56 protein-coding genes, 2 pseudogenes and 1 other annotated feature (2 of these 59 only partly in view) are annotated in these 56667 nt (G+C 56.2%); of the genes and pseudogenes, 30 read left to right on the top strand and 28 right to left on the bottom strand.

Translation table 11 applies throughout. The annotated features are described in order from the left end of the window. Both SCU88_RS13580 and SCU88_RS13575 read right to left on the bottom strand, forming a co-directional pair. Positions 1-398: the 5' portion of a YciC family protein gene (locus SCU88_RS13580; RefSeq protein WP_138097755.1), read on the bottom strand. Its footprint begins 346 nt before the window's first position; the window shows 398 of its 744 coding nt (coding positions 1-398); its start codon is at positions 396-398; its stop codon lies off the left edge, out of view. A gap of 14 nt (positions 399-412) precedes the next feature. After that, entirely contained in the window at positions 413-820 is a 408-nt protein-coding gene (locus tag SCU88_RS13575) for a YkgJ family cysteine cluster protein (RefSeq protein WP_175340619.1), read from the bottom strand. Between the two features lie 296 nt (positions 821-1116). On the opposite strand from SCU88_RS13575, the gene ompW reads away from it, so the two are divergent. Further along, positions 1117-1749, top strand: a complete 633-nt coding sequence (gene ompW / locus SCU88_RS13570; protein WP_138097753.1) for an outer membrane protein OmpW — start codon at positions 1117-1119, stop codon at positions 1747-1749. A gap of 509 nt (positions 1750-2258) precedes the next feature. After that, complete coding sequence (locus SCU88_RS13565; RefSeq protein WP_431810167.1) at positions 2259-2303, top strand: hypothetical protein; 45 nt, start codon at positions 2259-2261, stop codon at positions 2301-2303. A gap of 176 nt (positions 2304-2479) precedes the next feature. Here SCU88_RS13565 and SCU88_RS13560 read toward each other — a convergent pair whose 3' ends face one another. The 3 genes from SCU88_RS13560 to SCU88_RS13550 form a co-directional block, all read right to left on the bottom strand. Then, positions 2480-3436 carry an acyltransferase family protein gene (locus tag SCU88_RS13560; RefSeq protein WP_175340618.1) on the bottom strand — a complete coding sequence of 319 codons (957 nt, stop codon included), beginning with the start codon at positions 3434-3436 and terminating at the stop codon, positions 2480-2482. A gap of 28 nt (positions 3437-3464) precedes the next feature. Beyond that, positions 3465-3728: an XRE family transcriptional regulator gene (locus SCU88_RS13555; protein WP_175340617.1), complete on the bottom strand. Its 264-nt coding sequence runs from the start codon at positions 3726-3728 to the stop codon at positions 3465-3467. 947 nt (positions 3729-4675) lie between these two features. After that, complete coding sequence (locus SCU88_RS13550) at positions 4676-5044, bottom strand: hypothetical protein (RefSeq protein ID WP_175340616.1); 369 nt, start codon at positions 5042-5044, stop codon at positions 4676-4678. Between the two features lie 108 nt (positions 5045-5152). Between SCU88_RS13550 and SCU88_RS13545 the strand changes: the two genes are divergently transcribed. Beyond that, positions 5153-5380: a hypothetical protein gene (locus tag SCU88_RS13545; protein ID WP_138097751.1), complete on the top strand. Its 228-nt coding sequence runs from the start codon at positions 5153-5155 to the stop codon at positions 5378-5380. 32 nt (positions 5381-5412) lie between these two features. On the opposite strand, the gene SCU88_RS13540 is transcribed toward SCU88_RS13545, so the two are convergent. After that, on the bottom strand, positions 5413-5835 hold the full coding sequence (locus SCU88_RS13540) for a DUF2000 family protein (protein ID WP_175340615.1): 423 nt from the start codon (positions 5833-5835) through the stop codon (positions 5413-5415). Positions 5836-5982: 147 nt separating this feature from the next. Here SCU88_RS13540 and SCU88_RS13535 point away from each other — a divergent pair, with 147 nt between their 5' ends. Then, positions 5983-6456: an Lrp/AsnC family transcriptional regulator gene (locus SCU88_RS13535; RefSeq protein WP_138097749.1), complete on the top strand. Its 474-nt coding sequence runs from the start codon at positions 5983-5985 to the stop codon at positions 6454-6456. 38 nt (positions 6457-6494) lie between these two features. Here SCU88_RS13535 and trpA read toward each other — a convergent pair whose 3' ends face one another. The 5 genes and pseudogenes from trpA to SCU88_RS13510 form a co-directional block, all read right to left on the bottom strand. Next, positions 6495-7304, bottom strand: coding sequence for a tryptophan synthase subunit alpha (gene trpA, locus SCU88_RS13530; protein WP_175340614.1), 810 nt, complete (start codon positions 7302-7304; stop codon positions 6495-6497). Continuing rightward, positions 7304-8497 carry a tryptophan synthase subunit beta gene (trpB, locus tag SCU88_RS13525; protein WP_175340613.1) on the bottom strand — a complete coding sequence of 398 codons (1194 nt, stop codon included), beginning with the start codon at positions 8495-8497 and terminating at the stop codon, positions 7304-7306. The genes trpA and trpB overlap by 1 nt, the downstream gene beginning before the upstream one ends. A gap of 11 nt (positions 8498-8508) precedes the next feature. Continuing rightward, positions 8509-9870 (bottom strand): bifunctional indole-3-glycerol-phosphate synthase TrpC/phosphoribosylanthranilate isomerase TrpF, encoded by a 1362-nt coding sequence (gene trpCF, locus SCU88_RS13520; protein WP_175340612.1) that lies wholly within the window; start codon positions 9868-9870, stop codon positions 8509-8511. A gap of 8 nt (positions 9871-9878) precedes the next feature. Beyond that, positions 9879-11494, bottom strand: a pseudogene (trpD, locus tag SCU88_RS13515) (bifunctional anthranilate synthase glutamate amidotransferase component TrpG/anthranilate phosphoribosyltransferase TrpD). Beyond that, positions 11494-13056 (bottom strand): anthranilate synthase component 1, encoded by a 1563-nt coding sequence (locus SCU88_RS13510; RefSeq protein WP_138097744.1) that lies wholly within the window; start codon positions 13054-13056, stop codon positions 11494-11496. The pseudogene trpD and the gene SCU88_RS13510 overlap by 1 nt, the downstream one beginning before the upstream one ends. A gap of 23 nt (positions 13057-13079) precedes the next feature. Next, positions 13080-13173 (bottom strand) — a sequence feature (Trp leader region). Between the two features lie 120 nt (positions 13174-13293). On the opposite strand from SCU88_RS13510, the gene rnm reads away from it, so the two are divergent. The 7 genes and pseudogenes from rnm (at position 13294) to rluB (ending at position 20631) form a co-directional block, all read left to right on the top strand. Further along, positions 13294-14199 (top strand): RNase RNM, encoded by a 906-nt coding sequence (rnm, locus tag SCU88_RS13505; RefSeq protein ID WP_175340668.1) that lies wholly within the window; start codon positions 13294-13296, stop codon positions 14197-14199. After that, the gene (locus SCU88_RS13500) at positions 14196-14816 is read left to right on the top strand and encodes an L-threonylcarbamoyladenylate synthase (protein ID WP_138097743.1); all 621 of its coding nucleotides are present in this window, start codon (positions 14196-14198) and stop codon (positions 14814-14816) included. The genes rnm and SCU88_RS13500 overlap by 4 nt, the downstream gene beginning before the upstream one ends. A 180-nt stretch (positions 14817-14996) precedes the next feature. After that, positions 14997-16337 (top strand): carbohydrate porin, encoded by a 1341-nt coding sequence (locus tag SCU88_RS13495; protein WP_138097742.1) that lies wholly within the window; start codon positions 14997-14999, stop codon positions 16335-16337. A 116-nt stretch (positions 16338-16453) separates the two neighbouring features. Continuing rightward, positions 16454-17539 (top strand): two-component system sensor histidine kinase PmrB, encoded by a 1086-nt coding sequence (gene pmrB, locus SCU88_RS13490; RefSeq protein WP_175340611.1) that lies wholly within the window; start codon positions 16454-16456, stop codon positions 17537-17539. 312 nt (positions 17540-17851) lie between these two features. Further along, the gene (locus tag SCU88_RS13485; RefSeq protein WP_431810011.1) at positions 17852-19294 is read left to right on the top strand and encodes a hypothetical protein; all 1443 of its coding nucleotides are present in this window, start codon (positions 17852-17854) and stop codon (positions 19292-19294) included. A 121-nt stretch (positions 19295-19415) separates the two neighbouring features. Next, positions 19416-19556 (top strand): annotated as a pseudogene (locus SCU88_RS13480) (helix-turn-helix domain-containing protein); the annotation flags it as partial. A 199-nt stretch (positions 19557-19755) separates the two neighbouring features. Continuing rightward, positions 19756-20631 carry a 23S rRNA pseudouridine(2605) synthase RluB gene (rluB, locus tag SCU88_RS13475; RefSeq protein WP_138097740.1) on the top strand — a complete coding sequence of 292 codons (876 nt, stop codon included), beginning with the start codon at positions 19756-19758 and terminating at the stop codon, positions 20629-20631. 87 nt (positions 20632-20718) lie between these two features. On the opposite strand, the gene cobO is transcribed toward rluB, so the two are convergent. Together cobO and SCU88_RS13465 are read right to left on the bottom strand one after the other, a co-directional pair. Next, on the bottom strand, positions 20719-21309 hold the full coding sequence (gene cobO, locus SCU88_RS13470) for a cob(I)yrinic acid a,c-diamide adenosyltransferase (protein WP_175340610.1): 591 nt from the start codon (positions 21307-21309) through the stop codon (positions 20719-20721). Further along, the gene (locus SCU88_RS13465) at positions 21306-22067 is read right to left on the bottom strand and encodes a YciK family oxidoreductase (RefSeq protein ID WP_175340667.1); all 762 of its coding nucleotides are present in this window, start codon (positions 22065-22067) and stop codon (positions 21306-21308) included. The genes cobO and SCU88_RS13465 overlap by 4 nt, the downstream gene beginning before the upstream one ends. A 239-nt stretch (positions 22068-22306) precedes the next feature. Between SCU88_RS13465 and sohB the strand changes: the two genes are divergently transcribed. Next, positions 22307-23359: a protease SohB gene (gene sohB, locus SCU88_RS13460; protein WP_175340609.1), complete on the top strand. Its 1053-nt coding sequence runs from the start codon at positions 22307-22309 to the stop codon at positions 23357-23359. 200 nt (positions 23360-23559) lie between these two features. Here sohB and SCU88_RS13455 read toward each other — a convergent pair whose 3' ends face one another. After that, positions 23560-23811 carry a YciN family protein gene (locus tag SCU88_RS13455; protein WP_138097737.1) on the bottom strand — a complete coding sequence of 84 codons (252 nt, stop codon included), beginning with the start codon at positions 23809-23811 and terminating at the stop codon, positions 23560-23562. 392 nt (positions 23812-24203) lie between these two features. Between SCU88_RS13455 and topA the strand changes: the two genes are divergently transcribed. The 6 genes from topA (at position 24204) to acnA (ending at position 31855) form a co-directional block, all read left to right on the top strand. Continuing rightward, entirely contained in the window at positions 24204-26804 is a 2601-nt protein-coding gene (gene topA, locus SCU88_RS13450; protein ID WP_175340608.1) for a type I DNA topoisomerase, read from the top strand. A gap of 190 nt (positions 26805-26994) precedes the next feature. Then, positions 26995-27969 carry an HTH-type transcriptional regulator CysB gene (gene cysB, locus SCU88_RS13445; protein WP_138097735.1) on the top strand — a complete coding sequence of 325 codons (975 nt, stop codon included), beginning with the start codon at positions 26995-26997 and terminating at the stop codon, positions 27967-27969. A gap of 348 nt (positions 27970-28317) precedes the next feature. Then, positions 28318-28446 (top strand): YmiA family putative membrane protein, encoded by a 129-nt coding sequence (locus SCU88_RS13440; RefSeq protein ID WP_241666522.1) that lies wholly within the window; start codon positions 28318-28320, stop codon positions 28444-28446. A 2-nt stretch (positions 28447-28448) separates the two neighbouring features. Beyond that, on the top strand, positions 28449-28616 hold the full coding sequence (locus tag SCU88_RS13435) for a hypothetical protein (protein ID WP_168198741.1): 168 nt from the start codon (positions 28449-28451) through the stop codon (positions 28614-28616). Between the two features lie 160 nt (positions 28617-28776). Next, the gene (gene ymiC, locus SCU88_RS13430) at positions 28777-28872 is read left to right on the top strand and encodes a small membrane protein YmiC (protein ID WP_277752980.1); all 96 of its coding nucleotides are present in this window, start codon (positions 28777-28779) and stop codon (positions 28870-28872) included. A gap of 307 nt (positions 28873-29179) precedes the next feature. Further along, a complete protein-coding gene (gene acnA / locus SCU88_RS13425) occupies positions 29180-31855 on the top strand; it encodes an aconitate hydratase AcnA (protein WP_175340607.1) in 2676 nt (891 codons plus the stop codon). Positions 31856-31922: 67 nt separating this feature from the next. Here acnA and ribA read toward each other — a convergent pair whose 3' ends face one another. Then, positions 31923-32513, bottom strand: coding sequence for a GTP cyclohydrolase II (ribA, locus tag SCU88_RS13420; RefSeq protein ID WP_138097732.1), 591 nt, complete (start codon positions 32511-32513; stop codon positions 31923-31925). A gap of 209 nt (positions 32514-32722) precedes the next feature. On the opposite strand from ribA, the gene pgpB reads away from it, so the two are divergent. The 5 genes from pgpB (at position 32723) to yciH (ending at position 36354) form a co-directional block, all read left to right on the top strand. After that, positions 32723-33475 (top strand): phosphatidylglycerophosphatase B, encoded by a 753-nt coding sequence (gene pgpB, locus SCU88_RS13415; RefSeq protein WP_175340606.1) that lies wholly within the window; start codon positions 32723-32725, stop codon positions 33473-33475. A gap of 151 nt (positions 33476-33626) precedes the next feature. Then, positions 33627-33941 carry a LapA family protein gene (locus SCU88_RS13410; protein ID WP_138097730.1) on the top strand — a complete coding sequence of 105 codons (315 nt, stop codon included), beginning with the start codon at positions 33627-33629 and terminating at the stop codon, positions 33939-33941. Positions 33942-33947: 6 nt separating this feature from the next. Next, positions 33948-35117: a lipopolysaccharide assembly protein LapB gene (gene lapB, locus SCU88_RS13405; protein ID WP_175340605.1), complete on the top strand. Its 1170-nt coding sequence runs from the start codon at positions 33948-33950 to the stop codon at positions 35115-35117. A 191-nt stretch (positions 35118-35308) separates the two neighbouring features. Next, entirely contained in the window at positions 35309-36028 is a 720-nt protein-coding gene (gene pyrF, locus SCU88_RS13400; protein ID WP_175340604.1) for an orotidine-5'-phosphate decarboxylase, read from the top strand. After that, positions 36028-36354: a stress response translation initiation inhibitor YciH gene (gene yciH, locus SCU88_RS13395; RefSeq protein WP_175340603.1), complete on the top strand. Its 327-nt coding sequence runs from the start codon at positions 36028-36030 to the stop codon at positions 36352-36354. The genes pyrF and yciH overlap by 1 nt, the downstream gene beginning before the upstream one ends. Positions 36355-36472: 118 nt before the next feature. On the opposite strand, the gene osmB is transcribed toward yciH, so the two are convergent. The 12 genes from osmB to SCU88_RS13335 form a co-directional block, all read right to left on the bottom strand. Next, on the bottom strand, positions 36473-36688 hold the full coding sequence (osmB, locus tag SCU88_RS13390; protein ID WP_168198828.1) for an osmotically-inducible lipoprotein OsmB: 216 nt from the start codon (positions 36686-36688) through the stop codon (positions 36473-36475). 258 nt (positions 36689-36946) lie between these two features. Then, on the bottom strand, positions 36947-37708 hold the full coding sequence (locus SCU88_RS13385; RefSeq protein WP_175340602.1) for a DNA-binding transcriptional regulator YciT: 762 nt from the start codon (positions 37706-37708) through the stop codon (positions 36947-36949). Positions 37709-37812: 104 nt separating this feature from the next. Then, on the bottom strand, positions 37813-37995 hold the full coding sequence (locus SCU88_RS13380; protein WP_138097725.1) for a hypothetical protein: 183 nt from the start codon (positions 37993-37995) through the stop codon (positions 37813-37815). A 140-nt stretch (positions 37996-38135) separates the two neighbouring features. Continuing rightward, entirely contained in the window at positions 38136-40070 is a 1935-nt protein-coding gene (locus SCU88_RS13375; RefSeq protein ID WP_175340601.1) for an exoribonuclease II, read from the bottom strand. Between the two features lie 78 nt (positions 40071-40148). Then, positions 40149-41276 (bottom strand): carboxymuconolactone decarboxylase family protein, encoded by a 1128-nt coding sequence (locus tag SCU88_RS13370; protein ID WP_175340600.1) that lies wholly within the window; start codon positions 41274-41276, stop codon positions 40149-40151. A gap of 201 nt (positions 41277-41477) precedes the next feature. Beyond that, positions 41478-42266, bottom strand: a complete 789-nt coding sequence (gene fabI, locus SCU88_RS13365; RefSeq protein ID WP_138097722.1) for an enoyl-ACP reductase FabI — start codon at positions 42264-42266, stop codon at positions 41478-41480. Between the two features lie 367 nt (positions 42267-42633). Continuing rightward, positions 42634-43440 (bottom strand): putrescine export ABC transporter ATP-binding protein SapF, encoded by an 807-nt coding sequence (gene sapF, locus SCU88_RS13360; protein ID WP_138097721.1) that lies wholly within the window; start codon positions 43438-43440, stop codon positions 42634-42636. A gap of 1 nt (position 43441) precedes the next feature. After that, the gene (gene sapD / locus SCU88_RS13355) at positions 43442-44434 is read right to left on the bottom strand and encodes a putrescine export ABC transporter ATP-binding protein SapD (RefSeq protein WP_138097720.1); all 993 of its coding nucleotides are present in this window, start codon (positions 44432-44434) and stop codon (positions 43442-43444) included. Continuing rightward, positions 44434-45324: a putrescine export ABC transporter permease SapC gene (gene sapC, locus SCU88_RS13350; RefSeq protein WP_138097719.1), complete on the bottom strand. Its 891-nt coding sequence runs from the start codon at positions 45322-45324 to the stop codon at positions 44434-44436. Before sapC ends, sapD begins: the two co-directional genes overlap by 1 nt. Beyond that, a complete protein-coding gene (gene sapB / locus SCU88_RS13345) occupies positions 45311-46276 on the bottom strand; it encodes a putrescine export ABC transporter permease SapB (protein ID WP_138097718.1) in 966 nt (321 codons plus the stop codon). Before sapB ends, sapC begins: the two co-directional genes overlap by 14 nt. Next, positions 46273-47913 carry an ABC transporter substrate-binding protein SapA gene (gene sapA, locus SCU88_RS13340; protein ID WP_138099257.1) on the bottom strand — a complete coding sequence of 547 codons (1641 nt, stop codon included), beginning with the start codon at positions 47911-47913 and terminating at the stop codon, positions 46273-46275. Before sapA ends, sapB begins: the two co-directional genes overlap by 4 nt. A gap of 114 nt (positions 47914-48027) precedes the next feature. Continuing rightward, positions 48028-50355 carry a helix-turn-helix domain-containing protein gene (locus SCU88_RS13335; RefSeq protein ID WP_175340599.1) on the bottom strand — a complete coding sequence of 776 codons (2328 nt, stop codon included), beginning with the start codon at positions 50353-50355 and terminating at the stop codon, positions 48028-48030. A 172-nt stretch (positions 50356-50527) separates the two neighbouring features. On the opposite strand from SCU88_RS13335, the gene SCU88_RS13330 reads away from it, so the two are divergent. Both SCU88_RS13330 and SCU88_RS13325 read left to right on the top strand, forming a co-directional pair. Next, positions 50528-51697, top strand: coding sequence for an amidohydrolase (locus SCU88_RS13330; protein WP_175340598.1), 1170 nt, complete (start codon positions 50528-50530; stop codon positions 51695-51697). Positions 51698-51758: 61 nt separating this feature from the next. Further along, positions 51759-53153, top strand: coding sequence for an MFS transporter (locus SCU88_RS13325; protein WP_175340597.1), 1395 nt, complete (start codon positions 51759-51761; stop codon positions 53151-53153). On the opposite strand, the gene pspF is transcribed toward SCU88_RS13325, so the two are convergent. Beyond that, the gene (gene pspF / locus SCU88_RS13320; protein ID WP_175340596.1) at positions 53141-54136 is read right to left on the bottom strand and encodes a phage shock protein operon transcriptional activator; all 996 of its coding nucleotides are present in this window, start codon (positions 54134-54136) and stop codon (positions 53141-53143) included. The two genes, SCU88_RS13325 and pspF, sit on opposite strands and share 13 nt — an antisense overlap. Before the next feature lie 157 nt (positions 54137-54293). Here pspF and pspA point away from each other — a divergent pair, with 157 nt between their 5' ends. The 5 genes from pspA to SCU88_RS13295 form a co-directional block, all read left to right on the top strand. Beyond that, positions 54294-54962: a phage shock protein PspA gene (gene pspA / locus SCU88_RS13315; RefSeq protein WP_138097713.1), complete on the top strand. Its 669-nt coding sequence runs from the start codon at positions 54294-54296 to the stop codon at positions 54960-54962. Positions 54963-55014: 52 nt separating this feature from the next. Continuing rightward, complete coding sequence (pspB, locus tag SCU88_RS13310; protein ID WP_138097712.1) at positions 55015-55242, top strand: envelope stress response membrane protein PspB; 228 nt, start codon at positions 55015-55017, stop codon at positions 55240-55242. After that, positions 55242-55595 (top strand): envelope stress response membrane protein PspC, encoded by a 354-nt coding sequence (gene pspC, locus SCU88_RS13305; RefSeq protein WP_138097711.1) that lies wholly within the window; start codon positions 55242-55244, stop codon positions 55593-55595. The genes pspB and pspC overlap by 1 nt, the downstream gene beginning before the upstream one ends. A 30-nt stretch (positions 55596-55625) precedes the next feature. Continuing rightward, the gene (gene pspD, locus SCU88_RS13300) at positions 55626-55850 is read left to right on the top strand and encodes a phage shock protein PspD (protein ID WP_138097710.1); all 225 of its coding nucleotides are present in this window, start codon (positions 55626-55628) and stop codon (positions 55848-55850) included. 158 nt (positions 55851-56008) lie between these two features. Then, positions 56009-56667, top strand: partial view of a YcjX family protein gene (locus SCU88_RS13295; protein ID WP_138097709.1) — the start only. Its footprint extends 739 nt past the window's final position; only the first 659 of its 1398 coding nucleotides appear in the window; the start codon lies at positions 56009-56011; its stop codon lies off the right edge, out of view.

Here is a 56667-nt window from a genome sequence, read left to right as displayed (position 1 = left end):
AGCAGAATAAACAGTTTCGGCAGCATGGGGGCAGAGGCGCCAATGGCGCGCAGCGCGCTCAGGCGTTGACCGGCAGAGACCAACTGAATCAGCGCCATCATGCCGCCGACCAGCAGAGTGTTGCCGATCAGCATAGCAAAGGTGGAGGCGGCGGACAGGCGCAGCAGAACCTGCTGCTGTTCTGGCGTCATATTCTGCACCAGATCGTAAAGCCCGGTACTTCCTTCCATATTCTCCACGCTATTGAGGATCGCAACCTGGTCCTCTGCGGGTGAGAAGACGTGGCCAAACACAATAGAGATAAAGGTACAAAGCAACGCAATCAGCAAAATGGTAATGAACTGATTACGGAAGAAATTTCCCGTGTCACGGTAAACCGCATTTGCCGTGATAGACATGCACACTCCTTGGGTTATGGCCGGTATTTATCAACGGCCAATTGTACCCTGGTTGACGGCTCTCTGGCACCTTCGGTTACAGGGGGATGACATTTTAGCGGCGGTAGCCCGTAGCGGGCCCGGGCGCGATCGCAGGCTTCATTCACCTGATCCCCTTCGCCGGAGCAGGAAAATTCGCGACAGGGCGAAGGGCGTTGGGAATAGATAGTGCAGCGTGTGGCGTCCCCTGGGGTGCCCGCCAGTGCTACGCAGCGCGGTGATTTCTGATTAGTGCCGCGCATGGCCCGTAGCAGGGGAGTGACCTGTTCGGTTAGCGCAGACGGAACCACGCCGCCGCCATCATCGGCTTCGGCCCAGTAGAAGGAAACACGAAAGTAAGCGCAGCAGGCGCCACATGTTATACAAGGGTTAATTCCGCTCATTTTGCACCGGCAAGTGAACGTATGATTAATTAAGGTTATCAAGAGGATTAACATAATCGCAGCTGTGTCAGGCTGCAACAGGATAAGATCACTTTTTTGCGCGAACGCAATATCAGGAAAATCGTAAAATTTGGTATCAGATCAAATATAAGCATTCGTAATAGTACAGAAAAATTAATCTGGATCATTGAATGTTAAAATAGCTAATTAAATGTGACGCAGGACGGATCCCTACATACTTCTTACCAGGTATATTCAGCAGTGCTAAGACCAAAAAGATAATAGGGAAAGGGATTATGAAAAAGTTTGCAGTGGCACTTCTGGCGTTTAGCTGTCTGTCCGGCGTCGCCTCGGCTCATGAAGCAGGGGAGTTTTTCCTGCGAGCCGGTAGCGCAACGGTCCGTCCCAGCGAAAGTTCGGATAATGTATTGGGAATGGGGGGGTTTAACGTCAACAATAATACCCAGTTGGGGTTAACCTTTACGTATATGGCGACCGATAATATCGGTATCGAACTGCTGGCCGCCACGCCGTTCCGTCATAAGGTGGGTCTGGGGCCGACTGGCGATATCGCAACGGTACATCATCTGCCGCCGACCCTGATGGCTCAGTGGTACTTTGGTGACTCTTCCAGCAAATTCCGTCCTTATGTCGGGGTGGGTATTAACTACACCACCTTCTTTGACGAAGGCTTTAATAAAACTGGAAAAGAGGCAGGGCTTAGCGATCTCAGCCTGAAAGATTCCTGGGGCGTGGCGGGTCAGGTGGGGCTGGACTATATGATCAACCGCGACTGGCTGCTTAATATGTCGGTCTGGTATATGGATATCGATACCGAGGTTCGATTTAAGGCAGGTGGCCAGAAGCAGAACATAGATACCAGTCTGGATCCGTGGGTGTTCATGTTCTCAGCGGGCTATCGCTTTTAAGCGTTCCGCAAAACCCCTTCTGCAAAACTGGTCATTAAATGGCCAGTTTTTTCCATTCTTTCTCCTGTGTATCGTTGTGGTGATCGGTTATCGTTTTTGAGCTATATTCGAGTAAAGTCCCAGGTATCAATGCTCTGTTCTCTGTACAGGCGTTCGACCTGCGATCGCAGTTCGTGAAAGTTCGGCGGTGCACCGTTTTTCTTCCAGTTGTAGTCAATTCGATCCTTTACTGTACTGAATGCTGGTGTAAGCGTCGCACGATTTACCATATCTCAGCGCTTGGTTTTTCCCTTTGCGTGGTGGTGCAATAGGTACGGACTCAGGACTTTGCAATGCACATAGATATGACGTCACTGAGTGAATGCCTGATAGCACATAATGCAGCAATAGGGGGACGTTGTTACCGGTTATGGAAACTATGACTCCAGGATGTTGTCGATCTTGAGATTACTACTGGCAATGAAATCACGGTACTGGCAGCATGAAAAGAATATCAAGTGTTATTAAATATGGTGGATACATCTATCGCATCTGATATTGAATTTTCTGAATAGTCAGAATATTTTTTTACAGCCCCTTAAAGGGGCTGTGTTTTCCGATTAGCTAATGTTTTCATGGATGGTCTTTCAATGTATTTATATGAAATAACGGAAATAACCCCTGTGGTAACTAGTGACGCGGAAATCCATGTGTAATTTCCATAATTAATCAGATAGTGCTTTGCTGAAGTTTACATTATACCGTGAAGTAAATATATAGAAAAGCTACTTATCCCAATGACTTTTATAGGATAACTGGTTAAAATTCCAAATAAGTTTGCCTGGTTCTTCACTAAATAAAAGAATGGCAGTAAGTACAGAGCAGTTGTGGGACTATAGGCCTGTCTGGTAAGGAATAATGCCGCCATCAACACTATGAAGGCAATGACATTAGCGTATTTTATTTTTTTATCTTCTGTGGTAGCGACCAGAAAACCAACGAGAAAATAGGTAATAAATGCAGCGTGTGATTTATCTATGAAGTAAAACTTGCTTAAAGCAATAACTGATATTATCAGGAGCGTTATAAATGATTTTTTGAATGGGATTATTTTCATTAGTAAAAACAATAATGGTATTGCTATGTACAATCTGACTTCCCAAACCAGGGTCCAAAATACGCCAGAATTAGTAATATTAATTGGAAGCCCATTCACCACACTGCCTTTGTATTCATTGATAAATGGCAGCGCCTGATAAAACCAGTAAGGAGATGTGGTTATTTTCCCATGATTAATTATAGCACTTATTACGAAGATTATTATCAGTGATATAAAAACTGGCGGATAGATTCTTAGGGCGCGAGATATAAAGAATTTTTTTACATCAAATGTGTTGTTTAGAGCCTTTTTAAAAAAGAGAAAGCCAGAAAGCATGAAGAAAATACCTACTGATACTTCTCCCATCATAAGTACAGCACGTTTTATTTCATGGCCACCCAGATAGCTTATAGACCAAAAGGTGTCATCAGCACCTCCCGCTCTCCAAAATATATGAAATATTGCTACTAAACCAGCGCAAATTCCTCTCAGTCCATCTAAAGCCTGATACTTATGATTAACAATTTCAACATTAAGTGCTTTGCTCATCACTGCCACAGATATCAGTAAGATACCAAAAAATACCACTGACTCGAAAAGTAAAAGCATTATCATTTCCCGTATCGTATAGAGAAAATTATTTTATTGTTGCCCCAATATCTTGCATTTTATCTAAAACAAGTTTCAACTCTTTTGGCCCCAATGTTAATTGAGCAGCCATATAGAACAGTATGTGTGGTGACATCGCTCGCGGTGATTCTCCACCAGTGTATTTCCGCCACTGACTGTTACTGGCGACACCAGTCAGATCGGCCATCTGAGAGCCGGTATAGCCAAGCTCATCTTTTAGTCGGTTCAGATCATCAGGTGAGGGGGAGGCATAGTTATTGATCAGTCGCATATATCACCTGAAATCCTTCCACGGAAGGGCTTAACGTTAAATAAATTTAAACAGTACCGTGATGTGATGGTGTCTACAATACTAATCAGCCCAGAGGCTACCGCTATGAAGTATCCTGCCGGTTAACTATATAAGCGTTAATTTTTTGCTAATTCGACGTGGGGCTCTCCGCTAGCTCATGCAAATGATTCTAGCCCTTTTGGTGCTACCCGTCAATGACAGGAAGAAGATAAAAAGTAGCACACAATAAACTACTCGGGTGATAATGCTATCTGTGAGTATAAAGATACGAATAATGACCCTGATTACTCTGCTGTGTCTATGAAGAAAGGGCAAAGAAGTCGATGCTGATGATTATCTAAAGAGGTTGAAACGATGGAGAGATGAGGTTACAGATATATGGTTAGAAAACCAAGCCTGTTTTTTAATACTAACCAGGATCAAATCACTGATGTCTATCTTTGTACCATTCACAGCAAAAGGTTCAACAGGAGAAAAGATGCGCTTTGCTACTTTGGCATGTAAGATTGGTACTATTGGGTATCGCGAGCAATGACCAATGATTCATAAAATCAGAATTAAAAAAAGGGCCCCAGTCATTCCCTGGAGCCCAAAATTAAACAATGAAGACAATCTTAGTGTTATCAACCACACGACCCCTGTGCGGTGTGGTCGATAGTGCCATTTTTTGCCTGATGCTGCCTGGCAAACCGCACCGGGATGCATCATACCGACACCAGAATTTGAGTCCATAGCCTGTCCCTTAATGTCAGATTAAGCAGGGTATAGAGGCTAAAAAAATCCCCTCAGACACTGAGGGGGAGAAAAGGAAGTACAGTTTGCATCAGGATAATCACTGGTGGGTACATAACCAGTTATGGAATTATATTGCGGGTCGCACGCTTATCCCACTTACGTTTGAGGTTAGCACAGCTTAAAAATACGTTTCAGGAGAGCGGTTTTTTATAACGACTAAGTGGCGTTACGGGGTACGAGAAGGTTTCCAGTACTGAACAGCGGTCGGGAATGGTTCCTCCGGCATAGAAAAACAGATAGCTGTCGCTGCCCGGAAAATAGACCAGGTCGTCACCATTACGGAAACTGGTAATGCGAAACGGCGTTCCCGAATCGGTATGGGTCTTTTTACTGCCTGCGGCAACCTGAAAGTGTTTGCCCCATTTCATGGTGGTCAGGCCGTAGTTAAACGACGAGACAATCACATTCTTGCGCAAAGAGCAGGCCAGTTTGACGGCGGTGGCGGCAAAGGCGGGAGAGAGGAACAGCGTCAGCAGGCTGAGCAGTACGATTATCTTCATGGCTGATTCCTGGATATTCTGTGTTAACGTAATAGTGAAACGCGTTAATTTATCACAAAAATTTAACTATCGGACTGGGTCAGTCAGGCATAGTTCATCAGGAGAGCGATGATGCTGGAAGATTATCCGCTTATTGGCGTTAGCGAGGAAGATAAAACCCGGAGACGGGTTCTGGCAGTGGCGGCGGCGCTGGAGATTATTAAGGCGTCGGTGGCGGCGCCTAACGCTTATGCCGGACGCGACAAACTGAGTAAGGATATCGAGTATACCAGGGATAAAATCGGCGAGCTGGCGGATGCCATTCAGGCGGCGCTGGAAGGGCCGGAACAGCCGTAACGAAGAGGGCGCCCATCGGGCGCCCTCTTCGATTATTTATAGAGCGCTAAATTCCCGGTCAGTTTGGTGATTTTTTTGCGCGGGCCGATAAGCCCAATGGCCACCAGTTCAATATGGGGACTGGTGACCGTCGCAATACGCTCGCCATATTCCTCATAACTGCGGCATGATTGCGCCAGTGCGCTAAAGGGCATGGCATAAATCTCTGCATCCTGCTGCGCGGCGTTCTGCAGCGTATGCAGGTATTCCCCGGAAGCCAACAGCACCGGCAGCGGGCTGTAGATCACGCCCGGATAATTAACGCTATCGACGCTTTGCATATCCGGGCCGACCAGGTTTTCTACCGTACGACCAAAACTGATGCTAATGACGCTGGCGGCATTAATGGCGAGCCCCGCGGGCAGATTGCTATCAATCACGATGGTGCAGCGATGTTGGCTGGCATCAAATTTCATTTTTATCCTCTCTGCGATAACCCGTTGATCCTGAGAACCAGTATGCATCAGCGCGTCGGGTATTTGCTGTCTGATTGACTTGATAAAAAGGCCGATTACGGAAAAAATAACCCAATAAAATTAAAATAAAGAAAGGAATTTCCTTCTATGGCGCTCAGTTCGACAGAAATAAAGATTCTCAGGCTGCTACAGGATGATGCGAGGGTGACTAATCAGGAGCTGGCGGATAAAGCGGGTATGTCTGCGTCTCCCTGCTGGCGTAAAGTGCGTAAGCTTGAAGAAGATGAGGTGATTCAGGGCTACCGGGCAGTACTGAATCGCCGGAAGCTGGGACTGGGGGTGATGGTCTTTGTGCGCGTGGCGATTGACAGCCATAGCGAAGTGGAAGCAAGAAAATTCGAGGAGCAGGTGATGGCGCTGGAGGATGTGGTGGCCTGCTACAGTATCGGCGCCGATGCCGATTTTTTGCTTCAGGTGGTGGCGCCAGACCTTGATAGCTATGCCGATTTCGCGATGTCGGTGGTTCGTCGGCTGCCGGGCATTAAAGAGATGCAGAGTATGTTCGTCCTTAAGGAGATCAAACCCTTTGTCGCCTGGCCGATAAAGCGGTTACCGGAATAACCGGGCAAAAAGGGCGCCGCGATGGGCGCCCTTCGGGATTAGCGGCCCTGGGTGGCCGCTTTCATTTCGCGGGCAAAGTGGGTCAGCTCACTCAGCATCTGCTGCGGCTGCTCCAGGTTGCGCTCGATAATTTTCACCACCGCGGAGCCGGAAATGGCCCCGGCTGCGCCGGCATCGAGCGCATCCTTCACCTGGGAAGGTTCGGAAATCCCGAAACCCTGTAACGGCGGTGCGGCGTGATACTCCTTCAGCTTGTTCACCAGGTGCGTCAACGGCACGCTGGCGCGATTCTCGGCACCAGTCACCCCGGCGCGCGACAGCAGATAGGTATAGCCGCGCCCGAACGACGCCAGCTGGCGCAGCAGTTCATCATTGGCATTGGGCGGGCAGATAAAGATCGGCGCCACTTCGTAACGCATTGCCGCTTCACGGAACGGCGCGGACTCTTCAATGGGCACATCGGCTACCAGAACGGAATCGACTCCCACTTCGGCACAGCGCGCATAGAAGGCGTCGATGCCCGGGTTCCACACCAGATTGGCATACATCAGCAGGCCAATAGGGATGTCAGGGTATTTGTGGCGAATCGCCGCCAGCATTTCGAAGCATTGATCCGGCGTCGTACCCGCTGCGAAAGCGCGCAGAGTCGCATTCTGAATGGTCGGGCCGTCCGCCAAAGGATCCGAGAACGGAATCCCCAGCTCCAGGGCATCGGCGCCGCCTTCAATTAGCGCGTCGATGATTTTCAGCGACTGTTCCGGGGAAGGATCGCCCAGGGTTACGAAGGGAACAAAGGCGCCTTCCTTTCGGGCATCCAGCTGTTTAAAAAGCTGCTCGTAGCGTTCCATCAGATCTCCCCCCGTGCTTTCAGAATGTCGTGAACCGTGAAAATATCTTTATCGCCGCGGCCGGAAAGGTTAACCACCAGCAACTGCTCTTTTTCTGGATCTTCGCGCATGATTTTCAGCGCGTGAGCCAGAGCGTGGGAAGACTCCAGCGCTGGCAGTATCCCCTCCTGACGACACAGGATCTGGAAAGCATCCAGCGCTTCGTCGTCGGTAATGGAGACATAATCCGCCCGGCCGGTGCTGTTAAGGTACGCATGCTGCGGACCCACCGAGGGGAAATCGAGTCCGGCAGAAATGGAGTAAGACTCCTCAATCTGACCGTCTGCAGTCTGCATCATCGGCGCCTTCATGCCGAAATAGATGCCGACCCGTCCGTGCTTCAGAGGGGCGCCGTGCTCGCCGGTTTCAATACCGTGACCACCAGGCTCAACGCCAATAAGCTGTACGCTCTCATCATCAATAAAGTCGGCGAACATACCGATGGCATTGGAGCCACCGCCAACGCAGGCGATAACCGCGTCCGGCAGGCGTCCTTCCTGTTCCTGAAGCTGCGCTTTGGTCTCTTCGCCGATCATCCGCTGAAATTCACGCACGATGGTCGGGAAAGGGTGCGGACCCGCCGCGGTGCCCAGCATATAGTGGGCGTTTTCATAGTTGCCGGACCAGTCGCGCAGCGCCTCGTTACAGGCGTCTTTCAGGGTGGCGGAACCGCTGTGCACCGGAATGACCTCGGCCCCCATCAGCCGCATACGGAAAACGTTGGGCGACTGACGCTCTACGTCCTTAGCGCCCATATAAACACGGCACTTCAGGCCCAGCAGGGCACTGGCCAGCGCTGAAGCCACGCCATGCTGACCCGCACCGGTTTCGGCGATGATCTCAGTCTTGCCCATCCGCTTCGCCAGTAGCGCCTGACCCAGAACCTGGTTAGTTTTGTGGGCGCCGCCGTGCAGCAGATCTTCACGCTTCAGGTAGAGGGTGGTACGGGTACCGGAGGTCAGGTTGCGGCATTTGGTTAACGCCGTCGGGCGACCGGCATAGTTTTTCAGCAGGTCGGTGAACTGGGCCTGAAACTCGGGATCCTGACGAGCGCTGACGAAGGCTTCTTCCAGCTGACGCAGGGCGGGCATCAGGATTTGCGGCACATACATACCGCCGAACTCACCAAAATAAGGGTTTAATAGCGTTGTCATGATTTTCTTCCTTAATAAGCCCGCAAAGTCTGAAAGACCGCCGTCAGCTTGTTGGCATCTTTGATTCCCGGGGCGCTTTCCACGCCGGAGTTAAAATCCAGACCGTCGCAGCCTGCCTGAGCGGCATCCACGCAGTTGTCGGCGCTCAGGCCACCGGCCAGCATCACGCCGCTCAGCGGCTGGCCTGCCAGTAGCGACCAGTCGAAGCGCTGGCCGCTTCCGCCGTTGCCGTTATCGAGCAGCCATTTATCCACCTGCTTCAGATCCCGGGGCGGCAGGGTTCTGCCTACGCTCACGGCCTTCCAGATAGCGACCTCTTTCGGGAGCGCCTGGCGCAGGGCGTCGATATACGCCTGATCCTCATGACCGTGTAGCTGAACCGCATACAGACCAAGGCGTTGCGCGGTGGCGGCTACCTCGCCCGTGGGTACGTCGCGAAATACCCCGACGTAGCGTAGCGGAGCGCCCGCCATTACGGCTCTGGCCTGCTGCTCGCTCACCACACGCGGCGAGGAAGGGACGAAGATCAATCCACCGTAAACGGCACCGGCCTCACAGGCGGCCAGCGCATCCTGCGGGCGGGTCAGGCCGCAGACCTTATTTTCACCCAGCAGTACCCGACGTACTGCGGACTCAAGGTTTTCCTCGCCCATCAGCGCGGAGCCGATAAGAAAGCCGTTGGCATAACGGCTCAGTTCGCGAATCTGGGCATAGCGGTTAATACCAGATTCGCTAATCACCGTTACGTCGTGTCCCAGACGCGGCGCCAGTTGACGGGTACGGTCCAGATCGATCGAGAGATCGCGCAGGTCGCGGTTATTAATGCCAACCACTTTCGCCTTCAGGTGAATGGCGCGCTCCAGCTCCTCTTCGTTACTGACCTCGGTCAGAACGCCCATATTCAGGCTGTGGGCTACGGCGGCCAACTGCTGGTACTGCCCATCGTCCAGTACCGACAGCATCAGCAGGCAGGCGTCGGCCTGGTAGTGGCGGGCCAGCCAGATCTGATAAGGGTCGATAATAAAATCTTTGCACAGTACCGGCTGAGTCACGGTCTGGCTCACCAGCGGCAGGAAGTCGAAGCTGCCCTGGAAATATTTTTCGTCCGTCAGGACCGAAATGGCGGAAGCATAGTGGCGATAGATACCGGCAATGCGCACCGGATCGAAATCCTCACGGATCAGACCCTTCGAAGGCGAAGCCTTTTTGCACTCCAGAATAAACGCGGTGCGCGATCCCCGTAGTGCATCATAGAAGTTGCGCACACTCGGGACGGTCTCATTCTGGAATGACGCCAGTGGTTGCTGCGCCTTACGGGCTTCGACCCAAATGGCCTTATCCGCGACGATACGCGCTAAAACAGTGTCCTTCATACTCTCGGTTACCCTCTTGCTGCCAGTGCGGCCACGCGTGACCATGCCGCGCCGCTGTGAATCACTTCCAGCGCATGGCTGGCATTTTCCCGGAGATTTTCCTGGCCGTGGAGACGCATCAGCATGGCGACATTGGCCGCCACTGCGCATGCGTGAGCCTCTTCTCCCTTACCTTGTAACAGGCGAGTCAGAATGTCACGGTTTTCTTCAGGCGTTCCACCGGCAAGCGCCTGTTTCGCGTAGCCTTTCAGGCCAAAATCTGCGGCGCTCAGTTGATAACTGTCGATCTTGCCGTCTTTCAGCTCCGCTACCTGGGTGTCGGCATGCAGGGAGACTTCGTCCATGCCGCCGCTGTGAACCACGGCTGCTCGCTGATAGCCCAGGACCTTAAGGGTTTCGGCGATTGGCAGTACCAGCTCCGGGCTGTAAACGCCAATCAACGCCAGCGGCGGATGGGCGGGGTTAATCAGAGGTCCCAGCACGTTAAACAGGGTGCGGGTTTTCAGCTGTTGACGCACCGGCATGGCGTGGCGAAAGCCGGTATGGTACTGGGGAGCGAACAGGAAGCAGACGCCCAGTTCGTCCAGCGCCTGGCGCGAGGCTTCGGCGCTCATATCCAGCCGGATGCCAAAGGCGGCCAGCAGATCGGAAGAGCCGGAACGGCTGGAGACGCTACGATTGCCGTGTTTGGCGACCTTCATTCCTGCAGCCGCGGCCACAAAAGCGCTGGCGGTGGAAATATTAATGCTGTTACTGCCGTCGCCGCCGGTACCGACGATATCGGCAAAGCGGTAGTCCGGGCGAGGGAACGGCTGGGCATCTTCCAGAAGGGCGGAAGCGGCCCCGGCGATCTCAACGGGATCTTCACCGCGTACTTTCATACTGATCAACGCCGCTGCCAATTGAGTTTGTTCCAGCTCGCCGCGCACGATGGCGGAAAACAGACGATGGCTTTCGTCCCGGCTCAGTATCCGGGACTGAAACAGTTTCTCCAGAATCGGTTGCATCACGCTTCCCCCTCGTTAGTGACCGCATTTTTTTGTGGGTCGCTGAGCGCCCATGCCAGGGTCTGCTCAAGAAGTCTGGCGCCCAGGGTGGTCAGAATGGATTCCGGATGGAACTGGAAACCACATACCCGGTCGGCGTCGTGGCGTACCGCCATTACCATGTCATTAAAGGTGGCGTTGACCGTTAGCGTGGCCGGAACCTGGCTGCCCACCAGCGAGTGGTAGCGCGCCACTGGCAGCGGGTTAGGCAGACCGGCAAACATGGCTTCACCATCGTGAGTAATGGCGGAAGCTTTGCCGTGCAGGATTTCACCGGCCTGGCCCACGTGACCGCCGTAAGCTTCCACGATGGCCTGGTGGCCCAGGCAGATGCCGATAATCGGCAGACGACCGCGCAGGGTATTAAGCAGCTCCGGCATACAGCCTGCCTGGGCAGGCGCTCCGGGGCCCGGAGAGAGCATCAGCACCGGATTTTCCATCTGGGCCAGACGCTCCAGAATGGTGTGCGCCGGAACCTGGTTGCGATAAATCACCACCTGATGGCCATTGGCACGCAGCTGATCCACCAGGTTCCAGGTGAAGGAGTCAATATTGTCGAGCAGCAGAATATCGGCCATCAGAAGATCTCCTGTGAATGGTGAGCCGTGGCAATGGCGCGCAGTACCGCGCGGGCTTTGTTACGGGTTTCGTCTGCTTCCGACTGGGGAACCGAGTCCAGAACCACACCGGCACCGGCCTGAACGGTAGCAATGCCGTCTTCAACCCAGGCGGAGCGGATAACGATGCAGGTGTCGAGGGAGCCATCGGCGGTGAAGTAACCGACGGCGCCGCCATAACTGCCGCGGCGTTCGCCCTCGGCTTCGGCGATAAGCTGCATGGCGCGAACCTTGGGGGCGCCGCTCAGGGTGCCCATATTCATGCAGGCCCGGTAGGCGTGCAGTACATCCAGATCCTGACGCAGTTCGCCCACCACTCTGGAAACCAGATGCATCACGAATGAGTAACGATCCACCTTGGTCAGATCCGCCACATAGCGGCTGCCCGGGGTGCAGATACGCGCCAGGTCGTTACGGGCCAGATCCACCAGCATCAGGTGCTCCGACAGCTCTTTATGGTCGGTGCGCATTTCCAGTTCGATACGGCTGTCCAGGTCGTGGTCCAGCGTTCCATCAGCGCGGCGTCCGCGATGGCGGGTTCCTGCGATGGGGTAGATCTCAATCTGGCGCGAGGTTGCGTCATATTTGAGCGAGCTTTCCGGCGAGGCGCCAAACAGCGTGAAGTCGGCATCCTGCATATAGAACATATAGGGGCTGGGGTTGCTCTGCTTCAGCACCTGATAGGCCGCCAGCGGCGACGGGCAGGGCAGAGAGAAGCGGCGCGACGGAACGACCTGGAAGATCTCTCCGATGCGAATGGCCTGCTGCATCTGGCTGACCACGGCGCCGTACTCTTCGTCGGTCTGGTTGCAGCTTAAGGTCATTTGCGGCACGGACTGGGCCGGAAGCAGTTGTGGAGCAACCTGCATCTGCTTGTCCAGCGCCGCCAGGCGCTGCGTCAGACGGTCGCGCTCGCGGCTGTCGTCGCTAAACAGGCTGGCCTGCAGGCGGCAGCTCTTTTTCTGGTGGTCGATCACCACCAGGGTTTCGGCCAGATAGAAGCAGTAGTCGGGGCAGCGGTTGCCCTGGCGCAGCGGCGGCAGATTTTCAAAGCCTGCGACCAGATCATAGGCAAACAGGCCGCCGAAGAACATGGCTTCACGCTCGTGCTCCGGGGCTTCTACCAGGGTGGTCATCAGTCGCAGAGCATCAAATACCGACAGCGAACGCAGACGGCTGTCCTCGTCCAGGGTGCTGTCCGGATCCGGGAAGGTGAGCTCGCGACACAGCGGCGAGATGCGATTGCCCACGCTTGCAGGCAGCGCGGCATCCAGCAGCGGCAGCAGCGCGGCGCCGTTAGCGGAGAGCGCCTGCACGGTTACCACATGACCGAGAGCGCTGATACGCAGGGCGCTGTCCACTAGCAGCATGCTTTTCAGAGAGTCCTTGCTCACAATATCCGCAGACTCCAGCAGCAGGGTGGCCGGACGGGCGCCACAAAGTTGCTGGAACAGCGCATCGGGATTTTCACGATAGGGCGCTTCGCGGGCAATCAGTTCCAGTGCAGGTTTGGCGTTTAACATCTCGATATTCCTGAAATTTGTTCAAAAAAAGGCCCGCTTAATGGCGGGCCTGGTATCTGCATTGCGTGGCGCAACGAACAGCACGGACCCCATTCAGGAGCTGCGCCACCAGTGGTTGTTCAGGAGCATTACGATTGTCATGGCAGATACCTTTTTATTCTCAAGTGAACCTGCGTACTAGTTAACTGGTTCGAGAGCCTAATGTCAATAGCGATTTTTCACGCGCTGACCGTTATGATGTCCCGTCACTTGATAACGACCAGAACGGGAGCCAGTTTGGGCGAATTACTTTACGATCTTCACAGTCACACCACCGCCTCCGATGGCCTGCTGTCACCCGAAAAGCTGGTGGAACGTGCCGTCGCTCAGGAGGTGGATGTGCTGGCGATTACCGATCATGACAGCGTGTCCGGTCTGGCGGCGGCCCGGGAGGCCATTGATCGCCAGGGCCTGGCGCTGCATCTGGTGAATGGGGTGGAGATCTCCACGGTCTGGGAAAATCATGAAATTCATATTGTGGGTTTGAATATGGACCCTGAACATCCGGCGTTGACGGCCTTTCTTGCGCAGCAGGGAGAGCGTCGCACCGAGCGGGCACGGTTGATTGCCGAGCGGCTGGAAAAGGCACGTATTCCGGGGGCCTGGGAAGGGGCGCAACGCCATGCCAGCGGTGCAGCCATTACCCGCGGCCACTTCGCCCGTTTCCTGGTGGAGTGTGGGCGGGCTAACTCCTTTGCCGACGTGTTTAAGCACTATCTGGCCAGGGGGAAAACCGGTTATGTTCCCCCTCAGTGGTGTACAATAGAACAAGCTATTGATGTTATTCACCATTCGGGTGGAGTGGCGGTGGTGGCCCATCCTGGCCGTTACCGGCTCTCCGCAAAGTGGTTAAAACGGCTGTTGGGGCAGTTCGCGCAGTGGGGCGGCGATGCCATGGAAGTGGCGCAGTGCCAGCAGGCGCCCAGCGAACGCAATCAGCTGGCGCAGTACGCCCGGCAGTTTGGACTCCAGGCGTCTCAGGGCTCCGACTTTCATCAGCCCTGCGCCTGGATTGAGTTGGGGCGCAGGCTGCGACTGCCAGAGAATGTCGTGCCGGTATGGCAAGGCTGGGAAAGCGCCGAACAAGAAGAGAGGGCAGTATGAGTCAGTTTTTTTATATTCATCCAGAGAATCCACAGCCGCGGTTGATTAACCAGGCGGTGGAGATTGTCCAGAAGGGCGGGGTTATCGTCTATCCCACCGACTCCGGCTATGCGCTGGGCTGCCGACTGGAAAATAAGGACGCCATGGAGCGCATCTGCCGAATCCGTCAACTGGAAAAAGGCCATAACTTTACGCTGATGTGCCGCGATCTGTCGGAGCTGTCGACCTATGCCTGGGTGGACAACGTGGCATTCCGTCTGATCAAAAACAATACGCCGGGGAATTACACCTTCATCCTTAAGGGGACCAAAGAGGTGCCGCGTCGTTTGCTGCAGGAAAAGCGTAAGACCATTGGTCTGCGGGTGCCTTCGAATCCGATTGCGCTGGCGCTGCTGGGGGGATTAAACGAACCGATGCTCTCGACTTCGCTGATGCTGCCGGGCAGCGAGTTTACCGAGTCGGATCCCGAAGAGATCAAAGACCGGCTGGAAAAGCAGGTGGATCTGATTATTCACGGCGGTCACCTGGGTCAGAAACCCACCACGGTAGTGGATCTGACCGAAGAGTCTCCGGTGGTGCTACGTGAAGGGATGGGAGACGCGAAACCCTTCCTGTAATCAGAGCACAAATATACAAGAAACGTACCGGGGGCTCGATTCAGCCCCCTTTTTTGCACACCCGATCTCATTTCTCCAAAAAAGTTCCCTCGTTACTTTTTTTGCAGCACAAATCTATAAAACTTACCCTGTAACCGGCCCTACACTCGGGCTCCATTTCCATTAAAAAAATAATGACTTATGAAACAATCGAAGGCAGTGACAAAAAAACACGGGGCTCTGGCGCTTAGCGCGCTGTGCCTGGCGCTCTTTGCTGGTGGCGCCTCTGCGGCGGGCGAGCCATTCAGCTATGACTCACCCTGGATGTTTGGCGACTGGGGCGGCGACCGCGCCGCGCTGGAACAGAAAGGGGTTAAATTTAACGTTGATTACACCATGGAGGCCGCGTCTAACTTCGCTGGCGGTTATAACTCCTCTACCACTGCGCGCTACAGCGATCAGTGGGCCTTCGGGGTCAACCTCGACCTTGAAAAACTGCTGGACTGGCAGGACACCGAATTCCAGATGACCATCACTAACCGTGACGGTAATAACCTTTCCGATCAGGTTGCCGATCCGCGTACCGGGATGCTCTCCTCGGTACAGGAAGTTTACGGCCGCGGACAGACCTGGCGTCTGACTCAGTTCTGGCTGCGTAAGGGCTTCTTTAACGACGTGCTGGATATCAAAGCCGGTCGCGTGACCGTCGGTGAAGATTTCGATAACTTCGACAGTAAATTCCAGAACCTGGCCTTCGGTAGCGGTCAGGCCGGAAACTGGCGCGGCGACCACTGGTATAACTGGCCGGTCTCCCAGTGGGGCGGACGGGTAAAACTCAACTTTACCCCAGAAGTCTTCCTGCAGGTGGGCTTCTATAACCAGAACCCCTACAACTACGATCGCGGTGACGGCTTCCGCCTGGAGTTCAACCCGACCGAAGGCAACCTGGTGCCGGTGGAACTGGGCTGGAAACCGACCTTCGGGCCGGATAACCTGCCGGGTAACTACCGTATCGGTTTCTACTACTCGTCCACCAACGACGATGTCTACAGTAGCTGGCGCAACGGTGCTTACCATGATGATGCTCACTCCTACGGCGGCTATATCCTTGCCCAGCAGCAGTTGTTCAGCCAGGGCGGCAGCGCCGACCGCGGTCTGACTCTGACCCTGCAGGCGGTGATGAACGACCATAAGACGGCCAAGACCGACAACTATCAGGCGATCTCTCTGGCCTGGAAAGGTCCGTTCGACGCCCGTCCTCAGGATGAGATCGGTATCGGTGCCGCGCGTATCCACGTGAACTCCGACTACACCAGCATGCTGCGCGCTCAGAATCGTGAAAATGGCGTAGCGGATTACAACAGCCCGACCTATCTGCCGATTCAGGAAGGCTCGGAATACAACTACGAAATCTACTATAACTTCCATGTCACCAACTGGCTGCAACTGCGTCCCAACCTGCAGTACGTTGCGGCCCCGGGCGCCGTCACCAAAGTTGACGACGCCTTTATTGGCGGTCTGAGCGCCAACCTGAGCTTCTAATCATCCACGGCCCCTCACGGGGCCGTTTCTTTTTTGGCTGTACGCTTGTGCTATCCTGTTCGCCTGATGACGCTCTGGCGTCGGCTCTCTCTTTTCTCTTTGCTTCGGGATACGCAATGCTTAACCCGCGACTTCTCCGGCCATTGACGCTACGCAGCTGGTTGATGCTGGTTATCGGCGCCATTCTGGTGGTTTGTCAGCTGTCTGGCACCTTCTGGCTGTGGCACGAAAGTCGGGATCAGATCCGCTATCTGGTGCAGGGTGCGCTGGACAACCATCACTATCACAACCACCTGCGACGCGAGATCCACCAGGCGCTGACCAGTCTCATCGTCCCGGGGTTGATTATGGTGACGCTGACGCTGCTGTTCTGCTATCAGGCCATCAAGCTGATAACCCGCCCTCTGGACCGCTTGCAGCATGAGCTAAAAAGCCGTGATGCTGAAAATCTGACGCCGCTGGCGCCCAGGGGGCAGGTGACCGAGGTCACTGCGGTGGTGGGGGCGCTGAATCAACTGGTGTCACGCCTTTCCGCGATGCTGGAAAACGAACGAATGTTCAGTCGCGATGTCGCCAGTGCGTTGCAGATGCCGCTGGAAGAGATACAGGGTCTGCTGGAAGCGCAGGCGCGACAGGGAACAACCGGCATTGAGCCTCTGCTGGCGCGTCTGGAGCAGATGCAAGAACGGGTGGCGCAACTGCTGCAGCTCAGCCGGGTTGGGCAGGCTTTTGCCGCCGGAAATTACCAGCGGGTGATGCTGGCAGGTGACGTGGTCACGCCCCTCTGGGAAGAGCTGGAGACCATGCTGTCCCGGCGTCAGCAGCGTCTGGTTCTAAACCTGGCAGACGATGTGGCGGTGCGCGGCGATGCCACGCTACTGCGAGTGGTACTGCGCAATCTGGTGGAAAACGCCCACCGTTACAGCCCGCAAGGCAGCACTATCACCCTGAGCATCACCGCCTCACCGCTGCCGCAACTGAGCGTCGAGGATGAAGGGCCTGGCATCAATGAGAGCCAGCGCGAGAACCTGAGCCAGGCTTTTGTGCGTATGGACAGCCGCTACGGTGGCGTCGGGCTGGGACTGAGCATCGTCAGTCGTATCGCGCAACTGCACCAGGGGCGTCTGTTACTGAATAATCGCACGCCGCAGCCGGGGTTACAGGCACGGGTCAGACTTCGGGCCTGGGGAAGCTCCGAATAGATTCTCATGTTGGTCGCATACATTAACGCGTTTTGCGAATCACTCAGGATATCGATTAAGGCACATAATCACGCTGGAATTGTATTTATGCAAATAATACAGTAGGTTATGGTCTGATTTAAAATAAGAAAAAACTCATTTCAGTGTATTTCCCTTTTTTTTCAATGTATTGAAAATACTACTCCGCAGAATGCCATTGTATTCAGTGAAATAAAAAAGAAACCTTCGAAATACTGGCTAATGTTTTATCGGAACGGTAATCACTGCTTATGTGATTCCTCTGTCTGAACATTGAACCATATGGGGTAAACGATGAGTACGACCCGAATTGTCAGTAAACCCGTTGATTATGTTTTTGTGGTGGATACCAGCCCGGGCATGGAAGAAGCGGCAAAGGCGTTGGTTACGCAGGTTCGGCAAACGATAGCGCAAGCGCGTGAAAAGGGCTGTGTGATCCGCGAAAAATATCTGGGTATTGAAGGGATCTTCCCTGATCTGGGCATTACGCAAACGGTTCGTGATTATCTGACGAAAGCCGGTGCTCCGGAAGATAAGCTGAAAGCCAGAACCAGGGCAGACAAGCTGCTTTATGCCGGTGAGCAGGAGGATATCGCTCCCTCAGTAGATGATATCAGCAACTGGTTTGACTGGAACCCCGGCGCCGACCGGCGGATTATGGTTCTGGGGAACGAAAGCCTGTTTGGCGGTGGGTTAAAGGTCGGTAGCGGGCAGCGAATCGCCAGGGAAGAGGCCGTGGCGGCGGCAAAGGCCAATAACGTTATGGTCTCCAGCTATCTGTCAGCACCGGGCGAAGGTCAGAAATATGCCGATGGCGATGCCGAAAAGATGAAATCGGAATATCGCAGGCTGGCAGAAGAGACCGGTGGGGAAAGTTATACCTGGGATGACGATATCGCGAAATTGGGCGAGGTACTGGAAAAGTCGATTAGCCTGGAGACGGTGGACGATGAAACTGTTGCCAGTAACACAGGAGTGATGGGATATATGAAATTTGGTACCGTTCAACTGGATAGTGACCAGGCCTCTGCACTGAATGGCATAGAAACCTTTACCCGGGTTAAATTCCAGCATCCTTTTCCCACCGGTTCCCGGGTTGTCGTCTTTGCCCAGACCAACACCTTTAACGGTCCGGACACCCCCGGTATCCGTATAGCCGATGTCACGCCAGAGGGATTTAGCGTGCGCATCAACGAGCTGGTGGCAAAAGGCAGCCCGGTTTCAGACGGGACCCACACTCAGGAAACAGTGGCCTGGTTTGCCTCTCTGGAAGGCGAATACGGCGGGGCGGCATCTGCGGGTGCGTCTCAGAAGGAGCCTCAAAAACATCTACTGAATTACAGCAACTATGCCGTGCAGGCGCCGATACCCAATGTCCATCAGGACCAGGGAATGAAGGTTACCTGGTCCGGTAATGGTTCGGGGCGTGGCTATGATCCGGGTAATGGGGTGGGCAACTTCCTGTATGATCCGAATTTGTCGGGAAGTTTGACCGTTGAATTCGATGCGCCAGCATCGTCATTCAGCATTATGCTGCACGGGCTTAACTCCGGGCAGAAGGTTAATTATTACGACACCCGTGGTGAGCTGATTGCCTCTAATGCCATTCCGGCAAATGTGGAGTTTCAGGACGTGAGCTATACAGCGCCGGACGGCAGAGCCATCAGTAAAGCTGAGATCGTCATTCAGAATGAGCTTAGCGGTGTGACTTATAATAATGTGACTTACTATTCCTGATGCTGACGCGGGTTTACTAAACACATCAGGGGAGGCTTAAGTCTCCCCTGAAACATTTATTTTACCCGCTCGATTTCAGGCGGTACCCGACTGCCAGCCAGAGTGGCTTTTTCACCTTTATGCCACTTTGATTATCCGACGCACCAATCTGTCGCGTAGTTACGTTTATCGGGTGCTGTCCGACCTCAGGGAAGGGGGCTATATTACGGTTAAGAAAGGTAAGCTGATCTCCGTCGATCGGAGGTTGCCGGAAGATTACTAGCGGCTTCGTTACGGGGCAAGCATTCGCCGTGAAGTTCGTGTACCATACGCCTCCACATAAGCGGGCGCGCCGTGACGGACTAAAATCTAATGACGTGCCATGTGAAAAGTTACGTAAATAATAGTGGGTTAGCCTTTGCGTTAGCGCGCTGTTTTACCGGTAGTTAAGACGCCTGTGAAGGCGACACCCGAGGAGCTCCATGAGCGACAATAGTGAAAAGTTACAGAAGGTGCTGGCGCGTGCCGGCCATGGCTCACGCCGCGAAATCGAAGGTATGATTGCCGCCGGTCGCGTTAGCGTGGACGGTAAGGTTGCCACTCTGGGGGATCGCGTTGAGCTGACCCCTGGTCTGCGTATCCGCATCGACGGCCATTTGATCTCCCTTAACGCCAGTACCGGCCAGATCTGCCGGGTGTTGGCTTACTATAAGCCGGAAGGAGAGCTGTGTACCCGCAGCGATCCCGAAGGGCGCCCCACGGTGTTCGACCGCCTGCCGAAGCTGCGCGGCGCGCGCTGGATTGCGGTTGGCCGACTGGATGTGAACACCTGCGGTCTGCTGCTGTTTACCACCGACGGCGAGCTGGCGAACCGCCTGATGCACCCGAGCCGGGAAGTGGAGCGCGAGTACGCGGTACGCGTCTTCGGCGAGGTGGACGAAGCTAAGTTACGCTCCCTGACCCGCGGCGTTCAGCTGGAAGATGGTCCAGCGGCTTTTAAAACCCTGCGTTACAGCGGCGGCGAGGGGATGAACCAGTGGTTTAACGTGACCCTGACCGAAGGGCGCAACCGTGAGGTGCGTCGCCTGTGGGAAGCGGTGGGCGTTCAGGTTAGCCGTCTTATCCGCGTGCGCTATGGCGATATCGCGTTGCCGAAAGGTCTGCCGCGCGGCGGCTGGACCGAACTGGATCTGGATAAGACCAACTACTTGCGCGAGCTGGTGGAGCTGGCGCCGGAAACTGCGACCAAAGTCGCGGTAGAGAAGGACAGAAGGCGGATGAAAGCCAACCAGATCCGCCGTGCCGTGAAGCGTCACAGCAAAGTGAACACCGGCCAGCGCCGGGGCGGCGCGCGCTAATGTGCCAACCGGCTCCCTCTCCCCCTCGGGGAGAGGGCTGGGGTGAGGGGGAAGGCATAGAGGCTCCGGGCCCACACTCTTAATACCTTAGTAATCAATACCCAACTGGGCTTTAATACCGGCATCGAAGGCGTGCTTCACCGGGCGGATTTCGCTGACGGTGTCCGCCAGTTCAAGCAGTTCACGGTGACAGCCGCGGCCGGTGATAATAACGCTCTGATGGGCAGGGCGAGCCTGTAGCGCCTCAAGTACGCGGTCCAGCGCCAGATAATCGTAAGAAACCATATAGGTCAGCTCGTCCAGAATCACCAGATCGAGCTCGGGATCCGCCAGCATGCGTTGGGCGTGTTGCCAGACCGCAAGGCAGGCGGCGGTGTCGCTTTCGCGGTTTTGCGTCTCCCAGGTAAAGCCGGTGGCCATCACCTGAAATTCCACCCCATGGGGCTCCAGCAGATTGCGTTCGCCGTTGGGCCATTCCCCTTTGATAAACTGAATCACGCCCACCCGTTTGCCGTGTCCCACGGCCCGGGTTGCCGTGCCGAATGCGGCGGTGGTTTTGCCTTTACCGTTGCCGGTAAAGATCATCAGAATACCGTGCTCCTGCTGCGCTGCGGCGATCCGGGCATCCACTTTTTCTTTCAGGCGCTGCTGGCGTTCGCGGTGGCGTTGATCGCTCATTCGGCAATCCCCGGCTTACGTTTAGGCTGTGCGTCGAAACTCATGCCGGTTTTGCGGCGGCTGTCTTCACCCATCAACCACAGATAGAGCGGCATCAGGTCGCCCGGCGTTTTCAGCTTATTGGGATCTTCCGTCGGGAAGGCGCTGGCGCGCATTTTGGTGCGGGTGCCGCCCGGATTAATGCAGTTGACCCGCAGATTGCGGTGGCGATACTCCTCGGCCAGTACCTGCATCATGCCTTCGGTCGCGAATTTAGAAACCGCGTAGGCACCCCAGCCAGCGCGCCCCTGGCGACCGACGCTGGAGCTGGTAAAGACCAGAGAGCCGGCCTTTGATTTCAACAGCAGCGGCAGTAGCGCCTGGGTCAGGTAAAAGGTGACGTTCACGTTAATCTGCATCACCCGCTCCCAGACTTCGGGATTTTGTTCGGTCATTGGCACGATATCGCCCAGAATCCCGGCGTTATGCAGTACGCCGTCCAGGTGCGGCACCAGGCCCGCCAGCCGGTGGCCGAACTGATAGCAGGTTTCGGCATCGGCGCTGTCGTAGTCCAGTACAAACCACTGGGGTTGCGCCAGACCGCGGTTCTGAATCTCACGGGCGACATCGCGCAGTTTTTCTTCATTACGGCCTACCAGCAGCACGGTAGCGCCATAGCGGGCGTAGGTTAATGCGGCTTCACGACCAATGCCGTCGCTGGCGCCGGTCACCAGGATTATCCGATTTTGTAGCAGATCGATGGTGGGTTGATAATGCATCATAACTGACTCCTAAGCCGTAAGTGAGCGGCCCGAGGCCTGAACTCGCAGGATTCTGATATCGGGTTTTATGCCCGATCCCGCCCGTCTTTTCAATCAGATGGCCGTACACCGTGGCGCTTGTTAACATTTTGCAAACATTTCGCCGGGGGGGACTCCCTGCAAAGGAGGAGGGACGGCCAGGGAAGTTCAGGTTACAATGTCGTCAGCTTATTTATCAGGAAAGAAAAGGCGGAAATGTGGATCTGATCGTCAATTATGGATTGTTTTTAGCCCGGGTGGTGACGGTGGTGATAGCGATTGCCGTTGTCGTCATGCTGGTGGCGAATGCCGCGCGCCATAAAAAGCAGCAGCGCGGTGAACTGCGCGTCACCAAACTGAATGAGCAGTATCAGGAGATGCAGAATTCCCTCAGCGAAGCATTACTCGATGATCCGGCGCGTAAATTATGGCTCAAAGAGCAGAAGCGGCAGCGTAAGCAGGAGGCGAAAGCGGCCAAAGCCCGTGCGAAGCTGGGACAGGTGAACACCACATCCCGCAAGCCGGTGTTGTGGGTGTTGGATTTTAAAGGCAGCATGGACGCCCATGAGGTGGCTGCGCTGCGTGAAGAGATTAGCGCCGTGCTGGCGACCTATAAGCCAGGGGATGAAGTGTTGCTGCGTCTGGAAAGCCCGGGGGGAGTGGTGCACGGTTACGGGCTGGCGGCTTCTCAGCTTCAGCGGCTGCGCGACCACAAGGTCCCGCTGACGGTCGCCGTGGACAAAGTCGCCGCCAGCGGTGGCTACATGATGGCCTGCGTGGCCGATCGGATTGTCAGCGCGCCTTTCGCGATTATCGGCTCCATTGGCGTGGTGGCGCAGGTGCCTAACTTCCACCGCCTGCTACAACGCAACAATATTGACGTGGAGCTGCACACCGCAGGGCAATATAAACGAACTTTGACGCTATTTGGCGAGAACACGCCGGAGGGTCGGGATAAATTCCGCGAAGATCTGAACGAAACACACCAGTTGTTCAAATCCTTCGTGCACAGTATGCGACCGGCGCTGGACGTGGAAGCGGTCGCTACGGGTGAACACTGGTACGGTAGTCAGGCTCAGGACAAGGGGCTGGTGGATGAGATCGGCACCAGCGATGACTGGCTGCTGGCGCGCCTGGAACGCTTTGAGGCGGTCAACGTCCACTATGTACAGCGTAAGAAGCTGGTGGACCGCTTTACCCGCAGCGCGGCAGAAAGCGCCGACCGGCTGCTGCTGCGCTGGTGGCAGCGGGGCGAACGCCCGTTACCTTAAGCAGAAAGGCCGCACTTGCGGCCTTTGAAGCTGCTGACAAACCTGGGCCGAACGCGTTCGGCCAGAATCACCAGAAAAATAAACAAGGAAAATCAATTTATTGATTTTCGGCAGCTCAACCACAAAGAGGGAAAAACCGCGTTTTTTCCCTCTTTAGTCATCAATCTGAAAGGCCGCATTAGCGGCCTTTTTTACGGCGCTCAGTCCGCCAGATGGTACTTTTCCGACAGGACGTGGGCCAGATGTTTAAACATATTAAACACCGCCGTGCTCTTCGCGGTCGGCAGCCCCTGGTCGTCCAGAAAGTATTCGCCGCGAAAAACCAACACGCCGTTCTTCTCAACCACGTCGGTGGCGATCATCCCTTTGATAAAATCCTCATGTTCGCTCATGATTTTATTGGCTTCTTCAAGCAGAGTTTCCCGGGTTACGGGTTGGGTCTGACGTTGCATCACATTCTCCTTACAAACCGTGCGTAGTTTACGCCCGGTCCGGCGTTCGGGCAAATTCTGCGGTCGCTTACGTATTGAACTGTAAAGTTTAGCTGGCTGGCGGGATTCGCTATTGCATGCTAATAAAGTTGCGTATCAAATTTTATCAGGTACAGTGTGACGCTTTCGCAGAACTGGCAACAGAATTGCTTGACATTCAGCCGAATATCCCGTGGCGCTGCATCGAAATTGCACAGATAGTGCCTGTTTTATCCCCGTTTCGACGCCGGTAGAGCAGGGTTGATATCCATTTGCACTGTCGCCATATAGAGGTTGGTCGCCAGTGGCAGGTGAATCGACCGACACGTTCTCTGAATAATCAGCAGGAAGAATCAGATTAGGTAAAGGTGAATATGGGTAAAGCTCTCGTCATCGTTGAGTCCCCGGCAAAAGCCAAAACGATCAACAAGTATCTCGGAAGTGACTACGTGGTGAAATCCAGCGTAGGGCACATCCGTGATTTGCCGACCAGCGGTTCAACTCAAAAAAAGAGCGCCGACTCAGCCTCCACCAAAACGGCCAGGAAAGGCAAAAAGGATGAGCGTGGCGCTCTGGTCAACCGTATGGGTATCGACCCCTGGCACAACTGGGCGGCCCACTACGAAGTACTGCCTGGTAAAGAGAAGGTGGTGTCTGAGCTGAAAGCGCTGGCTGAGAAAGCCGACCACATCTATCTCGCAACCGACCTTGACCGCGAGGGAGAAGCCATTGCCTGGCACCTGCGGGAAGTGATTGGCGGCGACGATACGCGTTATAGCCGGGTGGTCTTTAACGAAATCACCAAAAATGCGATTCGCCAGGCGTTTGAAAAGCCGGGTGAACTGAACCTCGACCGGGTCAACGCCCAGCAGGCGCGGCGCTTTATGGACCGTGTGGTGGGCTATATGGTCTCGCCGCTGCTGTGGAAGAAAATAGCCCGCGGCCTGTCCGCCGGACGCGTACAGTCGGTGGCGGTGCGTCTGGTGGTGGAGCGGGAGCGTGAAATCAAAGCGTTCGTGCCGGAAGAGTACTGGGAAGTCGATGCTAACCTGACCACGCCGGGCGGCGAAAACCTGCCGGTGGAAGTGACGCATCAGAACGATAAACCATTCCGTCCGGTCACGCGCGAGCAGACTATGGCCGCAGTGGCGCTGCTTGAAAAAGCACGCTACAGCGTCGTGGAGCGCGAAGATAAACCGACCAGCAGCAAGCCAGGTGCGCCTTACATCACTTCCACACTGCAGCAGGCGGCCAGTACCCGTCTGGGCTTTGGCGTGAAAAAGACCATGATGCTGGCCCAGCGTCTGTACGAGGCGGGGCATATCACCTATATGCGTACCGACTCCACCAACCTGAGTCAGGATGCGCTGAGCATGGCGCGCGGCTATATCGACGACAATTTCGGTAAAGCGTATCTGCCTGCATCGCCGAACCAGTACGCGAGTAAAGACAACTCTCAGGAGGCCCACGAGGCCATTCGTCCGTCCGATGTGAATGTCGTGGCGGAAACCCTGAAAGATATGGAATCTGATGCTCAGCGCCTGTATCAGCTCATCTGGCGCCAGTTTGTGGCCTGCCAGATGACCCCGGCGAAGTATGACTCCACCACTCTCACGGTTGGGGCCGGTGACTTCCGACTGCGGGCCCGCGGGCGCATTCTGCGCTTTGACGGTTGGACCAGGGTGATGCCGGCGCTGCGTAAGGGCGATGAAGATCGCACTCTGCCGGCGGTAGAGAAGGGCGATACGCTGTCGCTGGTGGAACTGATTCCGGCACAGCACTTTACCAAACCGCCAGCGCGTTTTAGCGAAGCTTCACTGGTTAAAGAGCTGGAAAAACGCGGTATTGGCCGCCCGTCCACCTATGCGTCGATCATCTCGACGATTCAGGATCGCGGCTATGTGCGGGTTGAAAACCGCCGTTTCTATGCGGAAAAAATGGGTGAAATCGTGACCGATCGCCTGGAAGATAACTTCCGCGAGCTGATGAACTACGATTTTACCGCCCAGATGGAAAGCCGACTCGATGAGGTGGCCAACCATCAGCAGGAGTGGCGTAAGGTCCTGGATAACTTTTTCGACAATTTCAGCGACCAGTTGGAAACTGCCGAGAAGGATCCGGAAGAGGGCGGCATGCGTCCGAACCAGATGGTCCTGACCAGCATCGAATGTCCGACCTGTAGCCGTCCCATGGGAATCCGTACCGCCAGCACCGGGGTCTTCCTGGGCTGTTCCGGTTACGCGCTGCCGCCGAAGGAGCGCTGCAAAACCACCATTAACCTGGTGCCGGAAAACGAAGTACTCAACGTACTGGAAGGCGATGATGCCGAAACCAACGCGTTGCGTGCTAAGCGTCGCTGCCCGAAATGCGGCACGGCGATGGACAGCTATCTGATCGATCCCAAACGCAAGCTGCACGTCTGTGGTAATAACCCGGCCTGTGACGGTTACGAGATTGAAGAAGGCGAGTTCCGCATCAAGGGCTATGACGGTCCGGTAGTGGAGTGCGAGAAGTGCGGTTCCGAAATGCACCTGAAAATGGGACGTTTTGGTAAGTACATGGCCTGCACCAACGACGAGTGTAAGAACACCCGTAAGATTTTGCGTAACGGCGAAGTGGCTCCGCCGAAGGAAGACCCGGTTCCGCTGCCGGAACTGCCGTGCGAAAAATCAGACGCTTACTTCGTACTGCGCGATGGTGCGGCAGGGATCTTCCTGGCGGCTAATACCTTTCCCAAATCCCGGGAAACCCGGGCGCCGCTGGTGGAAGAGCTGTACCGCTTCCGCGATCGCCTGCCGGAGAAACTGCGGTACCTGGCCGACGCGCCGCAGCAGGACCAGGATGGCAACAAGACGGTGGTGCGCTTTAGTCGTAAAACCAAACAGCAGTACGTATCGTCCGAAAAAGAGGGTAAAGCAACCGGCTGGTCTGCTTTCTTCGTGGATGGTAAGTGGGTGGAAGGTAAGAAAAAATAATCTTCACATGCTGTAAAAACTTCAGAGGCCGGATTTTCCGGCCCTTTTTTATCCCCTGGTTATAACCTGATTATTATCTTTTCTTTTGGTCTATACAAATCAGCTATAAGTGATATAGTTGTTACAGCCATGCCCCTCCTTATTCTCGAATCATCTTAAGTGTGGCGCGCTTAATCCCGGACCGACAGCCATGAAATTACAACAGCTTCGTTATATCGTTGAGGTGGTTAACCATAACCTTAACGTCTCTTCCACCGCCGAAGGGCTTTATACTTCCCAGCCGGGCATCAGTAAGCAGGTGCGCATGCTGGAAGATGAGCTGGGCATTCAAATTTTTGCCCGAAGCGGTAAGCATTTAACCCAGGTCACTCCCGCCGGCGAGGAGATTATTCGCATTGCTCGCGAGGTGTTGTCCAAAGTGGATGCCATCAAGTCGGTGGCTGGCGAACACACCTGGCCAGACAAGGGCTCCCTGTATGTCGCTACCACCCATACCCAGGCCCGCTATGCGTTGCCGGGTGTGATCAAGGGATTCATAGAACGTTACCCGCGGGTATCGCTGCACATGCACCAGGGATCGCCAACCCAGATTGCCGAGGCAGTCTCTAAAGGCAATGCCGACTTTGCTATCGCTACCGAAGCGCTGCATCTGTATGACGATCTGGTGATGCTGCCATGCTATCACTGGAATCGCTGCGTGGTGGTCACGCCCGACCATCCGCTGGCTTCTAAAGAGAGTCTTAGCATTGAGGAACTGGCCCAGTATCCGCTGGTTACCTATACCTTCGGCTTTACCGGGCGCTCGGAGCTGGATACTGCCTTTAACCACGCGGGGCTGACGCCGCGTATCGTCTTTACCGCCACCGATGCCGATGTGATTAAGACCTATGTGCGTCTGGGGCTGGGGGTAGGGGTGATAGCGAGTATGGCGGTGGATCCGGTATCCGATCCCGATCTGGTGCGGATTGATGCTCACGACATCTTTAGCCACAGTTCCACCAAGATAGGCTTTCGCCGCAGTACCTTCCTGCGTAGCTATATGTATGATTTCATTCAGCGCTTTGCGCCGCACTTAACCCGTGATGTGGTGGATGCCGCAGTAGCGCTACGTTCTAACGACGATATTGAAGCGATGTTCCGCGATATTAAGCTGCCATCGAAATAATCGCAGCGGCGGCTTCCTGCGAAAAGGGGGTCGCCGAAACAGCAGAGAAAGATAATAGTAATCCCTCTCATCTTTACCCTCATTTCTAATAACGCTGCGTTTTAATAACCTTCCTTACCACAAATCATTACATAACGGCAACAACCATAGTTAATAAGTCGCTTTCCGGCAAACCCTGGCTTCCAATAATTTATTTCAGATCAAAAGATTTAATTTTCGGCGCGAAAATATACGTAAATACGCTGGATTTTGCGCTAGAGTTTCTTTAGGATTAATCCCAATGGCGATTAGTCCCGCCAATTGTTAGGTAGCATTATGATAAGTGATGTCGATTGTAAGAGGTCTGCAATGTCATCTCCAAATGACGATCTGCAACGGGATCCGGAACTGAAGCGTAAAGCCTGGGTTGCGGCATTCCTGGTGTCGGCGTTGTTTTGGGGAGGTCTCCTTCTGCTGGTCTGGAAATTCTGGGGCTGATTATGACGATTCAGACACCGATTTCACCCGTATCCCGGGTATGTCAGAAAAATGACGAACATAAAACCGGGCATCGCTCGGGGATTAAACTTCCTGTCAGCTGGAAGTTAACCAAACAGCAACAAGATTTTATTGATTTATTTGCTGAAGAAGATCACAAAAAACAATAATAGTTAACAATTAATACCGGTCAGTAAATCCGGAATGGTGAGTTTTTTGCTATTAATAGTAATAACGAACCACCTTTTGAATGAAAAATAACCACAGCAGCCGGGGGTTGATAAAAGTATCAACCTGAATCCATTAATAAAATTAATAGTTACTTTTATTATGAATAGACATTGCGTCAAATACTGGTCATGGCTGAGCGCCTTTAGCCTGTCAATGGCGTTCTGGGCTCAGCTGGTCTGGGTTATTACCCGCTAATTCAAAATGCCCGCATCGCGGGCGTTTTGCTATCTGCATCAATGCTGTCTTTAATAGATGGCGAAAATATCCCTTCTTATTACATGGTATTTATTGCGCACGCATGCCTGATTGACGTTCGTTATAAATCCGTCGACGACTTTTCCCGATTTGCTGTTTTATTCCCGGTTAACGCAATAGCCCTGCTATGGACCAGGATTTAGCATTTTGGGTTGTTATCAAAACGTTACATTATGTTTGTGTTATCTTTAATACAAACCCGGACGACTGTCCGGGGTATCACGATTCCCCGATCTAAGGAGGAGCTATGTCGTCGACACTACGGGAAGCCAGTAAGGACACCCTGCAGGTACTGGACAAAACTTATCACTATTACAGTTTGCCGCAGGCTGCCGCCAGACTGGGGGACATTCAGCGTCTGCCCAAGTCGCTGAAGGTACTACTTGAGAATCTGCTGCGCTGGGAGGATGGCGATTCGGTGACCGGGCAGGATATCCAGGGGCTGGTCGACTGGCTAAAACAGGCCCACGCGGATCGGGAAATCGCTTACCGGCCCGCGAGGGTACTGATGCAGGACTTCACCGGAGTGCCTGCGGTAGTGGATCTCGCCGCCATGCGCGAAGCGGTGAAGCGGTTGGGAGGCGATGTGGCGAAGGTCAATCCGCTGTCGCCGGTCGATCTGGTGATCGACCACTCGGTTACCGTCGATCGCTTCGGCAATGAACAGGCCTTTGAACAAAACGTCCAACTGGAGATGGAGCGTAATCATGAACGTTACGTTTTTCTGCGTTGGGGTCAACAGGCGTTCAGTCGCTTTCGTGTTGTGCCGCCCGGTACCGGTATCTGCCACCAGGTGAACCTGGAATATCTGGGTAAAACCGTCTGGAGTGAAGAGCAGCAGAGGGAATGGCTTGCGTATCCGGATACTCTGGTCGGCACCGATTCCCATACCACCATGATTAACGGCCTTGGCGTACTGGGTTGGGGCGTGGGCGGTATTGAAGCCGAAGCCGCCATGTTAGGACAGCCAGTCTCGATGCTGATTCCGGATGTGGTGGGCTTTAAGCTCACCGGCAAGCTGCGTGAGGGCATTACCGCTACCGACCTGGTACTGACCGTTACCCAGATGCTGCGTAAGCATGGCGTGGTGGGCAAATTTGTTGAATTCTATGGCGATGGGCTGGATTCGCTGCCGTTGGCGGACCGCGCGACCATCGCCAATATGTCGCCGGAATACGGCGCGACCTGTGGCTTCTTCCCGGTGGATAATGTGACGCTGGACTATCTGCGACTGAGTGGCCGCAGCGAGGAGCAGGTAGCTCTGGTGGAAGCCTACTCGAAGGCTCAGGGGCTCTGGCGTAATCCGGGAGATGAGCCGGTATTTACCAGCACCCTGGCGCTGGACATGGGCGATGTCGAAGCCAGTCTGGCCGGGCCGAAGCGGCCGCAGGACCGCGTGGCGCTTGGTGATGTGCCGGCCGCCTTCAGTGCCAGCACCGAACTGGAGCTGAATAAACCACAGCAGCCCCGGGAACCGGTAGCCTATACCCTGGACGGTCAGCAGTATCAGCTGCCGGAAGGGGCGGTGGCGATTGCGGCCATTACTTCCTGTACCAATACTTCAAACCCCAGCGTGCTGATGGCCGCCGGCCTGCTGGCGAAAAACGCGGTGGAGCGCGGACTGATGCGTCAGCCGTGGGTTAAGGCTTCGCTGGCGCCGGGCTCTAAGGTGGTCTCTGACTATCTGGCGAAGGCCGGGTTGACGCCGTACCTGGACGAGCTGGGCTTTAACCTGGTGGGCTATGGCTGCACGACCTGTATTGGTAACTCGGGCCCCTTGCCGGAGCCTATTGAACAGGCGATTCGCGACGGCGATCTGACTGTGGGGGCGGTACTCTCCGGCAACCGTAATTTCGAAGGGCGCATCCACCCGCTGGTGAAAACCAACTGGCTGGCCTCGCCGCCGCTGGTAGTGGCCTATGCGCTGGCCGGTAATATGAACATCAATCTGACCCGCGATCCCCTGGGGAAAGATCGCGCCGGCAATCCGGTGTATCTCAAGGATATCTGGCCCTCAGGCGCTGAGATTGCGCAGGCGGTGGCGCAGGTCTCTACCGCTATGTTCAGCAAAGAATATGCGGAAGTCTTTGAAGGCACGCCGGAGTGGCAGGCTATTGAGGTGGAGAGCGCCGATACCTACGGCTGGCAGCAGGATTCCACCTATATTCGGCTGACGCCGTTCTTCGAGCAGATGGGGGCTGAACCCGAGCCGGTTAACGATATCCATGGCGCTCGCCTGCTGGCGATGCTGGGGGATTCGGTGACGACCGACCATATCTCTCCGGCGGGCAGTATCAAGGCGGATAGTCCCGCCGGGCGCTATCTGCAGGAACACGGCGTGGAGCGCCAGGACTTTAACTCTTATGGTTCGCGACGCGGTAACCATGAGGTGATGATGCGTGGCACCTTCGCCAATATCCGCATCCGCAACGAGATGGTGCCAGAGGTGGAAGGGGGAATGACCCGACTGCTGCCGGGGGATGATGTGGTCGCCATCTATGATGCCGCCATGCATTATCAACAGCAGGGGACGCCGCTGGCGGTGGTTGCGGGTAAGGAGTACGGTTCCGGTTCCAGCCGCGACTGGGCAGCCAAGGGGCCGCGTCTGCTGGGGGTGAGGGTGGTTATAGCCGAAAGCTTCGAGCGTATCCACCGCTCAAACCTGATTGGCATGGGGATTCTGCCGCTGGAGTTCCCACAGGGGGTAACCCGTAAAACCCTGAAGCTGACGGGTGAGGAGACCCTGGATATTCGCGGTCTGAACGCGCTGCAACCCGGCGCCGCTGTCCCTGTCACCATAACCTTCCCGGATGGCCGACAGGAGGTGGTGGATTGCCGCTGTCGTATCGATACCGCCACCGAACTGACCTACTATCAGAACGACGGTATTCTGCACTATGTGATCCGCAATATGTTGAATTAAGTAAACAGGTAAAGAAAAACGGGCCGCGCACTGCGCGGCCCGTTGCTGTCTGAACGCGGGGAAAGCGTTATTCGGAAAGCAGATGCCCCATACGGGCGGCTTTGGTATCGAGGTAGCGCTCGTTCTTGGGATTGCGCCCGACAATCAGCGGAACCCGCTCGACGATATTAATACCCGATTCGGTCAGAATTTCTACCTTGCGCGGGTTGTTGGTCAGCAGACGGACAGCATCCACGCCCAGCAGTTTGAACATATCCGCACAGAGGGTGAAGTCTCGTTCATCGGCGGCGAACCCCAGTTGATGGTTGGCCTCTACGGTATCGTAACCCTGATCCTGAAGCGCGTAGGCGCGAATCTTATTCAGCAGTCCGATATTACGCCCCTCCTGGCGGTGATAGAGCAGAATACCGCGTCCCTCTTCAGCGATATGGCTCAGGGCCGCTTCCAGCTGGAAACCGCAATCACAGCGCAGACTGAACAGGGCATCGCCCGTCAGGCACTCCGAATGGACGCGCGCCAGCACCGGCGCGTTATCGCTGATATCCCCATACACCAGGGCGACGTGATCCTGTCCGGTTGCCAGTTCTTCAAAACCCACCATCAGGAAGTCGCCCCAGGGGGTTGGCAGTTTGGCTTCTGCCACACGTTTAAGCTGCATGTGATTCTCCAGATACGCATTCAGGGCCTGCAATGCCCCCGCCAGTTGCTGGCTGTATGCAATTATTATCGGCTATTTTGCCACATCGCGGGCACAATCGCCTCATTGGCAATAACGACAATCATTCTCCCCCGAAGCGGAGCGGCCGTTTTTTCCTTCGGTGCACTTTTTCGGTTATCCTTGAAGCACGCGGCAAACAAGGAGAAGCGATGTTGTCGATAGCAAAACGTACCGCCACTGGCGCAATTATTCTGCTGGCGATGCCTGTTACAGTGTCACTAAGTGGCTGGCAGTGGCAGCCGGGTGAAAGCGCACTGTGGCTGAAAATGATGTATTGGGTTACGGAAACGGTAACTCAACCCTGGGGACTAATAACTCATCTGGTGCTGTTTTTTTGGTTTCTCTGGTGTCTGCGCTTCCGTTTGAAGGCGGCACTGGTGCTGTTTTTGATCCTGGGAGCGGCTATCCTCGGCGGTCAGGGGGTAAAATCCTGGGTTAAAGAGCAGGTTCAGGAACCTCGCCCCTATGTGATGTGGCTTGAGGAGTCTCATGGCATTCCGGCTCAGCAGTTCTATGATTTAAATCGCCAGCAGCGTGGGCAGCAGGTGAAAACGCTACTCGAACAGCATCATGAGTTACCGGGCTGGCTGCGTGGCCACTGGCAGAAAGAGACCGGTTTCGCATTTCCTTCCGGGCATACCATGTTTGCCGCCAGCTGGGCATTACTGGCCGTGGGGCTACTGTGGCCGCGCAGGCGGGTTATCAGCGTGGTGGTGCTGATGATATGGGCCACTGGCGTGATGGGTAGCAGGCTGCTGTTGGGAATGCACTGGCCGCAGGATCTGATGGCTTCTACCGCTATCGCCTGGCTGTTGGTCACCGTGGCGTGTTGGCTGACCCGGCGACTGTGCGGACCGTTGACGCCAGCCCGGGAAGAGGGCCAGACCGGCGAATCCGGCTGAAAGTGTTGTAAAAAGGTGCTTTTGCCTCCATATATCATTAAAGGGCCTGCGCTTTATGATTCCCCGTCAGAGAGGGAAATGGTAATTTATAGGACTGGACGCAGGGTTTCGGTCAGGCTTTATCCGATGACAACCACATACGGGAAGTAATGTGAAATATTTACTGATTTTCTTACTGGTACTGGCAATTTTCATTATTTCAGTGACGCTGGGTGCGCAAAACGATCAAGTCGTTCACTTTAACTACCTGCTGGCCCAGGGGGACTATCGCATCTCGACGCTGTTGGCGACGCTGTTCGGCGCCGGTTTTCTTATCGGCTGGCTTATCTGCGGGTTGTTCTGGTTGCGTGTACGCCTGTCGCTGGTGCGTGCCGAGCGTAAAGTAAAGCGCCTGGAGCAGAAACTGGGCGATAGTACGATGCCTGAAGCCACTGCCGGTGCTGCCATGCCAGCCGTGAAGGAATAACGTTAGATGCTGGAGTTGCTGTTTCTTCTGCTACCCGTCGCCGCGGCTTACGGCTGGTATATGGGGCGCAGAAGTGCGCACAACGATAAGCAGCAGGAAGCTAACCGCCTGTCGCGTGAATATGTGGCCGGGGTCAACTTTCTGTTGTCGAATCAGCAGGATAAAGCGGTCGATCTGTTCCTTGATATGCTCAAAGAGGACAGCGGTACCGTAGAGGCGCATCTGACCCTGGGCAACCTGTTCCGTTCGCGCGGCGAAGTTGACCGCGCCATCCGCATCCATCAGGCCCTGATGGAGAGCGCTTCCCTCGATTACGATCAGCGCCTGCTCGCCGTACAGCAACTGGGTCGCGATTACATGGCTGCGGGGCTGTATGATCGGGCTGAAGATATGTTTTCCCAACTGGTGGATGAGACCGATTTCCGGGTGAGCGCCCTGCAGCAGCTGTTGCAAATATATCAGGCCACCAGCGACTGGCAGAAGGCGATCGATACCGCAGAGCGTCTGGTGAAGCTGGGATACGACAAACAGAAGGTGGAGATCGCTCACTTCTACTGTGAACAGGCGCTGCAGCTGATGAGCAATGATGACCTCGATCGTGCGATGACGCTGCTTAAGAAAGGCGCGGCGGCGGATCGCAACAGCGCGCGGGTCTCTATTATGATGGGGCGCCTGCTGATGGAAAAGAGTGACTATGCCCGTGCTGCGGAGCATCTGGAGCGGGTTATCGAGCAGGATAAAGATCTGGTGAGCGAAACGCTGGAAATGCTCCAGACCTGCTACCAGCATCTGGAAAAACCGGCGGAGTGGGAAACATTTTTGCGCCGCTGCGTAGACGAAAATACCGGTGCGACGGCGGAACTGATGCTGGCCACCATTATCGAACAGCGGGAAGGGCACGAAGCGGCTCAGGTCTATATTACCCATCGGCTCCAGCAGCATCCCACCACTCGGGTATTCCATCGACTGATGGACTATCACCTGGGCGAGGCGGAAGAAGGGCGCGCGAAAGAGAGTCTGATGGCACTGCGCGATATGGTAGGCGAACAGCTGCGTACCAAACCGCGCTACAGCTGCCGTAAGTGTGGCTTTACCGCCTTTACTATGTACTGGCACTGTCCGTCCTGTCGTGCCTGGTCCACGGTGAAACCGATTCGCGGCCTCGATGGCCAGTAATTTTTAAAAAAAGCGACTTTAGTTACAACATACTTATAGATGTTAAAACCGCGAACAGTCCGGCGTCGAGCCCCTCGTCAAGCTTGTCAGCTAACCAGGGTTGCGGCTGTTCTTTTGGCGGGGGGGCGGGTAGAATGCCTGCCGTTTATCATCAGTGCGCCGCGCGTACCCCACAGAGAGAAGGAACAGCCATGAAGCCTGCCGAAACCGTTACAGATTCTCCCATTGTTGTTGCGCTGGATTATGATAGTCGCGACAGCGCGCTGGCGTTCGTCGACCGTATCGATCCCCGTGACTGCCGCCTGAAAGTGGGCAAAGAGATGTTTACGCTGTTCGGCTCCCAACTGGTCAGCGACCTGCAGCAGCGTGGCTTCGACGTTTTTCTGGACCTTAAATTCCACGATATTCCCAACACCACTGCGCGCGCTGTGGCGGCCGCGGCAGAGCTTGGGGTATGGATGGTGAATGTACATGCCAGCGGCGGCGTGCGGATGATGACGGCGGCCAGAGAGGCGCTGGTGCCTTTCGGTAATGATGCGCCCATGTTGATTGCCGTAACGGTGCTGACCAGCATGGAAGCCAGCGATCTGGCCGATATTGGAATTACCCTGTCTCCGGCCGATCATGCGGAGCGTCTGGCGCGCCTGACTCGCGACTGTGGGTTGGATGGGGTGGTGTGTTCGGCTCAGGAAGCGGTACGTTTTAAGTCAGCGCTGGGCGCAGATTTTAAGCTGGTGACGCCGGGCATTCGCCCCGCAGGAAGCGCGGCTGGCGATCAGCGCCGTATTATGACGCCCGTAGAGGCACAGCAGGCGGGCGTGGACTATATGGTCATCGGTCGGCCCATTACTCAGTCGGCGGATCCGGAGGCCACGCTGCAGGCCATCCGTCAGTCGCTGAAGGAGGCATAATGAACGATAACAACAGCCGCCTGGTCTGGTCTTCGGAGACCGGGCGCATCAAAGAGTCTAAACCGGTCGTCGAACGGCCGAAAGGCGACGGTATCGTGCGTATTCAGCGTCAGACCAGCGGCCGCAAAGGGAAGGGCGTTTGCCTGATCGTCGGCGTGGATGGCGACGATGCCGAACTGGCGCGACTGGCAGCGGAGCTTAAGAAGAAGTGCGGCTGCGGCGGCTCGCTCAAAGATGGAGTCATCGAGATTCAGGGTGATAAGCGCGAGTTGATCAAAACGCTGCTGGAAGCCAAAGGCATGAAGGTTAAACTGGCGGGCGGCTGAAAAGCAGCGGGCCGTGGTTTTGATACCACGGCCCGCAATTAAAATTTGTCGTCAGACCTGTTCGCAACGCTGTTGTCGTACATCAAAGCGCTGTGTGCGCTTTGGCGGTCTCAGAACCTTAGTCGATCTGGTGACCGATGATGCCGCCTACCGCTGCGCCGCCCAGGGTACCCAGGGTGCTGCCGTCAGTCAGGACAGAACCACCAATTGCACCGGCACCAGCGCCGATAGCGGTGTTACGATCGCGTTTTGACCAGTGGCCACAGGCACTCAGAGACATTGCCAGGGTAACGGCCAGAACGGCGGCAGCGATTTTTTTGTTATTTAACGACATAATGCTTTCTCCTGAATTAATATTCACGGGAAAATGCCTCCCTTCAAGTATAGGGGATATTCCCTGTACTGAAGACAAAACCGTGAAACGACGTTGCGATACATGACGAAAATCACTGGGGTGATTATCACTCCCTGTTATATCGCTAGGTTCTATTTTAAATGCGACTGAATATTAAAACAGGTAAAAATTCTTAATTCATGGCGCTGCGCAATACGTTCGCAAACTTTGCCCGTTTTCCCCTGTCTGACTGCGAAATTATGACGCTCCTTCCCGACAGTCAACCAGATCGACCTTTAGCCCGCTCTCTTCCAGTTGCTGTACCGTCCGGCGATCGAGGGCGTTATCGGTAATGACCCGACGGAGTCTGTGCTGGGCGTCCAGGGGCCAGGGCCAGGTGATGCCGAACTTGGAGCTGTCGCTCAGGACGATGGCTTCGCTCTCTTTATCCAGCACGGCGCTGACCAGATCGCTGCGCAGCATATCCTTACCGGTAAAACCGGTGTCTGACTGCCAGCCATCAATGCCGATAAAGGCTTTGGTAAAATTGATCTGGCGGATAAAGGCGCGGGCCAGCGGACCGACCATGGTTTCGCTCTTCTTCTGATAACTGCCGCCCACCAGAATGACTTCGCATTCGCTCTCGCGCAGTAGCCAGGCAATATGGCTACTGGCGGTGATAAGCGTCAGACGGCGATTATGGCCCAGCTCGCGTGCCAGCAGGGCGTTGCTGCTGCCGTTCTCAATAAATATCGTCTCACCGTCTTCCACCAGCGAAGCGGCGTACTCCGCCAGGCGCTGTTTGACCGGGAAGTTATTCATCATACGGGTTTCCACGTCATCGCTTTCCAGCGGCATGGCATAGCCGTGGGCGCGACGCAGATAGTTCTGCTTTTCCAGCAGATTGAGATCCTGGCGGATGGTCACTTCTGACACGCCGGTGATTCTGGACAGATCCGAAACATTCATTCGGCCTCGTTCGACTACCATCTGTAAAATTTGCTGCTGTCTGGCGTTCATGCTGGTCCGTTAACAGATGAAAAGTGAATAGTTATGCTAATTAATCGCCATAGTAGCACGCCTGGCGGGAAGTGTGACGCCCATCAGGGCGTCGGTAAGGAAGATCAGATCTCCCAGGGGGATTTTTGCGCAGGGCGTTCATCTTCGCCGCTTTCCCGGACTTTGGTCAGCAGCTCCTCTCTGAGGATTTCCAGATTGCGAATAGCGGAAACGGTATCTCCGCCCACCAGAATATCCAGCACGGTATCAATGCGGCGGGCGACGCTACGGGGATCGAGTGTTGACATCGGCTTCAGCTCCTTGTGGTGTCGATAGCGCTATGATGCAGAAAAAACGCAGCGGGCGCCAGCAACGTACAGGAACATCTTATAGCTACGGGGCGTAAAGCGGGAGCAGGGCGCGACGCAAGGTCGCGCCCTGAGACGGGTTAGCTCGCCGGGCGAGCAATAATACTGCGGGTTTCCATACGTACTTCGGCGATGGTGACATCGATAACGTCAGTGACCTTATAGACGGTTTCACCTTTAATCTGTACGGTGCCATTTTCCTGGCTGCATACCAGTTCATCACGCACGGCGTGCAGGAAAGGGGCCGGAATAAAGGCGACGGCGCCGTTATCTACCAGACGTACACGCATACCGCCGCGGCTGATATCGATAATTTCAGCGCTAAAGCGGGTATCGGTACCGGCTTTATCCTGCAGGAAGCGCGAGTAGAGCCAGTCGCCGACATCACGCTCTGCCATACGGCCAAGACGACGACGTTCACCCATCTGTACGGTGACCTCATCCTGCGGACGTTCAGCGCTTTCACCTTTGACGATGGCCTTAAGCAGGCGATGGTTGATCATATCGCCATACTTACGAATCGGTGACGTCCAGGTGGCGTAAGCTTCCAGACCCAGACCAAAATGCGGGCCTGGCTCGGTGCTGATTTCAGCAAAGGACTGATAGCGGCGAATACGGCTGTCCAGGAAGCCGGTGGGTTGGGCATCCAGCTCGCGACGCAGTTTGCAGAAGCCTTCCAGGGTCTGTACCTCGTTGGCGTCCACGTGCATGCCGTGGCTTTTCAGCATAGTCGCCAGCTGTTCGGTATTAGCCGGGTCAAAACCGGTATGGACGTTGTAGATACCAAAGCCCAGACGATCGCGCAGCACGGTAGCGGCGCAGACGTTGGCGGCAATCATCGACTCTTCCACGATACGGTTAGCGATACGACGCGGCTCGGCGACGATATCCAGTACATAGCCGTTTTCGTCGAGAACAAAGCGGTAATCAGGGCGATCCTTAAAGACCAGCGCGTGGTTATGGCGCCATTCCCCGCGCAGTTGGCAGATGCGATGCAGCAGGGTAATCTGCCGGGCGATAATGTCGTCCTGAGGCTGCCAGTCGCCTTTCTGCTCCAGCCAGTCGGAAACTTCGTCATAGACCAGTTTGGCGCGGGACTGAATAGTGGCGGCAAAGAAGTGAATATCGCTACCGATAGCGCCATCGGCGCCAATACTCATGCGGCAGGCCAGTACCGGACGCGTTTCATCAGGGCGCAGAGAGCAGAGATCGTCAGAAAGCTCGCGCGGCAGCATCGGGATATTGAATCCCGGCAGATAGTTGGTAAAGGCGCGTTCGCGGGCGATCTTATCCAGTCGGCTACCCGGTGCGATCCACGCGGTAGGATCGGCAATGGCGACGGTCAGGTGCAGGTCGCCCCGATCGTCCTGTTCAGCATAGAGGGCATCGTCCATATCCTCGGTGCTGGCGCTGTCGATAGTGACGAACGGTAGTCCGGTCAGATCTTTACGGGTCAGCCCTTCGTCCAGCATTTCGGTGGCGACGCCGTCCGGCGCCTCTTTCTCCAGATTATGGCGCGCCAGCGTCACCCACCAGGGGGCGTAGTGATCGTCGCCCCAGGTGATATAACGAGTCAGTTCAGCGTAGAAGCTGCGATCGCCTTTGAGGGGATGACGGCGCATTTCTGCAACGGCCCAGTCACCCTCTTTAAATTCATGCTTCAGACCACGTTCAGGACGGCAGGGGATAGCATCTTTGAGTAGCGGATGGTCCGGTACGATAGCGTAACGGTCATCTTTCTTCTGAACCCGGCCAACAAAACGCGTCAGGAATGGCTCGATAAGCTCTTCCGGCTCGGCGCTTTCGCGACCCTTATCCTCATGAATCACAGCTCTGATTCGGTCACCGTGCATCACTTTTTTCATCTGCGGCGGCGGGATAAAGTAGCTTTTATTGGCGTCAACTTCGAGGAAGCCAAATCCCTTTTCCGTACCTTTTACCACGCCTTCAGCGCGCGGCGTCTGAGAATGAAGTTGCTGTTTAAGCTGCGCTAGCAGCGGGTTATCCTGAAACATATCTCTGAGTTTTCGTGGCCTAAAGAGCGGCTGACAGTTTTACGCGAATCCGCCCCGCGCAGCAAGCGCTGTTTCTGCTTATTCCCACTCGCCCAGACCTACCATCATGCGGTCAAACCAGCCACACAGGGCACAGCAGAGCAGCAGGTGGTTGATGTCGGCATCGGAAATGCCCTGGGTGCGTAATGGCTGAATGGCGCCGTGACCAAAGTTTCCTGGCGCGCGAATCAATAATTGCAGCGCCTGAATGATGGCGCTTTCTCGCGGATGATTATGCCCCCAGGCCTGAAGGGCGCGCTCGCCGTTGCGCATCGCGTCTGGCAGGGTTTGGTCCATGACCCAGCGCCGGGCGGCAGCATTAAAGCAGATAACGCTGCCGTTGATACGCGCACTCAACAGGGTGCAGAGCAGCTTCTCTGGCGTTCCGGCATCAAAGTGACGGCTGAGAGTGAGCAGATCCGCCTGTGAGCGGTTATCCTGGATAAACAGCGGAGCCAGAGGGCGCAGACGCAGCGGTAGCTGCTGTGGCTCCAGACGTTCGGAAAGCGTTCCCGGCGCATTGCGGCACAGTTCACTGCGCCAGCCGTCGCCGGTGTGGCTGAAATGCTCCGCGGCGGCGGGTTGCTGCATCTCCATCCCCGGTAGCCAGCGGACGTCAAAGCCTGCCAGCGCCTGCGCTGCCGCCACCGCCCGGGCCTGAAAGCCAACGAAGCCGATAATCAGGTGAAAATGGATAATATCAATATCGGAAAGCCCTACTCCGGCAAGCTGTTGACGGGCCCGGGAGTCAATCAACGTCGGATGGCTCGCCAGCTGGCGGGCGTACTGGGTAATTTGCGTCAGGCGATGATTACTTTCGCGCGACGAATCTGGGCCGGGCTGCGGCGCCAGACGGGCCGCATAGTGATTACATAAGCGCTGAACGCCATAGACCTGGGCCACCGTAAGCGCGGTACTGAGGCGGTCGTAGCAGCTAAGGGTATTTAGCCTGCTGGTCTCCAGGTTTTCCGGCAACAGCTGGTGGGCCAGGGATCTGGCGGCGTTAAGCCACGGGGCTGACTGTTCGCAAGCCTCAGCGAGATCGAGATAAAAGGGGTCGGCCACACCGGCGGCCTCGGGAACTAACGGCAGGATGTCCGCCGGACAGAGACTGGACTGGGTTTCATGATACCAGTGGCTTTTGCCGGAAAAGCGGCGCTGTTCCATGAGCGTTCCTTGGATCTTAAAGAATACATCCGGGGCCGGGAGCGAGCCGGATCGGGGTTCAGAACTATCCTGACGTAAGCGAGAAGGGAAGTGAAAGAATGGCGGGTGATAATAAATATCAGAATGGTATATAGCGGTAGCTGACGGGATTCGGGGTATAAAAAAGGCAGGCCTGAGGCCTGCCTGTTAACGGCGTGAAACTTATTTCAGTTCCAGTTCGTTCATGGCGGCGATGCTGAAGCCGCCATCTACGTGTACTACTTCGCCGGAGATACCTGCCGCCAGATCGGAGCACAGGAAAGCGGCACTGTTACCTACGTCTTCGATGGTGACGGTGCGACGGATCGGGGTAACCGCTTCGCAATGGGCCAGCATCTTACGGAAATCTTTGATACCGGAAGCCGCCAGAGTACGGATCGGACCGGCAGAAACGGCGTTAACGCGCACGCCTTCCGGACCCATGGCGTTGGCCATGTAACGTACGTTCGCTTCCAGAGACGCTTTAGCCAGACCCATCACGTTGTAGTTAGGGATAGCACGCTCGGCGCCCAGGTAGGAGAGGGTCAGCAGCGCAGAGCCCGGATTGAGCATTTCGCGGCAGGCTTTCGCCATGGCAACGAAGCTGTAGGCGCTGATGTCATGAGCAATTTTGAAACCTTCGCGGGTGACGGCGTTAACGTAGTCGCCATCCAGCTGATCGCCCGGGGCGTAGCCGATGGAGTGTACGAAACCATCGAATTTCGGCCAGACTTTACCCACTTCGGTAAACAGCGCTTCAATGCTGGCATCTTCCGCTACATCGCATTCGAATACCAGGTTTGAGCCCAGTGCGGCGGCAAACTCTTCCACACGGCCTTTCAGCTTTTCATTCTGGTAGGTGAATGCCAGTTCAGCCCCTTCGCGATGCATAGCCTGTGCGATACCGTAGGCGATGGAAAGTTTACTGGCGACACCAGTGATCAGAATACGTTTGCCGGCAAGAAAGCCCATAGCAGTTAATCCTTATAGTTGTTACTTAGTTACTTAAAATACGTCTTATACGATTCGACGCTGACCAAAGCTAAGTAAATCATTCAAAGTCAATTTTGAATTATATCCCACAGCATGGGGGCCGTGTCGATATTTTTCCACGTGGTCGGAGGGGCGGGATAAGAGGGGAAAAGAACCCGGCAGAAGCCGGGCCACCATAAACTATCATCATTAACTGGTGTCTGTCCGGTAAGGGTTGTTTTGTATTGTTCCGGACCCTCCCCTGGAGGAATGAAGGCATATACGCGCGCAACGAGGTTCCGCGCGCACGCACATTACCCTCGGCCAGCGGTTTTGAGCAATGATTTTTATCAACTTCGTGAGGTAATCAACGATCTTTACGCCAGGCGTCGGCGGTCAGCGCTTCGCCGAAATGCCCGGCAATCAGCCGTTTGGTGAGATCGTTAAGTGGCGAAGCCAGTACGTCAGCCGTACTGCCACGCTCTACCACCTCTCCCTGATGCATCACCATCACCTGATCGCTGATATGCTTCATCATGCCCAGATGCTGGGTAACATAGATGTAGGAGAGCCCCTGCTTTTCCTGAAGCTCCAGCATCAGGTTAAGCAACTGAGAGCGCATCGACATATCCAGCGACGCCAGCGCCTCGTCGGCAATCAGCACCTTCGGGTTCAGGATTAGCGCACGGGCCAGCCCCAGACGCTGCTTCTGTCCCGGCGCCAGCATATGCGGATAGTAACTGGCGTGATCCGGCAGCAATCCCACCAGGCGCAGGGTGTCGATAATATGGCGTCGCCGCTGTTCCGGCTCCAGCTCGCTGCTCAGGCGCAGGGGCAGTTCGAGGATCTGCGATATGCGCTGACGCGGGTTCAGGGAGGTGCTGGGATCCTGAAAAATCATGCGGATCCGTTGGCTGCGGAAGGCGTAATCTCCATAGTGCAGGGGATGATCGTCAATCAGCAGCTCGCCGCTGGTGGGCGCTATCATTCCGACCAGCATTTTTGCCAGCGTTGATTTTCCGGAGCCGTTCTCGCCGATCAGGGCAAGGGTCTGGCGTTCGCGCAGTGTGAAGCTGAGCGGCTTAACCGCCTCAACGGTCTGGCGGTGGAACAGGCCAGTGCGGTAGCGGAAGGTCTTACTTAAATTCCGGACTTCCAGTAAGGTTTCGACCATCTCACTCCCTCTCCATATTCAACGGGAAATGGCAGGCAAACAGGTGGCTCCTGGCGCCGCGCAGGCGCGGAGTTTCAATACATTTGCGCTGGGCGTAGGGGCAGCGAGGCCCCAGACGACAGCCAATGGGCAGATGCTCCAGCAGTGGAATAGCGCCCGGCAGCGTGTTGAGTCGGCTTTTATGGGGCAGAGCGCGTCCGAAGTCGGGTATCGCCCGAATCAGCGCCTGGGTATAAGGGTGATGCGGCGTGCTAATCAGCTCTTCGCTGGTGGCGCTTTCCACCGTCTGGCCGCAGTACATCACGTTGATACGGTTGGCCCACTGGGTCAGCATTTGCAGATCGTGGCTGATCAGCAAAATCGTGGTGTTATTGACCTGATTCAGACGGCTGAGCAGGCGGAAGATCTGGGCCTGAGTGGTGGGCTCCATAGCGTTGGTCGGCTCATCGGCAATCAGCAGTCGCGGCTGATTGGCCAGCGCGATGGCGATCATCACCTTCTGGCATTCGCCTTCGGTCAGCTCATAGGGGTAGCTACGCATGGCATCGCGGTGATCTTTAATCCCTACCCGGTGCAGCAGCTCGATAGCCCGGCGCCGACGCCAGCCGAAACGCTGCCACCAGCGGCCTTTCCAGGTCCAACCGGGAATACTCTGGAGCAGCTGACGACCGATGCGCTCGGAGGGATCCAGACAGGACTGAGGCTCCTGGAAAATCATCGAAACGTTATGCCCCACCAGACGGCGGCGCTGGCGCGGCGTCAGACGCATCAGATCGATATCGTCAAAGCGCAGGCGGTCGGCGGTGACCCGCCAGTTATCTTTGGTGACGCCGCAAATCGCCTTGGCGATCACGCTCTTCCCGGAACCGGATTCTCCCACCAGGCCGCGAATTTCCCCCTCGTTCAGGGTCATACTGACGCGGTCCACCGCCTTTACCCAACCTTCGCTGGTGCGAAATTCAATGGTCAGATTACGAATATCCAATAACGCCATTACTCGACTCCCGCGATGATAGCGCGACGCACGCCGTCACCGAGCAGATTAACCAACAGCACGCTGATCATAATGGCAGCACCAGGCAGCATCACGCTCCAGGGGGCCACATAGACCAGCTCAAGGGCATCGCCCAACATCGCGCCCCATTCGGCGGAAGGGAGCTGGGCGCCCAGGTCGAGAAAACCCAGCGCGGCGATGTCGAGAATCGCCATCGACAGGGCGCGGGTGATTTCGCTGACCAGCAGCGGTGCGGTATTGGGCAGTACCGAATACCAGAGAATATTCAGCGTGGAAGCGCCATCGAGCCGGGTCGCCACCACGTACTCTTTTTCCAGCTCGTCGTGAACCATGATATACACTGAGCGCACCATACGTGGCAGTATCGCCAGCCAGACGGCGAACATCGCGTTGCCCAGGCTGGGGCCGGAAAAGGCCACCACCACAATAGCCAGCAGCAGCGAGGGGATGGAGAGCAGGGTATCCAGAATATGGTTAAGAATCGCCGAGCGCAGGCCGTGGGTGGCCCCGGCAAAAATGCCGAGCAGCAGCCCGCACAGGGTCGCCGCCAGGGTCACCACAAAGGCGGATCCGACGGTGGGCAGTGCGCCGCTCAGCAGACGGCTCAGTACATCGCGTCCCAGATCGTCGGTCCCCAGGAAGAAGGAAACATCCCCATAGCGTGACCAGGAAGGGGGTAACAGCTGGTAACCCAGAAATTGCTGATTAATGCCGTAGGGGGCCAGCAGAGTACCGAACAGGCAGAGGATCAGCAAACCGCCGCAGCCATACAGGCCGACCATGGCGCTGGTATCGCCGTAGAACTGGCGCCACGAGGTTCGCAGCGCGCCCGGCGGCCGTTTCTCGCTATAGACGCTATCGTAGGGCATACCATTCCTTATGTTTCAGCGGATTAACCATGGCGCTTAAGATATCGGACAGCACGTTGACCACCAGCACCAGGGTGCCAATGGTCATCACGCCTGCGGAAATCGCGGCGTAGTCCTGCTGGCGGATAGCAATAATCAGCCAGCGGCCCACGCCGGGCCAGCTAAATACCATTTCGGTAATCATCGCCAGGGTCAGCATGGTGGAAAACTGAAGCCCCAGACGCGGGATCACCGGCGGCAGCGCGTTGTGCAGCACGTGGCGGCGCAAAATCGTCAGGCGTGACAGGCCACGGGTAGCCGCGGCCTTAATATAGTTCTGCTCCAGAACCTCGATAGTGCTGTTACGCACCAGTCGCACCACCTCGGTGGTGGGGGCCACCGCCAGGGTCAGCACTGGCAGCACCATATGGCGCAGGGCGCTGACCACCATTTCGTGGCGCCAGGGGGAGTCTGAACGCCAGGCGTCGATCAGTGCGAAACCGGTGGTGGCTTTTACCTCATAGAGTAGATCAAAACGTCCGGATACCGGCAGCCAGCCCAGGGTGAGGGAGAAAAACAGCGTGAGCAGCAGCGCCAGCCAGAACACTGGAATCGAAAATCCCAGCAGCGCCAGCGCGGTAATCAGCTTATCCTGCCACTTGTCACGCATCACGCCCGCCAGCATTCCAATCGGGATCCCTACCAGCAGCGCCACGCTAAATGCGAAGAAACAGAGTTCCAGCGTGGCCGGAAAGACCTCGCGCAGCTGTTGGTTAATCAGTTGGCCGTTAATGCTGGAAACGCCGAAATCCCAGTGCAGCAGGCTGGTAAACCAGAAAGTCCAGGCATTGCCGGGCGACGCGCCCTGCAGTGGCGCATGGGGCGTAAAGTAGCTCAGGCTAAAGCCCACAACGCTCAGCAGCAGCAGCGTTACCAGCAGTAACAGCAAACGCCGAAGCGTATAGATGATCATGGCTTTTTCACTCCGCCAGGTTGTTCACGGAAGACACCGGCAAACGAGGCGCTACCGAAGGGGCTGAGCACCAGTCCCTGAATGTCATAGCGATAGGCCAGCAGGCGCAGGGAGGAGGCCAGCGGCAGCACCGGTAGCTCCCGGGCCAGCAGCGCCTGGGCCTTGTCATAGGCCTCGATACGCGACGCCAGTTGCTGCGAGCGCAGCCCCTGGTGCAGCAGTTGATCGAACTGAGGATCGCACCAGTGGGCGTAGTTGGTTTGGGAGCGAATGGCGGCACAGCTCAGCATCGGACGGAAAAAGCTGTCCGGGTCATTGCTGTCGGTGGCCCAGCCGGAGAGCGTCAGATCGTGATTCATCTCCATCAGACGCGCCTCCTGGAAGCGGCCCTCCACCGGCACGATATTAACTTTTACCCCCACGTGGGCCAGGTCGGCCTGAATCAGCTCGGCGGTTTTCAGCGGGCTGGGGTTCCAGGCCTGAGAGCTGGTGGGCACCCACAGCTGGAGTTGCAGATTTTCGATGCCCAGCGCTTTTAACTGCTGGCGCGATTTTTCCGGATTAAATTCGGTGACCTCGGCTTCATTATCGTAAGCCCAGGAGGCCCGCGGCAGGATAGAAGCAGCGGTTTCGGCCGTGCCGTAATAGATGGACTGCATCAGACGCTGGTTATTAATGGCCAGCGCCAGCGCGTGGCGCACCTTCGGATTGTTCAGCGGCGGCTTATTGGTGTTAAACGCCAGATAAGCGATGTTCATGCCCGGACGCAACGACAGACGCAGGCGCGGGTCGTCGCGCAGAATGGAAAGCTGGCTGGCGGCGGGCCAGGCCAGCACATCGCACTCTCCGGTCAACAGCTTGGACAGTCGCCCGGTACCGCCGGAGCCCAGATCGATCACCACCTGAGGCATACGGGGTACGCCACGCCAGTAGTGGGGGTGACGCGCCAGGCGAATATACTGACCGGCGCGATATTCGCTGAGCTGGAAGGGGCCGGTACCGACCGGCAGGCGATCAAACTGCTCTTGTCTGTCGGCCTGCGCCAGCTTGTCGGCGTATTCCGAGGACATCACCGACGCATAATGGGTGGCCAGATGCCACAGGAAGGAGGCGTCCGGCTGCTTCAGGCGAAATTCGACCGTATATTTGCCCAGCCTGCGCACGCTCTCCACGGTATCGGCAAACTGCAGGCTGTCGAAATAGGGATAGTTGCCGCCATTAATATAGTGCCAGGGATGGCTGCGGTTAAAAATACGCTGGAAGCTGAATACCACATCGTCGGCGTTGAGCGGCCGGGTGGGCTTAAACCAGGGGGTACTCTGGAACTGAACGTTATGGCGCAGGTGAAAACGGTAGGTGGCGCCATTGTCGAGCACCTCCCAGCGTTCCGCCAGCTCCGGCGTCAGGCGATAGGTATAAGGATCCACATCCAGCAGCCGATCGTAAAGCTGGGCGGCAAGGGTATCTACGGTCAGTCCACCGCTGGCCTGCTGGGGGTTAAAGGTGTTGACCTGACCGCTGACGCACCAGACGAATCCGCTGTCGCGAATATCGGCATTCTGGGCTGGCGGTGCGGCACGCGCCGCCCCGGCCGCAATGCCGAGCGTCAGTAACACAAGGGGAATAATTCCGCGCATAAGTTTTTGTGTTTTCATTAGCTAATCCCCAAAGTGTACAGCACTCTGGCCGGCTTCCCAAAATCGGATGCGTTGTTTGGTGTTTTACCGTACCGCAGTCGCTTGCAAACTGTGCTATAGCGACGATAGCGGCGTCAATTCATACAGCACCAGCGCGTTACTCTCCAGCGCTTCATGGATTTCCCAGGGGCCATCCAGCGTTGTTTCCCATAACTGATGGTGTGGTCGCGCCCGATGGCGTACCCACGCCAGCGTTTCTCTGTCCGCCCCCCGGATCGCCAGATGCGGTTCCAGCAGCGGGAACAGGGCGCCGTTCTGCTGATCGAAGCGCAATTGCCTCACCCGCCAGCGCCCGGAAGCCAGGCCCGACAGACTCAGGCGTAGCTGTTTGCGAAAGCGCTGAATAAAGCGCTGCTGGCTGGAAAGGTCGGGATTGAAGACCTGGGGATTACTGAGTAGCAGGCGATAGCAGTCGCCGCTGCGGGTCAGAAGATGATGAGGACCGCTGGCCAGCCGTTCCCCCTGGAGACGCTGCCAGAAGTGCAGTACCCAGTAAATGGGGCGCGGCAGCGAATGGTTGAATAGCAGGGCCAGGCTTGAGGTATCGATCTGTTCGCCTTCCAGCGCTTCGCGCTGTAGCGCGGCGTTCAACCAGAAGCCGACGCTCTGTACCGTATCGGGCAGCCCCAGCAGGCTGTGCATCAACAGCGCGCCGCGGAAAAAACCGCCGTTAGCACTCAGGGTCTGACCGGTCAGGGTATTCCATGCCAGCAGGTGCAGCGGCAAAGTTAATTTGTGACGCTGTAACGCATTGCCGATCGCCAGCAACTGACGTCTGGGGTAATCAAGAGAGGCGCGGATTTGGGTTTCCCGATCGCCATCAGCACTGAGCAGGGCATTGGCATCCGCGCTACAGGCCAGAAAATCGGCCTCCGCCAGCCATGGCTGCTGCCAGAGCGAACTTTCCGCGACGGCATGAGGATCGGACGGCAGCGGCAGCGCTACGCCCAGATGCGCTTCCGGCAACCAGTGACGCACGACGCCATGCACATCCTGCCAGGCCTGCGGGTCGTGCTGTACCGTCGGCGGGCAGAGCCATAAGAAGCGCCACCGTTTGATGATGTGTGCCGGAAAATGGTCGATGCTGCGGCGCAAAAAGGCTTGCAGTTGTTCGCGTCGGGTTTCACTGGCCAGACGCAGGCAGAGCCCGGCGCCCAGCTCATCCACAAAGTGCACAATCTGCTGAAACGCTGACCACCCACAGGCGAAGGGCTGTGTCCCGGGGGCCTCTTCCCGGATTAACGCGCTGCTCAGTACCGGTTCGTGAATATCGATGACCGCCAGCGAAAAGTGCTGTTTCAGCGCGCGCAGCTGTTCCTGCACTTCCTGAAGACGCAAATCATCAAGCTCGCGCAGAGTGATGACAATCTCCCGGGGGCGCAGCTGGCGGCGCCCCCGGGGCGCATCGCTCAGGGCGAGTGTCAGCTCTTCGCTGATATCGTAGTGCAATGCGGCGGCGGGCGACGGTTCGCTCTGGCGATCGTTGAGCAGTGAGAACAGCAGCGCCGGAGACGGGGGCGCTATGCTGTCCGGGGCCTGCGAGGCGACGATGCTGTTACGCTGCAGCGCCGCATCGGGCGGTTGCTGGCGCAGCTGGCTCGGGGTTTTACCGTAGTGGCGGCGGAACAGGTCGATCATCTGGCGATTGTTGGCGAAGCCCTGTTCCATGGCGATTTGATGTACCGGTTTGCTGGTCGCGATCAGCGCTTCCCGCGCATTTTTCAGGCGCAGCTCGGTGATAAAGCGCATAAAGCTGACCCCGACCTCTTTCTTGAACAGCCGCGACAGCCAGGCTTCAGAGACGAATTCCGCCCGGGCGATTTCGCCAAGGCTGATACGCCGACTAACGTTGGCCTCAATGCGTTGCACCACCTGGGTAATGCGGCGACTCCAGCGCTGCTCGCGGCTGCCCCGGTCGCGGGCCGGATACTGAAACCCGGTCACCAGAATCAGCATTGTCTCGCTCAACCAGCGATTTACCTCCAGCCAGTAGCGTTGTTCGTTTTTCATCACGCTGGCGATCAGAACCTGCCGCAGCGCGTGGTGCAGCGCCGTGCGCCAGGGGGAGTCGGCGCCTTCGGCGGGCTCTGGCGGCACCCGGTAGTCGTAGCGGAAGAAATCGGGATAGTAGCGCGCCACCCACTGGCCGGAGAGGGTCACCACCATCACGGTATTATCGCCATCGCCGCTCAGGCTCCAGTCGGTATGGCGGTTGATAAGCCGGATATCGCCAGCGTGCAGCAGGCGCTGTTGCCCCTGTATCGACCAGCTCAGTTCGCCTTTCAGCACCTGCAACAGCGTCAGGCCGTGGAATCCGGAGCAGGTAAAGCGCTGCACGGCATGTAGCGCTACGGAAAAATCGGCATTGTCGCGATCGGGCATGGCGGTACTCCGTAAAGACAAAAAATAACACCCTGTTTTTTGTCATAACCAGGCTGTATGAAAGGTGGTCGACGGTACCAGGTCACTTTAAAACAAAAAATGCCATTTTAAAGCCCGTAAAGCACCATAAACTCGAAAGCGCAGAAAGAAAAAAACAGAGGAACACAACATCATGACACAACAGCTTATTGCCGCCCTGCGCGAGCAGGAGGAGATCTTTACCGAGATCCGTCATCAGATTCACAGCCATCCGGAGGTAGGCTTTGAAGAGCACCGCACCAGCGATCTGGTGGCGCGTCTGCTGGAAGAGTGGGGTTATCAGGTGCATCGGGGTCTGGCGGGTACCGGGGTGGTGGGGACTCTGAAGGTCGGAGATGGTCAGCGCAGCCTGGGGATTCGCGCTGATATGGATGCGCTGCCGATGCAGGAAGCGAGCGGCAAACCCTGGGCCAGCGAAATTCCCGGTCGCTTCCACGGCTGCGGCCATGACGGCCATACCACGATCTTGCTATGCGCCGCGCAGTATCTGGCGAAAACCCGCCAGTTCAACGGCACGCTGAATCTGATTTTTCAGCCTGCGGAAGAGCTACTGTACGGCGGTAAGGTGATGGTGGAGGATGGTCTGTTCGATCTCTTCCCCTGCGATCGTATCTATGGCCTGCACAATATGCCGGGCGGCAAGCTCAATCACTTCTATTTCCGCGATGGCCCTATGATGGCTTCCGCCGACACCCTGCATATTGAGGTGACCGGCGTGGGCGGCCATGGCGCTATGCCGGAGTACTGCGTGGATGCCACCCTGGTGGCCTGCCATATCGCCACAGCGTTACAGACTATTGTGTCGCGCAATATCACCCCCTTCGAGCCGGTGGTGGTCACCGTCGGCAGCATTCAGGCCGGTGAAGCGCCCAACATCATCAACGAAAAGGCGCTGATGAAACTGAGCGTCCGCACCCTGAATGAGTCAGTGCGTGAGACCGTGCTACAGCGTATTGAGGAGATTGCCGGAACGATGGCCGCCAGCTTTAACGCCAGCGCCAGCGTCAGTCATGTGAACGGCTGTCCGGTACTGGTCAACGATCCGCAGGCCAACGATTTCGCCCGTGAAGCGGCCAGCGACCTGTTTGGCGCTGAGCGCGTTGAACCAGGCAAACCCTTTATGGGCAGCGAAGATTTCGCCTTTATGCTCAAACACCATCCTCAGGGCAGCTACTTTGTGGTTGGCGCAGGTGACGAAGCCGACCGCTGCATGGTGCACAACCCTGGTTACGACTTTAACGACAGCACCATAATTCCGGCGGCTGCGTTGTGGTGTGAGCTAACGCAGCGCTATCTGCGCTGAATAGGACGGACCAGGGGGCGCAGATCCCCGGTCATGATTCCCATTATGGAGGGAAGGGTAAATGAGTACGGTATCTCTGGAACACCCCCGCAGCGCGGGTAACGACCGCTGGCTGGCTGGGATTGTGCTGGGCGTTCTGACATTCTGGCTGTTCGCCCAGTCGGTCATTAATGTGGTGCCCGATATCAAGTCCAGTGTGGCGATTCCGGCGGCCACGCTGAATCTGGCCATTAGTCTGAGTGCGTTATTTAGCGGCTGTTTTATTGTGGCCTGCGGCGGGCTGGCGGATCGCTTCGGCCGGGTTCGTCTGACCCGGCTTGGGCTGTGGCTAAGTCTGGCGGGCAGCCTGATGCTGGTGCTGGCCCAGGAATCGACGCTGTTTTTGGTGGGGCGTGCGGTGCAGGGGCTTTCTGCTGCCTGCATCATGCCCGCCACTCTGGCATTGATTAAAACCTGGTATCAGGGGGCGGCGCGTCAGCGGGCCATCAGTTTCTGGGTGATCGGCTCCTGGGGAGGGAGCGGTCTCTGTTCGCTGGTTGGGGGCTCTATCGCCACCGGTATAGGGTGGCGCTGGATCTTTATTATCTCGATGCTGTTCGCCGGGCTGGCGCTGTTGCTGCTGCGCGGCGCACAGGAGAATCGCAGCGAACAGGCCGCACGTCATCGTCTCGACCTGCCGGGTCTGATCCTGCTGGCGGCGGCGCTGGTGCTGCTTAACCTGTTTATCACCAAAGGGCGCGACTGGGGCTGGGCCAGTCCGGCAACCCTGGGACTGCTGGCCGGTTTTGTGATCACGGCGCTGTGCTTTTTCCGGGCGGAGCGGCGGCGGGGCGGTCAGGCGTTGATCGACTTTTCCCTGTTCGCGAACCGGGCGTACAGCGGCGCGGTTATCTCCAATATGCTGCTTAACGGCTGTATCGGCACCATGATGATCGCCAGTATCTATATGCAGCAGGGGCGCCAGTTCAGCGCCTTCCAGACCGGACTGATGACCATGGGCTATCTGGTGACGGTACTGGCGATGATTCGCGTTGGTGAAAAGCTGCTGCAGCGCTATGGCGCGCGGCTGCCGATGATGATTGGCCCGGTGCTTACCGGTCTGGGCATCTTCTTTATCTCCTGTACTTTCCTGGGGGATACCGCCTACGTGGCCACGGTGTTTGCCAGCTATGTGCTGTTCGGTCTTGGCCTGGGCTGTTACGCCACGCCGTCTACGGATACCGCCGTTAGCCACGCTCCGCACGATAAAGCGGGCGTGGCCTCCGGGCTCTATAAAATGGGCAGCTCGCTGGGGGGCGCTTTCGGACTGGCGATTTCCGCTTCGCTCTATGGGCTGCTGCTGCCGTTGGGCATGGCCCGTGCCGCGCAGTTCGCGCTGCTGGCCAATACCGGCCTGTGCCTGGCGGCGCTAGTGGTGGTCTTCCTGATGGTGCCGCGTAGCAATCAACTGAGCTGATGTTTCTTAAGCAGCGCCCGCAGCTGGTGGTAGGTTAATCCCAGCAGTTGCGCGGCCTGCTTCTGGTGATATTTGGCTGCGCGCAGACTGGCTTCTACCAGGGCTTTTTCCTGCTGAGTCTGCCAGTCGCGCAGGTCGAGTGGCAGTGCCGGGAGACTGTCAGCCGTTGTGCCTGGTACTGGCGCTGGCGCGGTGTCCCGGGCGAAGGGATCCAGAACGATGGTTTCTACCGGCTCATCGCTTGCGCCGTGGCGCCATACCGAACGCTCCACCACGTTTTTCAGTTCCCGGATGTTGCCCGGCCAGCGGTAGTTCAGCAGGGTATTCCGGGCCTGTTCGCTAAAACCGGGAAACAGCGGTAGCGCCAGTTCCCGACACATCTGAATGGCGAACTGCTCCGCCAGCAGCATGATATCGGCCTGGCGTTCACGCAATGGCGGTAGTCGCACCACTTCAAAGGCCAGACGATCCAGCAGATCGGCGCGAAAACTGCCTTGTTCCGCCATTTGTGGCAGATCGGCATTGGTGGCGCACACCAGACGCACGTTAACCTGCAAAGGCTGGCTGCCCCCCACGCGCTCCAGCTCGCCATATTCAATGACCCTTAGCAGCTTTTCCTGAACGCTCATCGGCGCGGTGGCCAGCTCGTCCAGAAACAGGGTACCGCCGTCGGCGCGCTCGAAGCGCCCCTGGTGACGGGTTTTGGCGCCGGTAAAGGAGCCCGCCTCGTGGCCGAACAGCTCGGAATCGAGCAGGTTTTCATTGAGCGCAGCGCAGTTCAGCGAAATAAAAGGGCCCTGCCAGCGGCGCGACAAAAAGTGCAGACGGTTGGCGATAAGCTCCTTGCCGGTACCGCGCTCGCCAATAACCAGTACCGGTTTATCCAGCGGCGCCAGGCGCGAAACCTGCTCCAGCATCTCCAGAAAGCGGTTATCCTCGCCCAGCAGGTTATCTTTGTATTCGGTCATGATGAAATTAACCACTCGTTAGTGAATATCACCACTCTAGCGGATTTTTAGTGGCGGGTAAAATATAACTATTTCTTTATTTTCAATGCATTAAAAAGTTGGCACGCATTCTGCAATATCCTGAGGGAGACGGGCACAGTGCCCGCAGGAACCATGACTGAGGATTTGAATTATGGGTATTTTTTCTCGTTTCGCCGATATCGTGAGCGCCAACATCAACTCGCTGCTGGAGAAAGCGGAAGATCCGCAGAAGCTGGTACGACTGATGATTCAGGAAATGGAAGACACGCTGGTGGAAGTTCGCTCCACCTCGGCCCGCGCCCTGGCAGAGAAGAAACAGCTGGCACGTCGCATTGAGCAGGCAACGGCTCAGCAGGCCGAATGGCAGGAGAAAGCCGAACTGGCGCTGCGTAAAGAGAAAGAGGATCTGGCCCGCTCTGCGCTGATTGAAAAGCAGAAGCTGACCGAAATCATCGCTTCTCTGGAGCATGAAGCCGCGCAGGTGGATGAATCTCTGGATCGCATGAAGACCGAGATTGGCGAGCTGGAAAACAAGCTGAGCGAAACCCGGGCCCGTCAGCAGGCGCTGACCCTGCGTCATCAGGCGGCTTCCTCTTCACGCGACGTACGCCGTCAGCTGGACAGCGGCAAACTGGACGAAGCCATGGCGCGTTTCGAATCCTTCGAGCGTCGTATCGACCATATGGAAGCAGAAGCGGAAAGCCATCGCTTCGGTAAGTCGAAAAGCCTCGACCAGCAGTTCTCCGAGCTGAAAGCGGATGATGAAATCAGCGCGCAGCTGGAGGCGTTAAAGGCTAAAGTACAGCGCGACGGTGAGTAATCTTTCATGCGGCGCGGTTCGCGCCGCTGCGTTTGATCGGTAAGGAGTACACATGAGCGCGCTATTTTTAGCCATTCCGTTGACCATCTTTGTGCTGTTCGTCGCCCCTATCTGGCTCTGGCTGCACTACAGCAACCGCCAGGAGCGGGGGAGTCAGCTCTCCCAGAGCGAACGACAGCGCCTGATGCAACTGAATGACGACGCGCAGCGGATGCGGGAACGCATTCAGGCGCTGGAACAGATTCTTGATGCTGAACATCCGAACTGGAGAGACAAATAATGGCAGTGACCTTTTCCGGGCGTAAATTGTGGCGTATCCCACAGCGCGGTATGGTGAAAGGCGTATGTGCCGGGATAGCGCAATACCTTGATGTACCGGTGAAGCTGGTACGTCTGATCGTGATTTTATCGATGTTGTTTGGCCTGTTTTTCTTCACCCTCGTGGCCTATGTGATTCTGACTTTCGCGCTGGATCCCATGCCGGAAGGCGCAGATCGGCAGGAAGCGTCCAGCGGTCATATACTGAATGAAGTGGACGCCGAACTGGCCGAAGGCGAGCAGCGCCTGCGCGCGATGGAGCGTTACATTACCTCCGACGCTTACACGCTGCATAGCCGTTTCCGTCAACTTTAACCCGTGATACGGGGTAAGGAGAAAGTCAGAGTGAAAGCGAGTTTGAACCACGCCGCCCGTAAAGCGGCTCCCGTTGCCCGGGTAGCCGGTAAGCTGGTACTGCTCACCGCGCTGCGTTATGGCCCGGCAGGCGTTGCCGGCTGGGCAGTGAAGTCGGTGGCCCGTCGGCCGCTGAAGATGGTGCTGGCGGTGGCGCTGGAGCCGCTACTTTCCCGCCTGGCTCACCGTTTATCCCGTCGTTTTTCGGCGCGTTAAGCGCCCGCGGCCGCTGTCGTTCTGACAGCGGCGTCCGCCTTCCGGATTACCATCAGCCCGGGGTTTCCCCCGCACAGGCACGGGAAAGATGAGGAACCGGCACCCATCGCGTAAACTAAGGTACCAGGATAAGCGTGCGAGGGTGACACAGGAGTGCTATGAAAAGAATAAAAAATGAGCTGCAGGCGCTGATGAACCGTGGAATGGATCGGCATCTGCGTCTGGCGGTGACTGGCCTGAGCCGTAGCGGCAAGACGGCTTTTATTACCGCGATGGTTAATCAACTACTCAATGTCCATACCGGCGCGCGTCTGCCGCTGCTGAGCGCGGCGCGCGAAGAGCGTCTGCTGGGCGTAAAAAGAGTGCCGCAGCGCGACCTGGGCATTCCGCGCTTTACCTACGATGAAGGGCTGGCCCAGCTTTACGGTTCGCCGCCGGCCTGGCCCACGCCGACCCGCGGCGTCAGCGAAATGCGGCTGGCGCTGCGCTACCGCTCCGATGATTCCCTGCTGCGTCACTTTAAAGAGACCTCCACCCTGTGGCTGGAGATTGTCGACTATCCCGGCGAGTGGCTGCTGGATCTGCCGATGCTGGCTCAGGATTATCTGAGTTGGTCGCGCCAGATGACTGGCCTGCTGCAGGGCGATCGCGCCGAATGGGCGCGCCCGTGGCGTGAACTGTGCGCCGGGCTGGATCCAGAAGCGCCCGCCGATGAGAACCGGCTGGCGGCCATCGCCGCGGCCTGGAGCGATTACCTGATTAAATGCAAAGCGCAGGGGCTGCACTTTATTCAGCCCGGACGCTTTGTACTGCCTGG

The sequence above is a fragment of the Jejuibacter sp. L23 genome (genome assembly GCF_050815825.1).
GTDB lineage: Bacteria > Pseudomonadota > Gammaproteobacteria > Enterobacterales > Enterobacteriaceae > Jejubacter > Jejubacter calystegiae.
Note: the sequence above shows the minus strand (reverse complement) of the source record. Positions and strands in the feature narration are given on the sequence as shown.

Bases quoted from the DNA above. Each gene is read 5' to 3' on its own strand.
- topA (WP_175340608.1), top strand. From the start codon at position 24,204: ATGGGTAAAGCTCTCGTCATCGTTGAGTCCCCGGCAAAAGCCAAAACG.
- SCU88_RS13560 (WP_175340618.1), bottom strand. From the start codon at position 3,436: ATGCTTTTACTTTTCGAGTCAGTGGTATTTTTTGGTATCTTACTGATA.
- sapF (WP_138097721.1), bottom strand. From the start codon at position 43,440: ATGGTCGAAACCTTACTGGAAGTCCGGAATTTAAGTAAGACCTTCCGC.
- pgpB (WP_175340606.1), top strand. From the start codon at position 32,723: ATGTTGTCGATAGCAAAACGTACCGCCACTGGCGCAATTATTCTGCTG.
- pspC (WP_138097711.1), top strand. From the start codon at position 55,242: ATGGCAGTGACCTTTTCCGGGCGTAAATTGTGGCGTATCCCACAGCGC.
- ompW (WP_138097753.1), top strand. From the start codon at position 1,117: ATGAAAAAGTTTGCAGTGGCACTTCTGGCGTTTAGCTGTCTGTCCGGC.
- ymiC (WP_277752980.1), top strand. From the start codon at position 28,777: ATGAATAGACATTGCGTCAAATACTGGTCATGGCTGAGCGCCTTTAGC.
- SCU88_RS13485 (WP_431810011.1), top strand. From the start codon at position 17,852: ATGAGTACGACCCGAATTGTCAGTAAACCCGTTGATTATGTTTTTGTG.
- SCU88_RS13440 (WP_241666522.1), top strand. From the start codon at position 28,318: ATGTCATCTCCAAATGACGATCTGCAACGGGATCCGGAACTGAAGCGT.
- lapB (WP_175340605.1), top strand. From the start codon at position 33,948: ATGCTGGAGTTGCTGTTTCTTCTGCTACCCGTCGCCGCGGCTTACGGC.
- sapC (WP_138097719.1), bottom strand. From the start codon at position 45,324: ATGCCCTACGATAGCGTCTATAGCGAGAAACGGCCGCCGGGCGCGCTG.
- SCU88_RS13540 (WP_175340615.1), bottom strand. From the start codon at position 5,835: ATGAAATTTGATGCCAGCCAACATCGCTGCACCATCGTGATTGATAGC.
- osmB (WP_168198828.1), bottom strand. From the start codon at position 36,688: ATGTCGTTAAATAACAAAAAAATCGCTGCCGCCGTTCTGGCCGTTACC.
- cysB (WP_138097735.1), top strand. From the start codon at position 26,995: ATGAAATTACAACAGCTTCGTTATATCGTTGAGGTGGTTAACCATAAC.
- SCU88_RS13545 (WP_138097751.1), top strand. From the start codon at position 5,153: ATGATGCTGGAAGATTATCCGCTTATTGGCGTTAGCGAGGAAGATAAA.
- pspB (WP_138097712.1), top strand. From the start codon at position 55,015: ATGAGCGCGCTATTTTTAGCCATTCCGTTGACCATCTTTGTGCTGTTC.
- fabI (WP_138097722.1), bottom strand. From the start codon at position 42,266: ATGGGCTTTCTTGCCGGCAAACGTATTCTGATCACTGGTGTCGCCAGT.
- SCU88_RS13535 (WP_138097749.1), top strand. From the start codon at position 5,983: ATGGCGCTCAGTTCGACAGAAATAAAGATTCTCAGGCTGCTACAGGAT.
- SCU88_RS13380 (WP_138097725.1), bottom strand. From the start codon at position 37,995: ATGTCAACACTCGATCCCCGTAGCGTCGCCCGCCGCATTGATACCGTG.
- SCU88_RS13335 (WP_175340599.1), bottom strand. From the start codon at position 50,355: ATGCCCGATCGCGACAATGCCGATTTTTCCGTAGCGCTACATGCCGTG.
- SCU88_RS13575 (WP_175340619.1), bottom strand. From the start codon at position 820: ATGAGCGGAATTAACCCTTGTATAACATGTGGCGCCTGCTGCGCTTAC.
- SCU88_RS13330 (WP_175340598.1), top strand. From the start codon at position 50,528: ATGACACAACAGCTTATTGCCGCCCTGCGCGAGCAGGAGGAGATCTTT.
- pyrF (WP_175340604.1), top strand. From the start codon at position 35,309: ATGAAGCCTGCCGAAACCGTTACAGATTCTCCCATTGTTGTTGCGCTG.
- sapB (WP_138097718.1), bottom strand. From the start codon at position 46,276: ATGATCATCTATACGCTTCGGCGTTTGCTGTTACTGCTGGTAACGCTG.
- SCU88_RS13495 (WP_138097742.1), top strand. From the start codon at position 14,997: ATGAAACAATCGAAGGCAGTGACAAAAAAACACGGGGCTCTGGCGCTT.
- acnA (WP_175340607.1), top strand. From the start codon at position 29,180: ATGTCGTCGACACTACGGGAAGCCAGTAAGGACACCCTGCAGGTACTG.
- pspA (WP_138097713.1), top strand. From the start codon at position 54,294: ATGGGTATTTTTTCTCGTTTCGCCGATATCGTGAGCGCCAACATCAAC.
- SCU88_RS13465 (WP_175340667.1), bottom strand. From the start codon at position 22,067: ATGCATTATCAACCCACCATCGATCTGCTACAAAATCGGATAATCCTG.
- rluB (WP_138097740.1), top strand. From the start codon at position 19,756: ATGAGCGACAATAGTGAAAAGTTACAGAAGGTGCTGGCGCGTGCCGGC.
- SCU88_RS13555 (WP_175340617.1), bottom strand. From the start codon at position 3,728: ATGCGACTGATCAATAACTATGCCTCCCCCTCACCTGATGATCTGAAC.
- SCU88_RS13375 (WP_175340601.1), bottom strand. From the start codon at position 40,070: ATGTTTCAGGATAACCCGCTGCTAGCGCAGCTTAAACAGCAACTTCAT.
- SCU88_RS13455 (WP_138097737.1), bottom strand. From the start codon at position 23,811: ATGCAACGTCAGACCCAACCCGTAACCCGGGAAACTCTGCTTGAAGAA.
- SCU88_RS13435 (WP_168198741.1), top strand. From the start codon at position 28,449: ATGACGATTCAGACACCGATTTCACCCGTATCCCGGGTATGTCAGAAA.
- rnm (WP_175340668.1), top strand. From the start codon at position 13,294: ATGTCCCGTCACTTGATAACGACCAGAACGGGAGCCAGTTTGGGCGAA.
- cobO (WP_175340610.1), bottom strand. From the start codon at position 21,309: ATGAGCGATCAACGCCACCGCGAACGCCAGCAGCGCCTGAAAGAAAAA.
- SCU88_RS13370 (WP_175340600.1), bottom strand. From the start codon at position 41,276: ATGGAACAGCGCCGCTTTTCCGGCAAAAGCCACTGGTATCATGAAACC.
- SCU88_RS13500 (WP_138097743.1), top strand. From the start codon at position 14,196: ATGAGTCAGTTTTTTTATATTCATCCAGAGAATCCACAGCCGCGGTTG.
- trpB (WP_175340613.1), bottom strand. From the start codon at position 8,497: ATGACAACGCTATTAAACCCTTATTTTGGTGAGTTCGGCGGTATGTAT.
- trpCF (WP_175340612.1), bottom strand. From the start codon at position 9,870: ATGAAGGACACTGTTTTAGCGCGTATCGTCGCGGATAAGGCCATTTGG.
- yciH (WP_175340603.1), top strand. From the start codon at position 36,028: ATGAACGATAACAACAGCCGCCTGGTCTGGTCTTCGGAGACCGGGCGC.
- pmrB (WP_175340611.1), top strand. From the start codon at position 16,454: ATGCTTAACCCGCGACTTCTCCGGCCATTGACGCTACGCAGCTGGTTG.
- trpA (WP_175340614.1), bottom strand. From the start codon at position 7,304: ATGGAACGCTACGAGCAGCTTTTTAAACAGCTGGATGCCCGAAAGGAA.
- sapD (WP_138097720.1), bottom strand. From the start codon at position 44,434: ATGGCGTTATTGGATATTCGTAATCTGACCATTGAATTTCGCACCAGC.
- sapA (WP_138099257.1), bottom strand. From the start codon at position 47,913: ATGCGCGGAATTATTCCCCTTGTGTTACTGACGCTCGGCATTGCGGCC.
- SCU88_RS13325 (WP_175340597.1), top strand. From the start codon at position 51,759: ATGAGTACGGTATCTCTGGAACACCCCCGCAGCGCGGGTAACGACCGC.
- SCU88_RS13550 (WP_175340616.1), bottom strand. From the start codon at position 5,044: ATGAAGATAATCGTACTGCTCAGCCTGCTGACGCTGTTCCTCTCTCCC.
- ribA (WP_138097732.1), bottom strand. From the start codon at position 32,513: ATGCAGCTTAAACGTGTGGCAGAAGCCAAACTGCCAACCCCCTGGGGC.
- SCU88_RS13510 (WP_138097744.1), bottom strand. From the start codon at position 13,056: ATGTTAAACGCCAAACCTGCACTGGAACTGATTGCCCGCGAAGCGCCC.
- SCU88_RS13385 (WP_175340602.1), bottom strand. From the start codon at position 37,708: ATGAACGCCAGACAGCAGCAAATTTTACAGATGGTAGTCGAACGAGGC.